Origin of the sequence: Capnocytophaga endodontalis (assembly GCF_002209445.1) — a bacterium.
Taxonomy (GTDB): Bacteria; Bacteroidota; Bacteroidia; order Flavobacteriales; family Flavobacteriaceae; genus Capnocytophaga; species Capnocytophaga periodontitidis.
In genome coordinates, this window is sequence record NZ_CP022022.1 from 922,411 (window position 1) to 979,115 (window position 56,705).

The 56,705-nt window shown below is 39.2% G+C and carries 62 protein-coding genes, 1 tRNA gene and 2 pseudogenes (2 of these 65 only partly in view); 19 read left to right on the plus strand and 46 right to left on the minus strand.

Going from position 1 to position 56,705, the window contains the following annotated elements; all coding sequences use genetic code 11:
- The 8 genes and pseudogenes from CBG49_RS04370 to CBG49_RS04405 form a co-directional block, all read right to left on the minus strand.
- Positions 1-662, minus strand: partial view of a DUF2062 domain-containing protein gene (locus CBG49_RS04370; protein WP_193433092.1) — the 5' portion only. It extends 475 nt beyond the left edge of the window; 662 of the gene's 1,137 nt are visible here — the first part of the coding sequence; its start codon is at positions 660-662; its stop codon lies off the left edge, out of view.
- Positions 649-1,002, minus strand: coding sequence for a toxin (locus CBG49_RS04375; RefSeq protein WP_088593534.1), 354 nt, complete (start codon positions 1,000-1,002; stop codon positions 649-651). The genes CBG49_RS04370 and CBG49_RS04375 overlap by 14 nt, the downstream gene beginning before the upstream one ends.
- Complete coding sequence (locus CBG49_RS04380; protein ID WP_088593535.1) at positions 992-1,225, minus strand: hypothetical protein; 234 nt, start codon at positions 1,223-1,225, stop codon at positions 992-994. Before CBG49_RS04380 ends, CBG49_RS04375 begins: the two co-directional genes overlap by 11 nt.
- 10 nt (positions 1,226-1,235) lie before the next feature.
- Complete coding sequence (locus CBG49_RS04385; RefSeq protein ID WP_088593536.1) at positions 1,236-1,721, minus strand: hypothetical protein; 486 nt, start codon at positions 1,719-1,721, stop codon at positions 1,236-1,238.
- A complete protein-coding gene (gene rseP, locus CBG49_RS04390) occupies positions 1,722-3,053 on the minus strand; it encodes an RIP metalloprotease RseP (protein ID WP_088593537.1) in 1,332 nt (443 codons plus the stop codon).
- Positions 3,054-3,109: 56 nt separating this feature from the next.
- Positions 3,110-3,389, minus strand: a pseudogene (locus tag CBG49_RS16350) (four helix bundle protein).
- Between the two features lie 69 nt (positions 3,390-3,458).
- Positions 3,459-4,499, minus strand: coding sequence for a dual-specificity RNA methyltransferase RlmN (rlmN, locus tag CBG49_RS04400; protein WP_088593538.1), 1,041 nt, complete (start codon positions 4,497-4,499; stop codon positions 3,459-3,461).
- Complete coding sequence (locus CBG49_RS04405) at positions 4,496-5,098, minus strand: nitroreductase family protein (protein ID WP_088593539.1); 603 nt, start codon at positions 5,096-5,098, stop codon at positions 4,496-4,498. Before CBG49_RS04405 ends, rlmN begins: the two co-directional genes overlap by 4 nt.
- 229 nt (positions 5,099-5,327) lie before the next feature.
- Here CBG49_RS04405 and CBG49_RS04410 point away from each other — a divergent pair, with 229 nt between their 5' ends.
- Together CBG49_RS04410 and CBG49_RS04415 are read left to right on the plus strand one after the other, a co-directional pair.
- A complete protein-coding gene (locus CBG49_RS04410; RefSeq protein ID WP_088593540.1) occupies positions 5,328-8,381 on the plus strand; it encodes a SusC/RagA family TonB-linked outer membrane protein in 3,054 nt (1,017 codons plus the stop codon).
- 12 nt (positions 8,382-8,393) lie between these two features.
- Complete coding sequence (locus tag CBG49_RS04415) at positions 8,394-9,929, plus strand: RagB/SusD family nutrient uptake outer membrane protein (protein WP_088593541.1); 1,536 nt, start codon at positions 8,394-8,396, stop codon at positions 9,927-9,929.
- 121 nt (positions 9,930-10,050) lie between these two features.
- Here CBG49_RS04415 and CBG49_RS04420 read toward each other — a convergent pair whose 3' ends face one another.
- The 5 genes from CBG49_RS04420 to CBG49_RS04440 all read right to left on the minus strand — a co-directional run bounded on the left by CBG49_RS04420 (position 10,051) and on the right by CBG49_RS04440 (position 14,241).
- Positions 10,051-11,796 carry a thiamine pyrophosphate-dependent enzyme gene (locus CBG49_RS04420; protein WP_088593542.1) on the minus strand — a complete coding sequence of 582 codons (1,746 nt, stop codon included), beginning with the start codon at positions 11,794-11,796 and terminating at the stop codon, positions 10,051-10,053.
- Between the two features lie 131 nt (positions 11,797-11,927).
- Entirely contained in the window at positions 11,928-12,494 is a 567-nt protein-coding gene (locus CBG49_RS04425; RefSeq protein WP_088593543.1) for a hypothetical protein, read from the minus strand.
- The gene (locus CBG49_RS04430) at positions 12,491-13,036 is read right to left on the minus strand and encodes a stage II sporulation protein M (protein WP_088593544.1); all 546 of its coding nucleotides are present in this window, start codon (positions 13,034-13,036) and stop codon (positions 12,491-12,493) included. Before CBG49_RS04430 ends, CBG49_RS04425 begins: the two co-directional genes overlap by 4 nt.
- Positions 13,017-13,880, minus strand: a complete 864-nt coding sequence (locus CBG49_RS04435) for a M48 family metalloprotease (RefSeq protein ID WP_088593545.1) — start codon at positions 13,878-13,880, stop codon at positions 13,017-13,019. The genes CBG49_RS04430 and CBG49_RS04435 overlap by 20 nt, the downstream gene beginning before the upstream one ends.
- Before the next feature lie 70 nt (positions 13,881-13,950).
- Positions 13,951-14,241, minus strand: a complete 291-nt coding sequence (locus CBG49_RS04440; RefSeq protein ID WP_088593546.1) for a hypothetical protein — start codon at positions 14,239-14,241, stop codon at positions 13,951-13,953.
- A 276-nt stretch (positions 14,242-14,517) separates the two neighbouring features.
- Here CBG49_RS04440 and CBG49_RS04445 point away from each other — a divergent pair, with 276 nt between their 5' ends.
- Positions 14,518-14,841, plus strand: a complete 324-nt coding sequence (locus tag CBG49_RS04445; RefSeq protein ID WP_088593547.1) for a helix-turn-helix domain-containing protein — start codon at positions 14,518-14,520, stop codon at positions 14,839-14,841.
- A gap of 223 nt (positions 14,842-15,064) precedes the next feature.
- Here CBG49_RS04445 and CBG49_RS04450 read toward each other — a convergent pair whose 3' ends face one another.
- The 6 genes from CBG49_RS04450 to CBG49_RS04475 form a co-directional block, all read right to left on the minus strand.
- A complete protein-coding gene (locus tag CBG49_RS04450) occupies positions 15,065-16,723 on the minus strand; it encodes a DUF6909 family protein (protein WP_009412586.1) in 1,659 nt (552 codons plus the stop codon).
- Between the two features lies 1 nt (position 16,724).
- The gene (locus CBG49_RS04455) at positions 16,725-17,204 is read right to left on the minus strand and encodes a regulatory protein RecX (protein ID WP_088593548.1); all 480 of its coding nucleotides are present in this window, start codon (positions 17,202-17,204) and stop codon (positions 16,725-16,727) included.
- A 116-nt stretch (positions 17,205-17,320) separates the two neighbouring features.
- Positions 17,321-17,701 carry a hypothetical protein gene (locus CBG49_RS04460; protein ID WP_088593549.1) on the minus strand — a complete coding sequence of 127 codons (381 nt, stop codon included), beginning with the start codon at positions 17,699-17,701 and terminating at the stop codon, positions 17,321-17,323.
- 56 nt (positions 17,702-17,757) lie between these two features.
- Positions 17,758-17,828: transfer RNA gene (locus CBG49_RS04465), tRNA-Cys, on the minus strand.
- A 37-nt stretch (positions 17,829-17,865) separates the two neighbouring features.
- The gene (gene folB, locus CBG49_RS04470) at positions 17,866-18,231 is read right to left on the minus strand and encodes a dihydroneopterin aldolase (protein ID WP_009412589.1); all 366 of its coding nucleotides are present in this window, start codon (positions 18,229-18,231) and stop codon (positions 17,866-17,868) included.
- 2 nt (positions 18,232-18,233) lie between these two features.
- Positions 18,234-19,190, minus strand: coding sequence for a PorP/SprF family type IX secretion system membrane protein (locus tag CBG49_RS04475; protein ID WP_088593550.1), 957 nt, complete (start codon positions 19,188-19,190; stop codon positions 18,234-18,236).
- A 654-nt stretch (positions 19,191-19,844) separates the two neighbouring features.
- Here CBG49_RS04475 and CBG49_RS04480 point away from each other — a divergent pair.
- The gene (locus tag CBG49_RS04480; protein WP_088593551.1) at positions 19,845-20,666 is read left to right on the plus strand and encodes a hypothetical protein; all 822 of its coding nucleotides are present in this window, start codon (positions 19,845-19,847) and stop codon (positions 20,664-20,666) included.
- Positions 20,667-20,690: 24 nt separating this feature from the next.
- Here CBG49_RS04480 and CBG49_RS04485 read toward each other — a convergent pair whose 3' ends face one another.
- Positions 20,691-21,203: a nitroreductase family protein gene (locus CBG49_RS04485; RefSeq protein ID WP_088593552.1), complete on the minus strand. Its 513-nt coding sequence runs from the start codon at positions 21,201-21,203 to the stop codon at positions 20,691-20,693.
- Positions 21,204-21,347: 144 nt separating this feature from the next.
- Here CBG49_RS04485 and CBG49_RS04490 point away from each other — a divergent pair, with 144 nt between their 5' ends.
- The 9 genes from CBG49_RS04490 to CBG49_RS04530 all read left to right on the plus strand — a co-directional run bounded on the left by CBG49_RS04490 (position 21,348) and on the right by CBG49_RS04530 (position 31,946).
- Positions 21,348-23,588: a GH92 family glycosyl hydrolase gene (locus CBG49_RS04490; RefSeq protein WP_088593553.1), complete on the plus strand. Its 2,241-nt coding sequence runs from the start codon at positions 21,348-21,350 to the stop codon at positions 23,586-23,588.
- Positions 23,589-23,771: 183 nt separating this feature from the next.
- Complete coding sequence (locus tag CBG49_RS04495; protein WP_088593554.1) at positions 23,772-24,551, plus strand: hypothetical protein; 780 nt, start codon at positions 23,772-23,774, stop codon at positions 24,549-24,551.
- A gap of 67 nt (positions 24,552-24,618) precedes the next feature.
- Positions 24,619-25,854: a WG repeat-containing protein gene (locus CBG49_RS04500; protein WP_088593555.1), complete on the plus strand. Its 1,236-nt coding sequence runs from the start codon at positions 24,619-24,621 to the stop codon at positions 25,852-25,854.
- A 99-nt stretch (positions 25,855-25,953) separates the two neighbouring features.
- The gene (locus CBG49_RS04505) at positions 25,954-28,110 is read left to right on the plus strand and encodes a PepSY domain-containing protein (protein ID WP_088593556.1); all 2,157 of its coding nucleotides are present in this window, start codon (positions 25,954-25,956) and stop codon (positions 28,108-28,110) included.
- 19 nt (positions 28,111-28,129) lie between these two features.
- Entirely contained in the window at positions 28,130-28,777 is a 648-nt protein-coding gene (locus tag CBG49_RS04510; RefSeq protein WP_088593557.1) for a CBS domain-containing protein, read from the plus strand.
- 33 nt (positions 28,778-28,810) lie between these two features.
- The gene (locus tag CBG49_RS04515) at positions 28,811-29,593 is read left to right on the plus strand and encodes a porin family protein (RefSeq protein WP_088593558.1); all 783 of its coding nucleotides are present in this window, start codon (positions 28,811-28,813) and stop codon (positions 29,591-29,593) included.
- An 18-nt stretch (positions 29,594-29,611) separates the two neighbouring features.
- Positions 29,612-30,349, plus strand: coding sequence for a porin family protein (locus CBG49_RS04520; RefSeq protein WP_088593559.1), 738 nt, complete (start codon positions 29,612-29,614; stop codon positions 30,347-30,349).
- A gap of 18 nt (positions 30,350-30,367) precedes the next feature.
- The gene (locus CBG49_RS04525; protein WP_088593560.1) at positions 30,368-31,147 is read left to right on the plus strand and encodes a porin family protein; all 780 of its coding nucleotides are present in this window, start codon (positions 30,368-30,370) and stop codon (positions 31,145-31,147) included.
- Between the two features lie 28 nt (positions 31,148-31,175).
- On the plus strand, positions 31,176-31,946 hold the full coding sequence (locus tag CBG49_RS04530; protein WP_088593561.1) for a porin family protein: 771 nt from the start codon (positions 31,176-31,178) through the stop codon (positions 31,944-31,946).
- A gap of 6 nt (positions 31,947-31,952) precedes the next feature.
- Here CBG49_RS04530 and CBG49_RS04535 read toward each other — a convergent pair whose 3' ends face one another.
- The 7 genes from CBG49_RS04535 to CBG49_RS04565 form a co-directional block, all read right to left on the minus strand.
- On the minus strand, positions 31,953-32,672 hold the full coding sequence (locus tag CBG49_RS04535) for a 3'-5' exonuclease (protein WP_009412604.1): 720 nt from the start codon (positions 32,670-32,672) through the stop codon (positions 31,953-31,955).
- Entirely contained in the window at positions 32,672-33,352 is a 681-nt protein-coding gene (gene trmB / locus CBG49_RS04540; protein WP_009412605.1) for a tRNA (guanosine(46)-N7)-methyltransferase TrmB, read from the minus strand. Before trmB ends, CBG49_RS04535 begins: the two co-directional genes overlap by 1 nt.
- A 58-nt stretch (positions 33,353-33,410) precedes the next feature.
- Positions 33,411-34,358 (minus strand): cation diffusion facilitator family transporter, encoded by a 948-nt coding sequence (locus CBG49_RS04545; protein WP_088593562.1) that lies wholly within the window; start codon positions 34,356-34,358, stop codon positions 33,411-33,413.
- A gap of 297 nt (positions 34,359-34,655) precedes the next feature.
- A complete protein-coding gene (locus CBG49_RS04550; protein WP_088593563.1) occupies positions 34,656-35,099 on the minus strand; it encodes a hypothetical protein in 444 nt (147 codons plus the stop codon).
- Positions 35,096-35,629 carry a glycoside hydrolase family 73 protein gene (locus tag CBG49_RS04555; protein ID WP_088593564.1) on the minus strand — a complete coding sequence of 178 codons (534 nt, stop codon included), beginning with the start codon at positions 35,627-35,629 and terminating at the stop codon, positions 35,096-35,098. The genes CBG49_RS04550 and CBG49_RS04555 overlap by 4 nt, the downstream gene beginning before the upstream one ends.
- Entirely contained in the window at positions 35,626-35,895 is a 270-nt protein-coding gene (locus CBG49_RS04560) for a hypothetical protein (protein WP_034555243.1), read from the minus strand. Before CBG49_RS04560 ends, CBG49_RS04555 begins: the two co-directional genes overlap by 4 nt.
- A gap of 161 nt (positions 35,896-36,056) precedes the next feature.
- Positions 36,057-36,626 carry a DUF502 domain-containing protein gene (locus tag CBG49_RS04565; RefSeq protein WP_088593565.1) on the minus strand — a complete coding sequence of 190 codons (570 nt, stop codon included), beginning with the start codon at positions 36,624-36,626 and terminating at the stop codon, positions 36,057-36,059.
- A gap of 336 nt (positions 36,627-36,962) precedes the next feature.
- On the opposite strand from CBG49_RS04565, the gene CBG49_RS04570 reads away from it, so the two are divergent.
- The 5 genes from CBG49_RS04570 to CBG49_RS04595 all read left to right on the plus strand — a co-directional run bounded on the left by CBG49_RS04570 (position 36,963) and on the right by CBG49_RS04595 (position 41,299).
- Positions 36,963-37,256, plus strand: coding sequence for a hypothetical protein (locus CBG49_RS04570; RefSeq protein WP_009412611.1), 294 nt, complete (start codon positions 36,963-36,965; stop codon positions 37,254-37,256).
- 2 nt (positions 37,257-37,258) lie between these two features.
- Complete coding sequence (locus tag CBG49_RS04575; RefSeq protein WP_088593566.1) at positions 37,259-37,549, plus strand: cell division protein ZapA; 291 nt, start codon at positions 37,259-37,261, stop codon at positions 37,547-37,549.
- Positions 37,550-37,787: 238 nt separating this feature from the next.
- The gene (rny, locus tag CBG49_RS04585; RefSeq protein ID WP_088593567.1) at positions 37,788-39,356 is read left to right on the plus strand and encodes a ribonuclease Y; all 1,569 of its coding nucleotides are present in this window, start codon (positions 37,788-37,790) and stop codon (positions 39,354-39,356) included.
- Positions 39,357-39,359: 3 nt separating this feature from the next.
- On the plus strand, positions 39,360-39,890 hold the full coding sequence (locus tag CBG49_RS04590) for a mechanosensitive ion channel domain-containing protein (RefSeq protein ID WP_088593568.1): 531 nt from the start codon (positions 39,360-39,362) through the stop codon (positions 39,888-39,890).
- Positions 39,891-39,922: 32 nt separating this feature from the next.
- The gene (locus CBG49_RS04595; RefSeq protein WP_088593569.1) at positions 39,923-41,299 is read left to right on the plus strand and encodes an SLC13 family permease; all 1,377 of its coding nucleotides are present in this window, start codon (positions 39,923-39,925) and stop codon (positions 41,297-41,299) included.
- 56 nt (positions 41,300-41,355) lie between these two features.
- Here CBG49_RS04595 and CBG49_RS04600 read toward each other — a convergent pair whose 3' ends face one another.
- From CBG49_RS04600 to CBG49_RS04685, 18 genes and pseudogenes are all read right to left on the minus strand, one after another.
- A complete protein-coding gene (locus CBG49_RS04600; protein WP_088593570.1) occupies positions 41,356-42,543 on the minus strand; it encodes an ABC transporter permease in 1,188 nt (395 codons plus the stop codon).
- Entirely contained in the window at positions 42,530-43,681 is a 1,152-nt protein-coding gene (locus CBG49_RS04605) for an ABC transporter permease (protein ID WP_088593571.1), read from the minus strand. Before CBG49_RS04605 ends, CBG49_RS04600 begins: the two co-directional genes overlap by 14 nt.
- Before the next feature lie 15 nt (positions 43,682-43,696).
- A complete protein-coding gene (locus CBG49_RS04610) occupies positions 43,697-44,308 on the minus strand; it encodes a DJ-1/PfpI family protein (RefSeq protein WP_088593572.1) in 612 nt (203 codons plus the stop codon).
- A 196-nt stretch (positions 44,309-44,504) separates the two neighbouring features.
- On the minus strand, positions 44,505-44,987 hold the full coding sequence (locus tag CBG49_RS04615; protein WP_088593573.1) for a hypothetical protein: 483 nt from the start codon (positions 44,985-44,987) through the stop codon (positions 44,505-44,507).
- Positions 44,984-45,394, minus strand: a complete 411-nt coding sequence (locus CBG49_RS04620; RefSeq protein WP_053581176.1) for a hypothetical protein — start codon at positions 45,392-45,394, stop codon at positions 44,984-44,986. Before CBG49_RS04620 ends, CBG49_RS04615 begins: the two co-directional genes overlap by 4 nt.
- A 117-nt stretch (positions 45,395-45,511) precedes the next feature.
- Positions 45,512-45,904, minus strand: coding sequence for a DUF4279 domain-containing protein (locus CBG49_RS04625; protein WP_088593574.1), 393 nt, complete (start codon positions 45,902-45,904; stop codon positions 45,512-45,514).
- A 135-nt stretch (positions 45,905-46,039) separates the two neighbouring features.
- The gene (locus CBG49_RS04630; RefSeq protein ID WP_157668364.1) at positions 46,040-46,549 is read right to left on the minus strand and encodes a hypothetical protein; all 510 of its coding nucleotides are present in this window, start codon (positions 46,547-46,549) and stop codon (positions 46,040-46,042) included.
- A 69-nt stretch (positions 46,550-46,618) separates the two neighbouring features.
- Positions 46,619-46,972: an MmcQ/YjbR family DNA-binding protein gene (locus tag CBG49_RS04635; protein WP_088595263.1), complete on the minus strand. Its 354-nt coding sequence runs from the start codon at positions 46,970-46,972 to the stop codon at positions 46,619-46,621.
- A gap of 112 nt (positions 46,973-47,084) precedes the next feature.
- A complete protein-coding gene (locus CBG49_RS04640; RefSeq protein WP_088593575.1) occupies positions 47,085-47,942 on the minus strand; it encodes a PQQ-binding-like beta-propeller repeat protein in 858 nt (285 codons plus the stop codon).
- Positions 47,943-47,956: 14 nt separating this feature from the next.
- Entirely contained in the window at positions 47,957-48,718 is a 762-nt protein-coding gene (locus CBG49_RS04645; RefSeq protein WP_088593576.1) for a hypothetical protein, read from the minus strand.
- A gap of 25 nt (positions 48,719-48,743) precedes the next feature.
- Positions 48,744-48,956 (minus strand): hypothetical protein, encoded by a 213-nt coding sequence (locus tag CBG49_RS04650; protein ID WP_088593577.1) that lies wholly within the window; start codon positions 48,954-48,956, stop codon positions 48,744-48,746.
- A 35-nt stretch (positions 48,957-48,991) separates the two neighbouring features.
- Entirely contained in the window at positions 48,992-49,708 is a 717-nt protein-coding gene (locus tag CBG49_RS04655; protein WP_088593578.1) for an SMI1/KNR4 family protein, read from the minus strand.
- A gap of 12 nt (positions 49,709-49,720) precedes the next feature.
- Positions 49,721-50,215: a hypothetical protein gene (locus CBG49_RS04660; protein WP_088593579.1), complete on the minus strand. Its 495-nt coding sequence runs from the start codon at positions 50,213-50,215 to the stop codon at positions 49,721-49,723.
- A 54-nt stretch (positions 50,216-50,269) separates the two neighbouring features.
- Positions 50,270-50,467 (minus strand): Fic family protein, encoded by a 198-nt coding sequence (locus CBG49_RS04665; RefSeq protein WP_227002958.1) that lies wholly within the window; start codon positions 50,465-50,467, stop codon positions 50,270-50,272.
- A gap of 307 nt (positions 50,468-50,774) precedes the next feature.
- Positions 50,775-51,236, minus strand: a complete 462-nt coding sequence (locus CBG49_RS04670; RefSeq protein ID WP_088593581.1) for a GNAT family N-acetyltransferase — start codon at positions 51,234-51,236, stop codon at positions 50,775-50,777.
- 39 nt (positions 51,237-51,275) lie between these two features.
- Complete coding sequence (locus CBG49_RS04675) at positions 51,276-51,659, minus strand: VOC family protein (protein WP_009412633.1); 384 nt, start codon at positions 51,657-51,659, stop codon at positions 51,276-51,278.
- Positions 51,660-51,689: 30 nt separating this feature from the next.
- Positions 51,690-52,673, minus strand: a complete 984-nt coding sequence (locus CBG49_RS04680) for an HlyD family secretion protein (RefSeq protein ID WP_088593582.1) — start codon at positions 52,671-52,673, stop codon at positions 51,690-51,692.
- Positions 52,674-52,870: 197 nt separating this feature from the next.
- Positions 52,871-54,286: pseudogene (locus CBG49_RS04685) on the minus strand (TolC family protein).
- 382 nt (positions 54,287-54,668) lie between these two features.
- On the opposite strand from CBG49_RS04685, the gene CBG49_RS04690 reads away from it, so the two are divergent.
- Positions 54,669-54,896: a hypothetical protein gene (locus CBG49_RS04690; protein ID WP_088593583.1), complete on the plus strand. Its 228-nt coding sequence runs from the start codon at positions 54,669-54,671 to the stop codon at positions 54,894-54,896.
- 99 nt (positions 54,897-54,995) lie between these two features.
- Here the strand turns inward: CBG49_RS04690 and CBG49_RS04695 are convergent, their stop codons facing one another.
- Positions 54,996-56,705 carry the 3' portion of a heparinase II/III family protein gene (locus CBG49_RS04695; RefSeq protein ID WP_088593584.1) on the minus strand. It continues 429 nt past the right edge of the window, so only the last 1,710 of its 2,139 coding nucleotides appear in the window; its start codon lies beyond the right edge, outside the window; it ends in the stop codon at positions 54,996-54,998.

A 56,705-nucleotide genomic window follows, 5' to 3' on the forward strand; every position in this document is an offset into this window, starting at 1 on the left:
CTGTTCAGCAAGCTGATACGCATAAAATCGCGGAAAGGTCGAAAATGAGAAACGCGTTCTTCGGGGTCGTACAGCACTTGTATAGGTACATTTTTTAGTTGTACTCCATTCCAACTGCTACGCACCAATATTTCTATCTCAAACTCAAACTTTTCGGTGTAATATTTCTTAGGAATGTGATGCAAAGGATATAACCTATATCCCGATTGCGTATCGGGGAGATTGACACCCGTTTCGAGGTGAAACCAGAAGTTAGAAAATTTATGTCCAAAACTACTTTTCTTAGGTACGCCATCTTGGGTCATATTACGGCTACCTACCAGCAGAGTAGGTTCATTTTCAGCTTCTATAGCGGCTATAAATACGGGGATATCATCGGGGTAATGTTGTCCGTCGGAGTCGATGGTAAGGGCGTAGTCGTAGCCTAAATTGCGGGCTTTGTCAAAGCCTATACGTAGGGCATTGCCTTTACCTTTGTTCTTAGGAAGATGAATAATAGTGAGCTGGGGGTAACGAGCGAGTATATCGGGAGTAGCATCGGTTGCGCCATCATTCACTATGATAATGTGAGAGGTATAGCGCAACACCCCATCAATCACACGCGCGAGGGTTTTAGCATTGTTATAAGTAGGAATTAAAACGCAAATTTTATTTTTCTCCACGATATTCTTCAACTAATTTTTTAACAATATTCAAATCAACTGTATCATATTCTGATTTGTCATAAATAGAAATGAATGCCACCGACATAGTTTCTTGACAGTCTATTTCTACTAATATTTCGTGAGTAATTACTCTTGCTCCACCACTTTTTCCTTTGTTTTTACTGCTTATGTTTAGTCGTATTTTTCTCAATCCATCTCCTAATGATACTCCTATATTAGGATTTGTTTCAATTTCTTCTTTTAATGCCTCAAAATCCTTCTTTAAACTTTTGTGTTTTTTACATAAAGCCTTTAATTCCTTTGCAAAAGAAGGTATATATCCAAAATTATATTTCATTGAGTAAATCGTCTAAATTACCTAATTTTACTTTGCCTTCTCTTGCTTCTTTTAGCTCATTCAAAGCATTAAAAAGTTTTTTCTTAAACTTTTTCTGTTGTGGATTTAAAGTTTCTTCACTCTTTTTAATATTAGTAACTTCTATAAAATCAAGAGATTTTATAAAATTTAGAAAAGCATCTATTTTAGATGGTTGTGCATTGATATTTATAGTAAGTTCCATATTTATGAGTTTATTGCAAATTTAACTTCTTTTTCTCTTCATCGTTAAACACTTTCGACTTCTTTACAAATCCTGCTATATGTTTTTGTAGTTCAGGGGATTGCTGAGCGTAGTGTGCGAGTATAAAATCCTTATCGGCAGTGATATTGTTGCGATAGGGTACTACTTTAGGCAAGTGTTCTTGTACACTAAGGCGGATGAGGTGGAGTTCAGCATTTTGAGGTTGCTGTTTCAGGGCGTTTTCTAACAATGGCTTGCCCTCTTTGAGCAAGGCAACTCTGCCACCTCCAAATTTAGCCAGTATCATTTTGCTCGCCCCTTTATAGGCACTTAGCAGCACATCGGTAGCAGGAGCATTGGTCATCAACTCTGCAAAAGCTGTAGCGTTCTCTTTACTATCGGAAGCCGTAGTATAGGCGGCGCGCACCTTTTCAAGGCTCTGCGCTTGCAGAGCCCCAAAACTCAAGAATAATATGATGAAGTAGATGTGTTTCATTTACTTGTTAAATATTGCTCTATACAAGTCGCTACCATTGGCATATAGCAAGATAGCAATGAGGATTACAAATCCTACCATTTGAGCGTATTCTAATACTTTTTGATTAGGAGCTCTGCCGGTTACCATTTCGTAGAGGAGGAACACCACGTGTCCGCCGTCTAAGGCTGGGATAGGTAAGATATTCATAAAGGCTAAAGCGATAGAGAGGAAGGCAGTGATTTGCCAGAAAGAAAGCCAGTTCCAATTATCTTGAAAAAGTTTGCCTATAGAGCCAAAACCTCCTACTTCACTTGCTCCTTTTTTGGTGAATACAAATTTAAATTGCGAAACATAGTCGCGCAACACATTGTAACCATAAGCAGTTCCGTGACTTAAAGCAGCTCCTAAAGAGTAATTTTTATGTGAAAGTTGTACTTCGCCTTCTCGTTGTCCTGCCGAAACTCCCATTTTTTTCTCTTCACCGAGAACTATTTTTAGTTCTTTGGCTACTCCGTCGCGTTCTATCATCACACTCACGGGAGTACCCACAGGAGCCATCGTAAGGGCAGGAGGCACATCCGAAAAGTAGTAGATAGGTTCTCCGCCAATGCTTACCAGCTTATCGCCTTTTTGCAAGCCTGCTTTAGCTGCTGGTGATTCTGGAATAACGGTATCGATAATAGCTTTTGTTTTGATGCTAAAAGGAGCAGTTTCACCTCGTAAATAAAGGGTTTTACCTATGTTTTCGGGGAGAGAAAGAGTGCGTGTATTGCCGTCGATACCTTGTACGGTAAGCTGTTTGGGGTCGCGCAACAAAATGTATTTGCTAGCTTCTAACACATTCTCCAAAGGTTTGCCATCAATAGCAGTTACAATGTCGCCATTTTTGAAACCATAAGCACGCATAGTGCGAGTAACAGCAAAACCATCTTTCACACCTTCGGGTTTGAGGTAATCTTGCCCCCAAGCGAAGAGAATCATTGAGTAAATAAAGAACCCTAAGAGCAAATTCACGGTTACCCCACCTATCATAATGATAAGGCGTTGCCACGCAGGTTTAGAGCGAAACTCCCACGGTTGTGCAGGTTGCGCCATTTGCTCTTTATCCATACTCTCATCAATCATACCGGCAATCTTCACGTAGCCGCCCAGTGGTAGCCACCCGATGCCGTATACAGTTTCACCTATCTTCTTTTTGAAGAGGGAAAACTTCACATCAAAGAAAAGAAAAAACTTTTCTACTCTTGTTTTGAAGAGTTTAGCAGGGATAAAATGTCCTAATTCGTGTAGGACTACTAAAATTGAAAGACTCAGAATTAGCTGAGCCGCTTTTATTAAAAATACTTCCATTCTTTTTTAGGCTATAGGCATTAGGCCTTAGGCCACAGGGGGGTAGGATAATGTAACTATTGTGTATTGCTTATTGTCAAACTTTTTTGTAAAGAAGTAAGCATTTTTCCTACTTCTTTTATTAAACCCAAAGCTTTTTCAATATCTGAATTGTTTAAATAATTAATTTTAACACAAAGTAATAATTGTGTTTCTAATTCGGCATTAGAATTTTTGGGCACTTAAAGCAAAAAGTTCTTCTTTAGGTAGTTTCTTAACTAAGTTGTAAACTTCAACTACAAGATCCATTGCTTTTTGCCAAACAATCAAATCTTTAAAGTCTTTTATTTTATTCATTTTGTTGGTTTTTTAATTATTTTTTATACTATTGTTAGGGCTCTATACCTATCACCTGACACCTGACACCTAAGCCTTCTTATTCGCTAATTGTCCGCAGGCAGCATCGATGTCTTTACCGCGTGAGTGGCGAACAGTAACAGTAATGCCTGCTGCTTCAAGCATCGTTTGGTAAAGTTCAAGTGCTTTAGGGTCGGCTTGTTGAAAATCACCGTCGTCTATGGGGTTGTACTCAATGAGATTCACTTTAGAAGGGGCAAATTTACAGAATTTTATCAGCGCCTCTACATCCTTTTTCTGGTCGTTGATACCCTTCCACACTACATACTCGTAAGTGATGCGGTTTTTAGTTTTTTGGTACCAATATGCCAAAGCTTCTCGCAGTTCTTCTAACGGGAATTGCTCATTGAAAGGCATAATGCTTGTGCGTACACTGCCAATGGCTGAATGCAAAGATACTGCCAATTTGAATTTTACCTCGTCATCAGCCATTTTTTTTATCAATTTGGGGATGCCCGAAGTGGATAGCGTGATGCGTTTGGGCGACATTCCTAAGCCTTCAGGCGAAGTAATCTTGTCGATAGCCTTCAGAACATTGTTGTAGTTCATCAGCGGTTCGCCCATTCCCATAAACACTATGTTAGAAAGCGGACGACCAAAGAAAGCCCTGCTCTGCTCGTCGATTACTTTCACTTGGTCGAATATCTCATCGGGTAGAAGATTGCGCATACGTTTTAAGCGAGCAGTGGCACAAAACGAACAGTTGAGACTACACCCCACCTGACTTGATACGCAGGCTGTCGTGCGGGTATCGGTAGGAATTAGCACCGACTCTACCAACAAGCCATCGTGCAGGCGCACTGCGTTTTTAATCGTACCATCGTTGCTGCGCTGCATCACATCCACTTTGATGTGGTTGATACTGAAGTGTTCAGCGAGCATCTCGCGTGTAGCTTTGGGCAGGGAGGTCATCTCGTCGAAAGTATGTACCCCTTTCTGCCACAACCATTCGTATACTTGGTTGCCGCGGAAAGCCTTGTCGCCATTACTTTCAAAAAAAGTGCGGAGTTCTTCTTTAGTAAGAGCGCGTATATCGCGTTTTGGGGTCATAATTTAAAATCCTTTACTACCTCTTCTAAAGGCAAACGTGATTTAGGTCGTAAGTGCAACTGATTGCTGTCCTCAGGGTCGCGATAGCCTATCGCCACGGCAAAGAGCGTAGTGTATTCAGGTTCGTTTAAAAGTCTGTCGTATTCAGTATTGACAATGCCCTCCATAGGGGTGCTATCAATGCCCATAGAAGCACACGCACTGAGGAAAAATCCTAATGCAATATACACTTGGTTGTTCATCCACGCATAAAGTCCTACATCACCTTTGGGTTTTTGCACCTTGTGATAAAAGCCAAGTCCTGTTTCGGTAGCAGCTTTAGCGAGCTTTTTCTCAAATGAAGGCAAGGCACTATTTGCCATAAACACCACTAAATGGCTGGCTTGTTTTACGCGTTCCTCATTGATGAACGATACTTTGGCGAAAGCTTCCTTAGTAGCCTCATCACTTATGAAAACAAATTGCCAAGGTTGGGAGTTGATAGATGAAGGAGCGAGGCGTAATATCTCTTTGAGTTTAGCAATATCTTCATCGTTCACACGCTGAGAGCTGTAATGTTTAGTAGTATAACGATTTTGTGCTAATTTTAAAAAATCCATAGTGTTTTGTTTTTAAGTTTCAGGCGGCAAAGGTACGGCGTAATTAGCAAATTACCAAATTAGTAGATAGCTATTATCCCTCTTTTTACTGTTGTTATTGTGTTACAACCTTGTTACCAATGCTTACAACTTTTTGCAAAAACGGAAAAAGCAATAAAATCCTATTGTCATTTATTTGTGATTTTGCGAATTGTTATTATCTTTGCGCCCTAATTTTTTAAACAGAAAAATGAAGCTAAAGTTATTTTACACGTGGATTTTCTTCTTAACAGCTACTTTTGCAATGTTTGCACAAAACATAGAAGTTTCAGGAACTGTAAAAGATGAAAAAGGCGAGCCTTTATTAGGCGTATTGATATTGGTGAAAGGTACCCAGCGAGGTGCAGCCACCGATATGGATGGAAAGTACACCATTCAAACCAAAGTAGGCGATGTGCTGCAATATTCCTTTTTGGGGATGAAAACTATCGAAAAGAAAATCACAGCAAGCACTAAGCGAGTGGATATTGTTCTTAAAGACGATGTGCAAGAGCTTGAAGAGATGGTGGTTACCGGTTATGGAGCTCCTAAGCTCGCCAGCCGCACCGTCGCACAAGTGGCACAAGTACAAGGTAAAGATGTGAGTGCCGCTCCGGTAGCCAGCGTATCCGATGCCTTACAAGGACGATTAGCAGGGGTAGTGGTAACCAGCGATTCAGGTCGCCCTGGTAGCAATAGCGATATTCTTATCCACGGGTATAACAACTTCCAAGGCGCACTACGAGGTGAAAGAACCCAAGAACCTCTCTATATAATGGACGGAATAGCCGTAAGCAGTAGTGTGATGAGCAGGTTCAACCCTAACGATATAGAGAGTATTACGGTACTTAAAGACGCGGCTTCTACCTCTATCTACGGAGCACGTGCTGCCAATGGGGTGATACTCATCACTACTAAAAAAGGGCGTAATAACGAACGTACAAGCGTAACCATCAGTCACCAACTCGGTTTTACAGCGCTTACCAATGCCAGTCGTAAGTTTTTTGACGATATGATGACCCCACGCGAGTATATGGACTTTTGGATAGAAAAAAATCCTGAAGCAGTAAACTTGGCTGTAGGTAAGTTCAGTTCAAGCAAGGATGTAGCGAGACAGTCAGCAGATAAAATCTTAGCCGATAATCCTTACAATACGCGTTGGGATAAAGTTTTCTTCAGAGATTTTGTACCGTTGATACGTACCGATGTCTCTATTTCAGGAGGTACTAATAATAGTACTTATTATTTGTCGTTTGGGCACTTCAGCCAAGAGGGTTCTACAGCACCTCGCAGCGATTATCGTCGTTATACTGTCAATGGTAGTATCAATACCCAAATTACTAAATGGTTAAAAACAGGCTTCTCATTTGCAGCAGGACATACCGAGCGCGAAGGAGGTTCCACCCTCAACACCCCTAAGGTGATAGCTTTGCCACTTTACAGTCCTACTTACGAAGATGGTAGACGCAAAAACTATATCCCTGGCATCACCAGTCGTTCAGCTGGTTTCTACCACCCCGACTACTATGCCGAAACACACCCTAGCAACTCTTTTTCCGATGACTTCTTGCCTTCGGGATTCGTCTCTATAGAGCCTATTAAAAACCTCATATTCAAAACACAAGGAGGGATACAATACGGGTATGGCGAATCAGAACTAAAAGAGTTACCTTCGTTTATAGATTATAAGTTTTTCGATGACCCTAATCCTTACACTTCAGTGTCTAACAGTCGTACACTCAGAAAAACAATTACTAACACGTTAGAATATCGCTTCCTGTTAGGAGAAAACAAAAAACATAGCTTCAATGTGTTATTAGGACAAGAGTCGGTTGAAAATAGCAGTAAACAATTAGATGCTACTACTTTCGGACAACCTTCAGAAGGGCTAACAATGCTCCGACACGGTAGTAAAGATAAAAGAATAGAAGACCAAAAGACTGTAAGTACTTTCAATTCTTATTTCGGAAGAGTAGAATACTCTTATAACACTCGTTACTTCTTAGACCTATCAATGCGCCGTGATGGTTCGTCAGCTTTTGGTAAGAACAACCACTACGGTAACTTCTGGGCAATAGGAGCGATGTGGAAACTCAAACAAGAGAACTTTTTGAAAGATGTAAAATGGCTTTCAGACCTCAATTTGCGCTTCAGCACAGGGCTTTCAGGAAATGCTTTAGGAGGCTACAAACATATCACTACCATAAAACCAGATAATTTCTATCAAGGTAAAACAGCTTATACAGTAGGTAGCTTGGGTAATCCTGATCTACGTTGGGAAGAGCAACGCAAAACTACTGTAGGGCTTAATATTGTGATTGATAGAGGTACTTCTTTCAATATAGAATACTACGACCGCGAGACTTACGATATGATTTCAAGTCGTGAGCTCAATAGTACTTCAGGACAAAATCAATTCTTTGACAATGCAGGGGGTATGCGCAACCGTGGGATAGACTTCACTTTCTCATCAGTAGTCTACAGAAGTGAAAATCAAGACTTGAGCATTCGTCCTTACTTCAACGTAAACTATAACAAGCAAGAAATAACCGCTCTTTTTGGCAATAAAACCTCTAATGTGGTTCCTTCTTCTGAAATAGGGTATAAATTAGGTCGTGCCCTTGAATGGGCTGCCGTTATCCCCAAAGGCGTAAACCCTACCACCGGACAAATGGAGTATTACATACCAGGTGATGACCGTATGGAGCAAGTAACTGATGATAATAGAGTAACAACTACTTACGACTCTAGTAAATTAGGACAAACCACAGGCAAGAAAATGCAAGCCCCTATCAATGGTGGATTCGGTTGGAATATCAGCTATAAAACTTTCTCGCTCGATATGGCATTCTCTTTTTCGTTGGAAAAATATAAATGGAACTACGATATGAAGTACACCGAAAATCCTGACCAGTTTGGAGATCACAACCTAAGTAGAAAAATATTAGACTATTGGAAAAATCCAGGTGATAACACCCGCCACCCTAAGATAAACACTACCACTTTCGTAAATTCATCGGATGCGCGTATGATACAAGACGCCTCATTTATGCGTTTGAAAAATATTACCCTTAGCTATAGTCTCCCAAAAGAAGTGATCAAACAATTGAATTTCTTTGAAGGAGTACGCTTATATGCTACCGCCCGCAATATCTTTACGCTTACCAAATACGAAGGTGCAGACCCTGAGTACAATAATGCTATTTCATCAGGTGGCTATCCTCCTTCTCGTCAATTTACCTTAGGAGTAGATGTTAATTTTTAAAAATGTAAAACAATGAAAAAGATTTATAAAATAATAACTTTAGTAGTAGCTCCTCTGTTCTTTACCGGCTGTTTCAACCTCGACCAACAACCTTATGAAGATTTGAGCCAAGCTAACTCTTTTAAAACCGTACAAGATGCTCAATTTTGGGTGAATGGTATGTATGGTAAGTTGCGTACAAACATATACGGAAGTGCTATGTATGCTACCGACTTGCAAGCTGATTTCCTGAATATGGCTCTAAGAGACGGTACTAACGAAACGATTACAAACTTTCAAAACTGGACGTTGTTTACTGTCAATAATGCAGCTACAGCAACTATTTGGCAACGCTATTGGGGGGCAATACAAAATATAAATATAGGCTTAGAGGGGATTCCTACTATTACTATTCCCCAAGAAAATTACCGCACCGATGCGGCACAGATAAAACACAATATGGGCGAATTGTATTTGGCACGTGCTTATTACTACACCTATCTGCTTACGCATTATTGCCCTACCGACGAGGCTTCTGCTTATGGATTGCCTTTGTTAAGCGGGCCTACTATCAACAATTTTCCTAACAGAAGTACAGTAGGACAGACTTACGACTTTATTTTGGCCGATATAGCACAAGCCGAAACTCGCCTTAGTGATGTAACAGGTGCTTTAGGGTCAGAGAAGTTTACCAAAGATGCAGTTGCAGCACTCAAGGCACGTGTATTGCTTTATAGAGGCAAGTGGGCAGAGGCTTATGCCGCAGCTACTTCAATTATTGGTAGTCGTTATAGCTTAGTGAGTAGTAGTAGTGATTTAGAAAAGGTATGGAAAGATGATGATACAGCAGAAAGTATCGTACAGCTCTATGCTAAATATGATATAGGGAATACCGCCGAATTACCTTCAGCTAATGATGTCTATTTAGGATACCAAAGAGAATGGAACTACAGATTGCGTAGATTTGAGATAAAGTATTTGCCAAAAGCAATACCTACTCAAGATTTCGTAAATTTGTATAACGACAACGACTACCGTAAGTCTATTTATATCAAAAAACTTTTTGCTAACTATGGTAGTGCTACTTTCAACGATTTGTATTTGGTGAATAAATACCCCGATAACCCTTTGCTAAAACAAACACCCAATGGTTCGTCTACTTATATGCACCGTCCTAAGGTGTTCCGTATTGCCGAAATATACCTAATAGCTGCTGAAGCTGCGTATAAAAACGGCGATCAAACTAATGCTAAAACCTACTTAGACAGATTGCGCACCGCTCGTGGTATCGGTAGTGTAACCTATACCGACCTTTGGGCAGAGATTCAAAACGAACGCAACCGCGAACTTGCTTTCGAGGGCTTCCGTATGGCAGATATCAAGCGTTGGAATTTGGGCGTAGTACGTGGTACTCCTCAGAACCTCAGTGCTATTGTTTCAGACCCTGCTGACCAGTATTACCAGCTTAATATCCCTGCGGGGAATTATAAAATGGTTTGGCCACTTTCTCCAAGTGACATTCTCTATGAAAAAGGTAGAGCCAACTGGCAACAAAACCCAGGTTGGTAATCTTTTGAAAATTATAATTAAATGAGGCTGTTCTATTTTTTAGGACAGAACAAATAACCTTATTAACAAAAAAGTCGCTAAGCGAGATGCTTAGCGACTTTTTTATTATCAAAATTAACATCTAAAAAACGTCCTTGATGTGTTTCATACTGTTGGCAATACTGCCTTTAGCTTCTGCAAAGTCACCTTGACCTATCTTCTTGATGATGTTGGTCGCAAAACCTTTCATCTGTTCAAAAGTGATATGAGGAGGCATCGCTAAAGTATCGCGATTGGTGTAGATATTCACCAAAGTAGGTCCGTCGTGCTCGAAAGCTGCTTTTACGGTGGCTTCGAGGTCTTCGGTTTTACGCACTTCATAGCCTTTGATGTTCATCAGGTCGGCGAGTTTGTCGAAAGGTGGGTTTACCATATTGGTTTGCCAATCGAGGTAGCCCGATACTTCCATTTCGAGTTTTACCATTGCGAGCGAACGGTTGTTGAACACAAATATTTTCACAGGGTATTGGTATTGCATCAGGGTAGCCAAATCGCCCAAGAGCATTGATAGACCGCCGTCACCACACATTGCTACCACTTGTCTGCCTTTGGAGGAAGCTGCTGCCCCAATTGCCATTGGGAGAGCGTTTGCCATAGAACCGTGGTTGAACGAACCGGTGAGGTAACGTTTGCCCGTACCTTTGATAAAGCGCGCTGCCCACACTACATTCATACCTGTATCGACGGTGAAAATAGCATCGTTAGCGGCGTATTTATCCAAAAGTTTAGCCGCATATTCGGGGTCTATTTGGTTCTCTTCGGTTTTCTTTTTGGTGTAATCGTCCAATGATTTTTCGAGATCCAAATACTCTTTGTGAATGTCTTTGAGGAAACTATCGTCGGTGCGAGGGGTGAGTTTAGGCAATAAGGCGGTAATGGTATCTTTCACATCTCCTGCAAAACCGTAATCTACTTTGGCACGACGCCCAATGATATCGGGGCGTTCATCTATTTGGATAATAGTGCTTTTCTTAGGTAAGAACTCCGCATAAGGGAAATCGGTGCCGAGCATTACGAGCACATCGGCTTTGGCGCAAGCATCATAACCTGAACGGTGTCCGAGCAAGCCGTTCATTCCCGCTATATAAGGGCTATCGGTGCGGTCGAAGAATATTTTGCCTCGGAAAGAAGCGACGATAGGTGCTTTAAGGGTTTCGGCAAGCTGTTCCACTTCTTTCACTGCATACTGACAACCGTGACCGCAGTAAAGGGCTATTTTCTTGTTTTTAGCGTCGTTTAGTACGGCTGATAATTTGTCGAGTTCACTATCGGAAGGGCGCACTACGGGTTTTGCTAAGAAGGTTTGCGTAGCAGTAGGTACCTCTTCAAGGTCGGCGCCTGCCACATCACCTGGGAGTCCTAATACAGCTACGCCTTTCTCGTTGATAGCCGTTTGTATGGCGCGTTGCATCATTGTGGTGAACTGTTTGGGGGTATTGGCTACATATACGTATTTACTGCAATCTTGAAACAGCAAGAAGGGGTTGGTTTCTTGGAACCAGTGGGTACCGAATTTATGGGTGGCGCAGGTGCTGGCAATGGCAATCACAGGGTTGCCTGAGCGGTTGGCGTCGTATAGTCCGTTGATAAGGTGCACGTGTCCAGGACCTGAACTTCCCATACAACAGCCTATGCCGTTTAGTTCGGCGTCCATAGAGGCTGCATAAGCCGCTGATTCCTCGTGGCGGACGTGTATCCACTCAAGGCGACCATCGCGACGGATGGCGTCGTTCACAGGGTTGAGGCTATCGCCCGTAATAGCATAGACTCTTTTTACGCCTGCTTGTACTAACATTTCGACCAATTGGTCGGATACATTTTTGCTCATATATGTTTTTTTATTAATGACGGGCTTAGGTATGCAAAAATAATACCAGTTTTTAGAGGGTAGGGGGAGTATTCATTAGAGACTAAACTAAAACTATTTATCCCATTTCTACAGTAATATAACAAAATAATTTAAAGTAAAACAATTAACATTGTTCCAACAAAAAAAATAAGTGTTGCCATTACTAAAAACTTCATTGTTTTTTTCTTTTTATAACAAGAAATGAAAAATACCAAAGAAGAAATAATAGTAGTTATAATTTTTATCATTCTATCATATTTCCACCAAGAACTTCCTTTTATCTGTTGATTTATTAACTCTACATCTGTAACCCTTTGTAAAGCTTCATCAAAAAACATAAAAGTTATAGCGACTTTTATTATTTCAAAAAAGCATAATGCGATTATAACATTAGATATTCCTTCAAGAAAAATAGAGTATTCTTCTTCAGATTTGTGGTATTGAGTTATAAAATTAATGATAACAAATAAGATAGTCATTACCCCTATATAAAAAACACAATTAATAGTAAGAGATAAGTATGCTGGAAATGTTGTAGTCTCTAAAATTTCAGCTGGTAATAATTTTAAAGAAGCATCTACTTTCGTACTTCCTGAAATAATTAAAATTACAAAAAATATTATGGTAAGATATAATAATTCAGACCTTACTTGTTTTAAATGTTGATATTGGTTCATAAGATTTCAATAAAAGATGCTATAAATAATAATATTGTAGGAACTAAAAAATCTTTTGGTTTAGGAATTACAATATTTAAATTATCTTCTTTAAGAAAGATTTTCTTGTAGAAGAAAAACCCCCTAAACCCAATGACTGAGAATAAAGTCAAAGCAAAAATTTCTAATGGAGCGTGTTTTAAATAATAAAAAATAGTACGAATAGGAATAAAATCTATTGCAGTAAAAAATGTATTAGCGATAAGAAACCCATTCCAATACAAAATAAGAACTGTTAAAATACCTCCCGTTGCAAATCCTACAATAGAAATTAAGAATCCCACTCGCATATTATTAAGAAAAATATCTATAGCTCCATGTTCTTCATATTTTTCAGTTCTAAACAATCCTATATTTTTACTTGAGAATTCTGTTTTACTGAATGGGTTATTTTTATAAGCAATTGTATAATGCAAAAAACCCAATGAAAACAATAATAATGAGAATAATATTCCTTTTGTAATACTGTTGTTTAAGTTCTTTCTAACGAGTTTCATAGGCATTTTTAATTCTATCTTTTAGAGAAGGGTGAGTTACACTTCCTTTCATCATCTTGTTCTCAGTGATTTCATTGAGTTTTTCAAGTGTTTGAACGTATTGCTCTGCTCCTACTTTTCTCACAGCAAATGCATCTGCTTGATATTCTAATCGGCGTTGAAAAAAATAAGGGATAAGTATAAAAGCAATAACACCATAGGTAAGACCCACTAACGCTACTATAACAGGTTCCATAATTGTATCTCTATAATGATGACTTTCAATAATATCTGTAGAAAAACTATATAGAAAAACAAGAATAATAGAGCTTACCATATTTAGGAAAAACATTTTGTACAAATGTCCTAATTTCAAATGTCCTATTTCGTGGAAAACAACCCCTTTTAGTTCATTATTAGTCATTTTTTCGCATAGAGATTCTCCTATAAGAATCGTTTTGGTAAAAGGAAAAACTCCCGTCGCAAAAGCATTTTCAATTTTTCCTTTAATGATGCGTATGCGATACGAGTAGCCTTCATTGCGAAAAAAAGACTCAATTTCTTCATTTTTTAAATACTTCTTTTTTTGAGATAATGCCCTTAGAGGTACAATCAAAAAATAGTAAGAATTGATGAGTGCTAACACTATCACAGCCATTGCATTTGCAAACTGTATATGACTGAAAAAGATCATTATAAGAATAATGATTAATGAAACTACAGCACTGTCAAACAACTCGTCTTTCCAGATAAAAAGATCTGTAAAAGCATATTTTCTCTTTTTGTCTATTTTGAATGAAAGGTATGCCACAAAGGTTTTCAAGGCAAAAATGGCAATCACGTAAATAATGTATAAGTATATATATTTCATAATCCACCTATTAATAATTTATTAATAAATAGGTTTGCCTATTAAGTAGGCAAACCTATTTCATTTAAGATTAAAGAGCGCCTACCATCGCTCCACCAACAAGCCCTATAGGACCTCCAAAAGAGCCTATTGCAGCTCCATATTTAGCTCCTAATACCCCACCTGTAGCTGTCCAACCAGCTTTTATAGCTGTATCCCAAGGACCTCCAGGGGGATTATGAGCAACATGTTTTGAAAGAGCCCAACCTACTTGAACTTCTGTGACATTTGTTGTATTTACTTCTTTTGAATTAAAGAAGTTTGCAACGCATAATAGTCCTAATAAAAGAACTAATCCTAAAAAAAATCTACTTTTTTTCATATAATTAAAATTAAAGATTTAAACCTACTCTATTGTTTTTCGTCGTTTTTTGGTTTTCCCGACTATAATTTTTTAAGCTATGTACACTTGCTTAAAAACTTCGGGACAAAGATACAACTTAAAAACACTAAAATATCATCACTTTTAAGGAAAAATAATTACTTTTAAGAATAAAATAATTACTTTTCAGAAAAAAAAGATATTTTTACAGTATAAAATATTTTGTATATTATTATTATTTTATTACTTTTGCCCTATAACTATAATAATAGTATTATGGAGGTCAGAAAAATATTAGAAAGAATCACAAAAAAAAGAAAGAAAAAAGGCTATAGTTATGAAAATATGGCAGAAGAATTAGCTCTTAGCCCTTCTGGATATAGGAAAATAGAAACTGGAGAAACTAAACTTTTAGTAGAGAGAATGTTTCAAATAGCAACAGTTTTAGATATTCCTATAAAGAAACTGTTAGATATAGAAGAACCAGAAAAAAATGAGAATAAAGAGGTATTAAAAAAGCTCATAGCTTCATACGAAAACCTCTTAAAGGAAAAAGAGGAACAAATTGCCTCTCTAAAAGAAAATATCAAAAAAAGATAACAAACTCATCAAGACTTGCTTTTTACTGATAAATATGTAGAGTTACTACTGATATTTTGATTTTTTAGAAGTTAAAACTAAGTTATTAGTAGTGAGATCTACGACATTCAAGTTTCTAATACGCACTATGTATACTGACCAAGAATTTAGCTACAAATAATTTTTACTAATTGTTTTCATTTAAAAAAGGCTGTTTGATAATGTGTTAAACAGCTTTTTTTGGTTAATTAAAAATTTGTTCTAATATTTTAAAGGTGATGAGGTAAGTAGGTTTTACGCCTGTAGTACCTAAACCACCAGAAGCGAGGGTACTCCCCGTTTCGAGGGGGTTATCGGAAGCGTAGTAAGCATAACGCACTTTCACATCTTCGCGTATACTCTTGCGTATTTTAGAAGCCGATTGTATCGCTTTTTGATAATGAACACCTTCCATTTCCAAACCGACGGCATTCCACGTAGAGTGGAGAAAGAATTTTAGGATGTCCTTATTTTGGAGAGAAGTTCCGAGTACTGTAATCATCGAGCCTTCAAATACTTTGAGTCCGTTACCTTCAAAATCGGCTTTAGAAAATTCGTTGTGGAAAGGATAGTTATCGGCAGTACCTTCAAAGATATGCGCGGTAGGAATCATCAAGTCGCCTTTTTCGCCTTCCAAGATGCCCGCCTTGCCCATAATGGAAATGGAAAGCACATCGAGAAAATAAGTTTTACCAGCTTTGTGATAAGGTTTTAGCAGTTCGTCGATAGTTTCATAGGCTTGTTCGCCAAAGGCGTAGTCCATCACAAAGATTATAGGTTTTTGGTTTTCATCAAGGTGATGCACTTTATAAGGAGTATCAGAAAAATCGATTTTAGCAGTATCGAAAAGTTGTACATCGATATTGGTACCTGAGGTATCGTCTACTGAAATCATTCCGTGTTTGTGTGCATAGGCTTTTACTTTTTTGCGCAGAGGTTCACTCTCGGGCAAGCTGAGGAGTTCAAAAAGTTCTATACGGGAACTCACTTTTACTTCATTTGCAAGAGCTTTTTCGGCAAATAGGCTATTCATCACACTGTGCATATTGGCACTGATGATGTGGAGAGGGCGGTCTAAAAGTCCGTTTTTGAGGAGGATATGTTTGATGTGTTCAGCCCAGATTTCGCCGTGAAGGTGATGCCCGATGCGTTCGCGCAGTACGGTACTGAAGGTAATTACGCGTTTATCGTCGTTCACACGTTCGTTGAACGCTAATTTACCCAACCAGTAGATGATATGGATAAAGCGATCGGGGAAGGCGGGGGTAGCCAAAGCTTTGTAGGCAGTGAGAACTTCTTCAAAGGTACGCCCTAATAAGTTACCGATGTGTATAAAAGTAGCTTCACGCTCAGCAAGAGTAAGTTTGTTCTTTTGGATATTAGCCTCGAGTTTAGCCCAATCGTGTGAGATTTTATTATCGTCTAAGAAAATGCGGTCGGCGATTTTATGAGATTCTATAAATAGGAAAGTGAGGTGAGTGAGCACGTCGTAGATATCGGAACGGCCACGAGTAATTTCGATGTTCATTTGCTCAGGGTCGATGCGATAGCAATTGCGGCGGCGTTTAGGGGGGATAATAGGTTTGAAGTGCGATTGGCGGTAGCCTTCATCGGCGATGAGATTGATGTACTTACATTGCTCAATACCCTCGGGAAGGCGGTCGAGTACATAGATGAGTCCGCTGAGTTCAGATTTACTTTCAGCGATAGTGCCGTAGATTTCGGGTCGGAGTACGAGTAGAGACTCGCGGAGTGCCTCGCCTGAGATGCCCATAGGTTTATAGAAGCCTCTTGAGAAGAGGTGTCGCATTGTTACGTACATACGCTCGATGGCGTTTGTGGATTCTTGTGCTCTGCTTTTCATATTATTCGTCGTATAATTCGTCTACTTTTTCGTAGACGAGGTCGGGTTCAAATCCTCGGTAGAGGAGGAAGTTAGCTAATTTAGCTTTGGCTTTATAAGGGTTCTTTTCTCTGATGGTAGCTTGTTTTTTCTCAGCCACTATCTCAAAAGTATCTATGTATTCTTCTTCGTCAATTTCTTCTAAGCCAACTTCAATATTGTAATCTGAAAGCCCTCTAGTTTTTAGTTCCTGTTCTATGCGCACACGCCCCCATTTTTTGATGCGAAACTTACCACGGGCAAAGCTTTTAGCAAAGCGCTCTTCGTTTAGGAAGTCGTTTTGTATCAGGTGTACCACTATATCATCAATAGCCAAAGGTATCATACCCATCGTGCGCAGTTTTGTTACTACCTCGCGGTGGCAACGCTCTTGGTAGGCACAATAGGCTTCCAATCGCTCTTTTGCCTCTTGTACGGTATAGGTTTTCGCAGTAGCTTCCATTATATTTTGTAATTAGGCAAAGATACAAGAAAAGCTACCAATACGGTAGCTTTCTTTTAATAATAACTTCTTTACATTCTTTTACTAACTTAATTATGCGGGAATTAGAGCTTTGATTAGAATATAGCTGCTAAATCTTTTTTGTATTTAGAAAGTAAAGCTTTTGTCATACCATAGTTTGCTTTGGTTGAGTCTACTACTAAATAAATGAAATAACTACCATTTGCTGCCACATCAATAATGTGATTTTGATCTGTTAGAACGATTATAATTTCATCTATTTTTTCCTTAGAAGCCAATCCGAGTACTTGAAGCGCATTTTGTTTAGCTTTTATTACCTCTAAGTTATAAGCAGAAGCTAAGTTAGGATCAAAACTAGGATCCACTGATTCTGCGCCGTAAGAAACACCTGAACGTACTTCAGTTACTGAAACGGCAACGAATCCAGGAATGTTGTTTTTTACATCCTGAATAAATTTGTCTAAAACATTTGTCATCTTGTAAGTTCTTTTTAAATTATTATTATTGTTATTATTGAATAAAAAATTAAGTGAGGCATCGAGCGGATTTGAACCGCTGTATAAGGTTTTGCAGACCTCCGCCTAACCCCTCGGCCACGATGCCTTTTACTGTTCAGGGTGCAAAAGTAGATTTATTTTTTTTAACTTCCAAATCTTTTTCGTTTTATTTTTACGATTACTTGTGCTACATCGCCTCCTATAGGAGGATTAATTTTGGCTATTTTAATCTTTAGTTTCTGAACCTGAGGGAGTTCTATAAAAATTTTATCGATGATGCGACCTGCTACATTCTCTAATAATTTAGCACGGATAGCCATTTCCTCTTTTACTATTTTATTTAGGTGCACATAATCCACAGTATCGATGAGTTCATCGGTTTGGATTGCTTTTTTTAAGTTGGCATAGATTTTTAAGTCGACACGATAATCACTACCGATAGCACCTTCTTCAGCAAGGCAACCATGATAGGCATAGACACGTATATTCTTTAGGATAATTTCTTCCATTTTTATCGTTGTGCACACTTACAGTTACTAACTCCTTGGAAGAGATCAAGGCCTAAGGTTAACATGTGGGTACCAGAGTTATAGCCTATGAGTTCGTTGAGAGTAATTTGATAAGAATAAGCGGCGTAGAACATACCGAGTTTAGCTCCTGCCATAGGACCTATGTTGAGAGGGCGGAAGATTTGATCGTTGAGGGAGCGGTAGTTTAAACCTACCCAATAGTAATCTTCGATATCGAGCCAACGGAATTTGATATTAAAGTCGGTTGTAGAACGACCGTCGCTTTCGTAGTGTTGGAAGAGGATAGAGGGTTCGATTTCGAATTTACTATTTTTATCTCGTTTGTAGCGGTAGCCTCCATACACCATATAGTTGCGAAGCGCTTTAGGTTCTTCTTTATAGAAACGTTCGATATCTTTGTTGAGGATATTGAGGGCGGTGAGGTTTATCCACCATCTTTTATAACGATAAAGGACAGCGACATCGAAGTTGTGGTTCACGGTAAAGCGGTCGTTTGTAATTGCTTGGTCATTACCAGATATATTTTTATCGAATTTATCGATTTCTATTTTAAAGGTGTTCAAAGCGTAGGAGATACCGAAAGAGACGAAGTGGTTGTCATAACGGTCGAGAGTAAGGTGGTGGGCGAAAGTAGCTTTACCCCCCATTTGCCTAGTAAAACCATTGCGGTCGTTATAGAGCATCACCCCTGCCCCACTGCGTTCACCGAGACGCATATCACCTGCGAGTGATTGATAGTCGGGAGCGCCTTTTACACCTACCCACTGAGTAACCGCAGAGAGGCGGATGCGCACGAAGTCACCAATACCAGCGTAAGTAGGAGCGATAAGAAATTCGCTATCTGCTAAGTACTGATTTTGTTGTGGTAAATTTAGCTCTTGAGAGAAGGCTTTCGGAAAAGCACATACTGCTAAAACAAACAAAACTATTTTTTTCATTGTTGATAAAATTAAACTATTAGATTGCTATAATACTCAATTTTGATTTTGTGAAACATACCTATTAATATATAGGTACAACTCGCAAAATTTTCAGCAAAGATATTTATTTTTTTTGTGTTACACTACTATTTGAGTAAAAAAAAACGAATATTTAACGTATTTAGTTTTTTTTTAACATTTTTAAAGTGTGTTTTTCATTGTCTATTTTTCAATGAAAAATGTTTTTTATTGATGATATTTTAAATTTTATTGTATTTTATTGAATAATATTTATGTTTTAATTGATTTTATTGTATTTTTATTTTATTGAGAAAAGAATACCCTTTTCTGTGAGGTATGATGAATATTTTAACACTAAAGTAGACGGTGAAAAGTAAGAGATAAGAGATTTAAAATTTACTAATTTGCTAATTAGCTAATTTTCGCATACTTTTGTCGAAATTATTCATTGAAATAAAAAAATATGAGAAGATTCTCTTTTGTATAGGCGCTTTGGCTATTAAACCTATCAAACCTTGAGACCTATCGTATATAACAATTTTGTAGACTAACTACTTGGATAAAATTAGTATTCTGAAAAGATGTTGAAGTTCTCGAATTTTTCATACTACTCATCAATAAAGATTTTGATATTTTTACAAAACTATAAAAATGGCAACAACGGCTTTTAAAAACAATTATCGCAATATTCGCATTGTAGTTCTCTGCTTTGTGGGGTATATTTTACTGAATTGGTTTTCTCCTTTTTTGATGCTACTCAACTATGATTTTGTGCGATTATTCATAACTTTTATCACTTCGGTTATCGTGATGATTCCTATTGTAATAGGATACAAATTATTGGATGATAAGGGAAATTACCTTCAAGTTTTTGGTGTAGAAGGTAATATTAAAGAAGGATTGATTGCAGGAGGTGTTCTATTTTTAGCCGCTTGGATATTTTCAATTTTTTCTTTGGATTTTTTACGCAATTTGGTTTATGTAAAATGGCTTTTATATATTTTTATAGAGGTTTTTGTCATTGATTTGTGTGTACAAGCATTCTTCTTTAGGAAAATCACCACCTACACTGGATGGAGCTTCTTTCGCATAATTTTGTTTTACGTGGCTATCTATTCGGCTGTAGCCCTTGTAACAGCATTCGTAAGTTTGTTATTTAACAGTGAAATCTTATCGAAAATAGGTGATGATCTGAAATTATTAAATATGATTCCTATGGACTTGTTATTAAAAGGAATTTTAAGCCTTCTGAGGTTTATTCTAACGGCTAGTTTTCTTTATTGGCTTTATGTAGAATGGAATTTCAATCTTTGGGTGGTAGTATTTGCGCATTTAGTATTGAACTTAGCCAATGGATTGACTTTTCTTAAAATTCCCATTTTTATACTGCTAATTGTCACAGGTGTGATAGGGACTATTCTATACAAGCGTGAGAAAGGCTTACCTTTAGCCATAAAGCGATTTTGGTCGTAGTACGACAAGTAATTGTAGCACGATTTACTTCTTCATTCCCATAAAAAAGAGTCCGTAGCAGCGTTCGTTTTCTTCTAATTGTAGGAAATCTTTCAATTGAAACATAAAACCAGGGGTGCCCCAATAGCACCCTACCGCGTGGGCAGTGCAGGTGAGGTACATATTCTGTACTGCCATCGCTGTAGCAGCAATTTCTTCCCATTCGGCTACTTTACCACTAAAATGAACACTGATAGTTACAATGGCGTAAGATTTAGCCACTTTCTTTGCAATTTCATTCATTTTTATTTCTGAAAAACTCTCTGCTGGTACATTTTCTTTGTATAAATGCACTAATTCTTCTCCCAAACGCACTTTCTCATCACCTTTATGCACTTTTAATCGCCAAGGTTCAGTGCGTTTGTGGTTAGGAGCCTCGTTAGCCGAGCTGATAATCTCTTGTAACACTTCTTCAGGTATAGGGGTATCGCTATATTCGGGTGGATACACACTTTTGCGAGAGGTAATGATATGCTTGAGTGTTTGGGCTTGCGTCATAATATTAAAAAAATAATGTTTAACGGGGCAAAGATAATAAATAAAGACGAATTATGAATTACGAAAAAAGGAGGTAACAAGGTTGTAACTTCAAAAAAAAATCGTACATTTGTAGCCTGATTAACCATTTAGAGTTCTGAACGAATGAAGAAACTTCTTTCTTTTGCCACTTTGTGGGTGGCTTTATCACTACACGCACAACAGCAACCTGTGGATTATATCAATCCGCTCATTGGTACTTCTAACTTTGGTGCTACGCACCCTGGCGCAATTGCTCCCCGTGGTATGCTTAGCATTTCGCCCTTTAACGTGGCTTTCGACACTACGGGAGTGAAAGCTCCTCTCGAAAAAGATAGTCGCTGGCTTTCCAACCCTTATGTAAATGAAAATAAATTCTTCACGGGGCTTACTCACGTGAACCTCAGTGGGGTGGGCTGTCCTGAATTAGGAGTGATTATCGCAATGCCTACCACAGGCAAATTGGAAGTGAATCACTTAAAATACGGCTCTACTTACCAAAAAGAAGTCGCCAAAGCGGGTTATTACAGCAATTTCCTCACTAAATACCATATCAAAACCGAAGCTACTGCAACCACCCGCGCAGGTATCACTCGCTATCACTTCCCTAAAGGAGAAGCTAACTTGCTCATCAATCTCGGACTTGGGCTCACCAACGAAAAAGGCGCGATGCTCAAATTCGTATCGCCTACCGAGGTGGAAGGAATGCGTATGGTAGGGACTTTCTGCTATAACAGTCCGGAGCTAGCATATCCAGTATATTTTGTAGCCAAAGTAAACAAAGTAGCCCCTTCTTATGGCGTTTGGCATACGCCCGAAAAACACCAAGGGGTGGAAGCTCAATGGATGTGGTACAATGGCGAAACGCGCCTCAAAGAACAATTTGCCCGCGAGGTAGTAGGCGATAGTATAGGGGCGTATTTCCGTTATAAATTTGACAAAGAGGAAGTCGTGGAACTCAAAGTAGGTATTTCGTACGTGAGCATAGCCAACGCCCGTGAAAACCTTGAAAAAGAAATAGGCAACCGCACTTTCGACGAGGTATATGCCGCTACCCGCCAAACGTGGAACGATGCCCTCCGCGCTACCGTAGAAGGCGGTACTGATGACCAAAAAACGATATTCTACACAGCACTTTATCACGCGCTTATTCACCCGAATCTCCTCAACGATGTGAATGGCGATTACCCTGAGAGCAAAACTAACAAAATAGGCAAAAATCACCAGCGTTATACGGTGTTCTCATTGTGGGATACCTATCGCAATTACCACCAATTGCTCACCTTGCTCTACCCCGAACAGCAACTGCAAATGGTGCGCACGATGCTCGACATCTACAAAGAAAGCGGTTGGCTGCCTAAATGGGAACTCAATTCTACCGAAACCTTTACGATGGTAGGCGACCCTGCCAGCATAGTATTAGCAGATACTTACCTGCGCGGTCTCACCGATTTTGATATACAAACGGCTTACGAGGCGATGCTCAAAGGGGCGAATACCCTTGAAAATAACCCTATACGCCCAGGGGTAAAAGAGTATTGGAAATTGGGTTACCTGAGTGTAGACGGAGGGGTAAGAGGACCTGTATCTACTACCCAAGAGTACAATGCTGCCGACTTCGCTATTGCGCAAATTGCTAAAAAATTAGGCAAAAAAGCCGATTACGAAAAGTTTAACAAACAAGCCTATTCGTATAGAAAATTATTTGATAAAGAAACCCATTTATTGCGTCCGCGTCACGCCAATGGCAAGTGGTATGCGCCTTTCAACCCCGAAAGTGGGGCTAACTTTGAAGAAAATGTAGGCTATATCGAGGGCAATGCGTGGCAATACGTATATATGGTAACCCACGATGTAAAAGGAATGATCAAGCTAATGGGCGGTGAAAAACCTTTTGAAAAGCAACTTGACCATATTTTCGACAGTAAACAGTACGATATGGCAAACGAACCCGATATTGCTTATCCGTATCTCTACAACTTCCTAAAAGGCAAAGAGTGGAAAACCCAACAGAAAGTAGACCAACTCATCAATGAGTATTTTCAAAACAAACCTGCGGGACTCCCAGGCAATGAAGATACAGGGGTAATGTCGGCTTGGCTCATTTATGGAATGGCAGGCTTTTATCCTATCACCCCAGCTGAGCCTAACTATACTTTCACCTCGCCTAAGTTTACCAAAATCACCCTCAAACGCAATCCGCAGTACTATCCTGCTGGTGATTTGGTAATAGAAAGTAATGCTTCGCCTGAAAACATTTACATTAAGAATATTTTCATCGACAACAAGCCTTACAAATCCTATTTTATCAGTCACGAGGCGTTGAAAAACGCAAAGAAAATACGGTTTGAGTTAGGTAAGAGATAAGAGGTAAGAGGTAAGAAAAGCGTCACTACACTTTGCCAAAGTTGAAAATGAAGAATTGTACAAAAATAGGTTTAAGATTGAACAAGCCAATGATTGGCTTGACGGATATAAAGGTTTGATAATGAGATATAGGGTTTACCTCCAAGTTCCTCAGAAAAGTTTAAACACGTTTTGATAACAATAATGATCATACAAAAATTCCTTTATAGATATGTTATATACCTACTTTTAGTATTTATTATATCTTGCAATAGCCAAAATAAGAATACTCACACAAATAATCAAAATAATTCTTTACAAAAGCTGAAAGATACTATTATATTAGATGGTTCAACAGAAGGAGAACAAATCTATTTATATGTCAATAAAATCACTCTTGATTCTATTATAGAGAGTGAAATTTTAGGTGAAACAGGAAAGGAGAGGTATTCATTTACCTTCAATGATCAACTAAAAAAAGCTAATCATATTCTTTATTCTTATGAAAAACCTATATACCTTTCAAAGAATGTAAAACTTAAGGTGAGTAAAGAAGAAGATTTATATTCTTCTAAAGAAGTAAAACAAAAATTAAATAAAAAATTTATGCTATATCATAATATCTTTTTCCAAAAAAAGATAGATTGTAAATGGTTTGGAAAATACACTTTAACACTCAATCAAAATAATGATGATTGGAGAGAAATTTATGATATTAAGATTGACATCTCAAATGATTCTATAGTTTATGAAGCAAAAGGATACCAATTATATCAGAGATTTCTATTATCTGGAATCACAAAAAAAGATACTTTATTTTTGTATATTAGCAATATAGAGGACAATATGGGAGGTGTTAATTTTGACGAAGAATCTAAAATTATAATGAAGGGAGAACAATTCTTTATAAAAAATGCGTATATTAATTCTTTATCAAAAAAAACTAATTCATCTTATAAATTAGAAAAAGAGAGACATAAGTAATTCACCGCTGGTGCGAGCTTGTAGCTCGTGCCAAACAAATTAATAAATCAGTAAATTAAAAAACACTATGAAAAAAATCTATTTTTTATTAAAATTAACCTTGCTGTTGTGTGGCTTTACGGCTTTGGCACAACCTAAATACTTTATCTTTGAAGAAAAGGGTAAGTTAGGATTGGTAGATTTGCAGGGAAAAACAGTGTTAGCCCCTACTTTTAATTCTATAAAAGAAAAACAACCATACATCATTGTTTGTAGTAAAACAAAAGGCTGCTGGGTGTATAACGAAAATTTACAACCCATTCTTAAAGGAACTTATAACTCTATAAGATTTGGTTGTGAAGGTCAATTTATTGTTGAGAAGAATGAAAAGTATGGGGTAGTTTCTGAAAAGGGCACTATAATACTCCCCTTAAAATATTCATTTATAAACTCTAACAAAAATGGGTATACCGTAAAACTTAATGGGAAAGTAGGTCTTTTTAACCTTGAAGGAAAAGAAATTATCCCTATAAGCTATCGCTGGATTTACACCGATAAGATAGATGACAATATTCCTATTGTAGCAGAATTGAATGGCAAAGAAGGATATATCAATACTAAAAATGAATGGGTGATACCTCCTACCTACAGAGATGCTTTTGCCTTTCGACAAGGTTTGGCTAAAGTAATGGAAGTGAGAGATTACATATATATCAACCTTAAAGGAGAACCTGTTATCCAAGATTTTGATGCCGATGTGATTGAACCTTCTGACAACACTTACATAGTAGGTGTACGTAAGAAATGTAAGTATATGGTCTATGATTTGAATGGTAATTTGTTAGATACCTACGATCTTTTAAGAAAGAATTTGAGTGGTAATGCTATTTTCGCGGTTAAAAAAGGGGGTAAATGGGGCTATATAGATGGCTATGGCAAGGTAATAATTCCGTTAGAATATGAAGAAGTCGGTAATTTTAGCGAAGGCTTGGCTGCGGTACGCAAAGATGGTAAATGGGGGTATATCAACCTAAAAAATGAGGTAGTGATTCCGATTGAGTTTACTAATAGGGGGGTAGGCTCCTTTAAAAATGGGGTTGCTGAATATTATGATGATAGAGGTATAGGTCTTATCAATCTGAAAGGAGAAATAATAGCTGAACCTAAATATAATAGTATAGAATACATAAATGGGAATATTGCTATAGTACTTTTTGATGATTATTACTATCTATACGATTTTGTAAAAGAAAAGAAACTCAAACGCCTTGAAGAAATAAAAATTGAAGCAACCGATATAGCTATAGCACCAGATTGCGACTAATTGCCCCTCTGCTGGTGCGAGCTTGTAGCTCGTGCCAAACAAATTAACACATCAACAAATCGCCTTTGCGTAATTCGTCTCTCGTAATTCGTAATTATTATGCGTAAACTTCACTTAATATTTTCCCTGATAGCGGGGGTATTCATATTGCTGGGGGCTCTCACGGGGGGCATCTTAGCAGGTGAATCGGTGTATAACCAAACGTTGCCTTACAAAAGTGCAGCGTTTGAAAGCACTACCCTTGCCCAAACCATTGCCGTTTTAAAGGAAAAGAATATAGATGCTCTCAAACTCTCTATCGACCGCAATCACTTTGTGCAAATAGAGACGGCTGAGGGCGAAAAACTCTTTATTCATCCACAATCGGGGGAGGTAATCCAAGGGGATTATAAACCCTCGAAGTTTATACAGTTCGTCAAAACGCTACACCGCTCGCTCTATATGGGCAAAACAGGACGGGTGATTATGGGGCTTACAGCCTTGTGTTTGTGTGTAGTAGCCTTGTCGGGTATATGGCTCATCGCTCGCAAACAGCAACGTTGGGGCAGGTTCTTCCACAAACTTCCGCAAGAAAAATTCTACAATCATTACCATAGTGTTTTGGGGCGCTGGGCGCTCGTGCCTATCTTTATCATTGCCCTCACAGGGGTGTATATGATGCTCGAAACAGTGGAAGTGTTTCCCAAATTCAAAGCCGAACACAATTACGATGTTAGCACACTACAAGAAACACCCGCAAAACCCGCAAAAGACTTCCCCGTTTTCCAAGTGCCTCTCGCTGAAGTGCGTCAAGTAGAATTCCCTGCTTTTGAAGATGTAGAAGAGGTTTATAAAGTAGATTTCATCGATAAAAATATAGTAGTCAATCAGTTTACGGGCGAGGTGATTAGCACCTCCTCCTCTCCTTATAAAGGCTTGGCGTATTTGGTGCGCACCCTGCACATCGGCAAAGGGCATTACCTCTGGGCGACCGTGTTGTTGCTCTCGGCTGTGGCGTTGTTATTTTTTCTCTACTCTGGCTTTGCGATGACCCTCAGAAAACGAAAAAAAGGCATCAACAATCCGTTTGATAAAAGCGAATGTGAATACATCGTGTTAGTAGGCACCGAAGGAGGCTCCACCCGCAAGTTTGCTGTCCTTTTCCATAACGAACTCCTCCGTTTAGGCAAACGTTCCTACCTGACCGATATGAATGCCTACACTCGTTTTGCTAAAGCAGAGCAACTCATTATATTTACTTGCACTTATGGCGATGGCGAGGCGCCTATCAATGCGACTCACTTTGCGCAACTATGGGCGAAATATCCCCCCGCACAACCTTTGGCGTATAGCGTACTCGGTTTTGGCTCTGATACTTACCCCGATTTCTGCCAATATGCCAAAGAAGTAGACCAACTACTATCGGCTACTGCACAAGCTGAATGTGCGCTGCCTTTGCATACCGTAAACGACCAAGACTTTGGTCAGTTTAAAGCGTGGGCAACAGCGTGGGCAACGGCACAAAAGCTCTCTTTGGCTTTGCCTGATGATTTCAGTGTACAGCCTCAGCGCAAACTGCTCTCTTTCACCGTAACAGAGAAAACGCCCGTAATGGACGACGATATTTTCCTAATAGCCCTCCACCCTTCCCCAAAAAGTAGTTTTGTATCTGGTGACCTCTTGGGTATTACTCCTGAAGACGGACGCGAACGACTCTATTCGGTTGCTAAATACCAAGGAGATGTGTGGTTGAGCGTGAAGCTACACTCACAAGGGGTGGTGTCTAACCTGCTGAACAATTTGCAAATAGGCGATACATTGCAAGCGGCTTTGGTAGCCAACAAACACTTCCATTTCCCTAAAAAAGCGCCTCAAGTGGTGTGTATTGCCAATGGTTCGGGGATGGCGCCTTTTATGGGAATGATAGCCGAAAATACCCAAAAGAAACCTATCACCCTGATATGGGGTTGTCGCCGTGAAGCCTCTTTGGAAATCTATCGCCCTTATATAGAACAGTTTACTTGCGAAGGAAAGATAGCCAACTATTGGCAAGCCCTCTCGCGCGAAGGTGATAAATTCTACGTGCAAGATATCTTGCGAAGAGAAGCCTCTTTCTTTGCTGAACTCCTCAAAAACAAAGGAATTATAATGATATGCGGGTCGGTTGCGATGGAGAAAGCGGTGACCGAAGTCTTAGAGGCGATTTGTAGAGAGCATTTAGAAAAACCGCTGAGCTACTACCAAAATAAAGGACAAATCAAAACGGATTGTTATTGATTAGATAAGAGGAAAGAATATGACAACACATTTTTTATACATAGAACCTAATACTTCAATAGAGGAAGTAAAGTTGCTTTTTGAGGCGCATTTGCTTTCAGCTTTGCCCGTGTGCGAAGGCAATACTTTTATAGGGGTACTCCGTAAAGAAGCAGTAGATGAGGAAGATAAAGAAACTACAGTAGCCGATTATCAATATGCGTTAGAACGCTTTTTTGTACCGCTAACCGCAACGTGGGATGTTGTGGTAGAGGCTTTTGGACGCTATCACACCGATATGTTGCCCGTTATCAACAAAGAAGAACACTTTATAGGTTACTATCACTTAGATGAGTTTGTGCTACAACTCTCCCAAACTCCTTTTATACAAGAAGCAGGACACGTGCTTATCTTACAGAAAGATGCGCTGAGCTATTCGTTTGCTGAAATTAGCAGAATTGTAGAGGAAAACAGAGGGACGCTTTTAGGACTTTATCTCTCCAATCGCACGGAAGACAACGTGCATATCACACTCAAACTCGCAAGCGAACGATTTTCGGATATACTACAGGACTTCCGTCGTTATGGCTATGGTATCCTCACCGAAAAAGACGACGATCACTACCGCCAAGAACTCAAAGACATCGCTGATTATTTTGAAAAATACTTAGACTTAGGTAACAGATAAGAGGTAAGAATAATCTTTAACTAAATATATACTATGAAACGTTTTTTAACTACAATTTTATGGTTTTGTGCTGCTTATGTTGGCTTTGCGCAAACCGCGATAGGGGTGAAAGTGAATACACCATTACATACTTTTAATTTTTTCAACGATCTCACCTCTAACGAAAGTTATGAGATTGAGATTTATCCGCGAATTGCTGCTTTTAATTCAGGTGTATTTGCGCATTTTCAACTCGCCAAACGTTGGGCATTACAAACTGAAGTGCTTTATCGCCGAGAAACATTGTCATTTCGTCCTAAAGATAGCAGTTGGGATACCGAAGAACGCCCTTATTATGAGTTTGATTACTTAGAAATCCCTCTTATGATGCAATTCGAGGGCAAAAAACCCGTTAGAGGATTTACACAGTTAGGTTTTTCACCTAAAATCAGTACAAGAGCAGCTTTTAGAGATAAAGGAAGCAATGAGGTGCAAGATATGAAATACTATTTTGGCACAGGACAACTACACATCAACTTCAATATAGGAGGAGGGTTGCTCGTAGAACGCTCCAGATGGTTGTTGTTTGCCGAAGCGCGTTATTCAGTTAATCTCACCAAAATGGCAGCGAATAGCAGTTCTCCTTATTTAAATTTCATAGAAGCGAGAAATCATACCTTTACATTTTCATTAGGTGCAGGCTATAAATTCTCTAAAAAGAAAAATAATACTCCTCCTACTGAAGAGGTGGTAACTCCTACTGAAGAAGTCATCACACCTACTGAAGAAGTCGTAACTCCTACTGAAGAGGTAAATAAAGAACCTATAACCGAATAATCATTCACTAAAGATATTATGAAACGTTTTTTAATTACCATTGCTTTTTTGAGTGTTACTACATTTAGCTTTGCACAAACCGCAATAGGGGTGAAAGTAACTGACCCTCTATCGGTTGTTAGCTTAATAACTCCTTTATATACAACAGCCAATGTTGATCTGAAAACCTACAATGCCTTTGTTAGCCTTGGAGGATTCGTTCGTATTCCTTTAAAAGAGCGTTGGGTATTACAAAGTGAATTGCTTTTTAAGCACGAGGCTGTGCGTTTTAGAATAGAGAATAGCAACAAAGATTCTTATTATAGATTTGAATACTTGGACGTGCCTTTCTTAGTACAATACGAAGGTAAGAAAGCGTTTAGAGGTTTTGGTTTTGTAGGTTTTTCACCTAAAATTCTCTTCTCTTCTGCTTTTTATGATGCCTCTAAGAATATTACTTATGGAGGGAGTTCCCAATTTAATACAGTGATGTTGATGGGACATATTGGAGGAGGTGTGCTATTTGAGCGCCCTAAATGGATTTATACAGTTGATGCTCGTCTTTCTACCAATATAACGAACTTAGCATCGGGAATCCGTACAGAATATATCAATTTTGATAAAGCGAGAACATTTGTGTTTGGCATTTCGTTAGGTGCAGGCTATAAATTCTCTAAAAAGAAAAATAATACTCCTCCTACTGAAGAAATCGTAACTCCTACTGAAGAAGTTATCACACCTACTGAAGAGGTAAATAAAGAACCCATAACCGAATAATCTTTCACTAAAGATATTATGAAACGTTTTTTAATTACTGCTATGCTTTTAAGTATTTCGGCATTTAGCTATAGCCAAATAGCCGTAGGGGTGAAAGTTGCTAATCCGTTTGTAGCAGTTAATGTAATGAAACATCAAATTGCAAATACACCTAAGGGGATTAGAAACGGAGGAGGTATTTTTGGTGAGTTTTATATAGGGGCTTTTAATATAGGAGCTTTTATGCGAATACCTCTAAAAACACATTGGGCACTACAAACCGAAGTGTTGTTCAAGCGTGAAGGGGTTTGGTTTTTTCATCAAGAGGAAACAATAGAAGAACTTCTCTCTGATCGCGGAGTATATAAATTTTGGTATGCTGAGGTTCCTACCCTGTTACAATGGGAGGGAAAACGCACCGTAAGAGGCTTTGCTCAATTAGGAGTGTCTCCTAAATTCTTAACTTCAGCAAAGTATTCTGCAGTTTTAGAAAAAAGCGACCATAATGTTACGAGCTCTTTTAATAGGGTTGTTCTCAATTTAAATGTTGGGGGAGGTGTTTTATGGAACAGAAGAGATTGGGTTTTTACTGCTGATGGAAGACTCGCTACCAACCTTACACCACTTACCTCTAAAAAGAACACCCCTGATATTGATTTCAGTAAGGCACAAAGCTATTATTTTGCGTTTTCTTTAGGAGCAGGTTACAAACCTTTTAAAAAGAAGGCATTGCCTTTAGAAAAGGCTATTCCTCAGGAAGAGCTCCCAACAATTACTAATGACAGTATTCCTGCTGAGGTGAATACATCACAAGAATAAGAATTTTAGTTTTTTAACTCAATATATTATGAAACGTTTTTTAATCATCATCATTTTTTTGAGTGTTACTACATTTAGCTTTGCGCAAACTGCGATAGGGGTGAAAATCAATAGCCCTGCAAGTACTTTTACGATTATTACACCCATACAATCGATGGAGGGGTATAATGTGGAGTATTTTGGAAAAACAGGCGTAGTGAACTCAGGGTTTTTCTTGCGAATACCTTTCAAAACTCATTTCGCTTCACAAATAGAGTTGATGTATAAGCGCGAGGCGATTCCGTATCGCCCTGAAGGCTCTGATTTAAAATTGCAAGACCGCCGTCACATTCGTTTTGATTACTTAGAAATGCCTTTCTTATTACAATTTGAGGGTAAAAAGTGGTTTAGAGGTTTTGGACAAATAGGATTAGCTCCTAAAATCTTGCTTTTGGCATCGTATTCTGAAAAACAGAACAGTGAGAAGTTTAATATGACGAAATATTTCAACCAAGCCTCACTTAGTTTCCACGTAGGTGGAGGAGTGATGTGGGAGATTCCTAAATGGATTTTCACCGTTGATGCTCGTTTTTCTACGAACCTTACCCCCCTTACCAATCAAGAATACATTCCTCATCTTTATTTTAAAGATGCTAAAAGTTACTATATTGCTATTTCTATAGGCGCAGGTTTAAAACTCTCTAAAAACAAGAATGAACAATCTAATGTTCAAGATCCGGTATATCCTTCAAGTGAAGAACCAGTATACCAAGAGGTAAAAGAAGAGCCTGCACCCCAAGAAGTAAAAGAAGGGGAATAACGCTTATCAGTGTCCTAAAATCAGGATTTCATCATCGTTTAAAAGGGTATCGTTGCGGAAGCGCAGAAGTATTTGCGCAACCGTAATGGTATCTTTTTCGCAATAAGTAGCTATACGGTCGATATCACCTTCGTTGTAGAACACATTGCGCACTTCGCTGCCATCGATATCGTCTTTAGGAGAGGGTATGCCCAAAATATGAGCTAAGAGTTTCAGTGAAGTATAGTGTTTGTAATCGCCGAATTTCCACATTTCCATTGTATCGAGATGAGGGATTTCCCAAGGTTTTTTGCCAAAGAGCTGTAGCTTTTGCGGAATTTCTATCCCGTTGATAATCATACGGCGGGAGATATATGGAAAATCGAATTCCTTGCCGTTATGGGCGCAAAACAATTTATTAGGGCGTGAAAAATGTTCGTTTACTAATCTACTGAAATCTTCTAACAAATTCTTTTCTTCACCTGTGAACGAGGTTACTCTAAAGGTGCGTTGCTGATGCCTGAATGAAAAATAGCCTACTGATATGCACACAATTTTCCCGAACTCAGCCCAAATACCTGCGCGGTCGTAGAACTCTTCAGCAGAGAACTCTTCCTTGCGTTGGTAACGCGTTTTTTCTTCCCAAAGCATTTGAGTTTCAGCCGACAATTCGCTGTACTGTTCGTGTAATGGTACAGTTTCTATATCCAAAAAAAGTATGTCGTTTAAATTGAGTTTGTGAAGCATTACTGTTTTTTTATCTGAAAGCGAATATAGGTAATGGGTTTGCCTTGTTCTAAATAGAACTGTTCGTAGAAGGTTTTAATTTCGGTTACTTCTGGGGGTACGCCATCGCTGTTGTAGATATTGTGATTGGCATAAAGCACTTTATGTCCTGCTCCGTGTAACAAGCCCAAGGTATAACCGTGCATAAACTCACTATCGGTTTTGAGGTGCACATAGCCATCGGGGGCGAGGATACGCTCGTAACGTGCGAGAAAATCGGCGTTTGTGAGGCGGTGTTTGGTACGTTTATATTTTATTTGCGGATCGGGGAAAGTAATCCATATTTCACTCACTTCGCCTGAAGCAAAGCATTTTTCGATGAGTTCTATTTGAGTGCGGAGGAAAGCTACATTGGCGATATTTTCTTCTATAGCAGTTTTAGCTCCTCGCCAAAAGCGCGCTCCTTTGATATCTATTCCTATAAAATTCTTCTCGGGATGACGTTTTGCTAATCCTACTGAATACTCGCCTTTGCCACAGCCCAATTCTAAAACTATAGGGTGGTTGTTTTTGAAATAGAGTTCATTCCAACGTCCTTTATAGGCAAAAGCATCGGTGAGGAGTTCGTCGCGTGAGGGCTGAATTACATTAGCAAAGGTTTTATTTTCTTCGAATCGTTTGAGTTTATTTTTGCTTCCCATAGGTAAGTGAAAAGTGAATAGTGAAAAGTGTTAGGGCGGCAAAGATAGCAATATTTTTTTAATTACAGTTTTCTTCTTTGCAGTGGCAATTTTCGGTATCTATTTCAAAAGTGCTGTGGGTAATTCCTTCGTGAGAGAGTGAGTGTTTTAGTTCAGCTTTGATGGTCATAAATTCTTTTAGAGTAATACATTCTTTGAGTACCAAATGGGCTGTTAAGGCATTTTGAGCACTGCTCAGTGCCCATATATGGAGGTGATGCACGCTTTCGACCATTGGATGTTGTTCTATCAATTGTTGTATGTGAGCTTGGTTTATATTCTGAGGGACGCCGTCTAAAATGAGTTTTACGCTTTCTTTTAAGAGTCCCCAAGTAGAGAAGAGAATCACGATACCCACCATAAAACTACTGATAGGATCGGCGATATACCAACCGGTAAAGTACATAATTGCACCTGAGATAATCACCCCTACCGATACTAAAGCATCGAGGAGGAGGTGTAGGAAAGCCCCTTTGATATTGATGTCGTTTTTTTGACCTTTATAGAAGAGGAAAGCCGATAGCCCGTTGATAATTACCCCTATAAAGGCTGTAATCACAATAGCAGCTCCAGCCATTTCGGGAGGATTGGAAAGGCGTTCAAAGGCTTCGATAAAGATTTTTATCACGATGTACATCAGCAGTACCGCATTGATAAGTGAAGCGAGGATAGACGCTTTTTTGTAGCCATAAGTATATAGCTGGGTAGCAGCGTGGTGAGCAAGTTTCATTCCGATGAGTGAAATCACTAAACTAGCAACATCGCTCAGATTATGACTTGCATCGGAAATAAGCGCTAATGAATTGACTTTAAACCCCACTACAAATTCGATAAGGGTATAGAGCAAATTGAGCCCAATACCTATGTAGAAAGCGCGATTGAGAGCACTTAGATCGGTTACTGTATGGTGGTGATGGTGATCGTGGTCGTGGTGATGATCGTGGTCGTGGTTGTGTGAATGTTCCATAATACTTCTTTTTTAGGTAAGAGATAAGAGATAAGAATTGGGGCAAAGGTACAAATTTATTTAGAAATAATCTCTATTTAGAGATGTTTTTTCAAAGCCTAACCCCCGCTGGAGGTATTTTGTGTGTAGGCGTGGGCGTTTGCAGCACATACCCAGCTATCGCAGGCTTTCCTACATAATGTGATCTAAAAGCGATTGATTATTCGGGTAATCAATTGATGATTTAGGAGTTTTTGGAGAATCTCAGAGAATCTTGGGGAATCTCGGAGGTGGGAGGGGGGTGTAAATAGTTTTTTTCTATTTCTTTAGAATACATTTTTTATATTGGTAATAGGCAATCGCTACCAAAACGAGTACAATAAGCCAATAGTTATTAGGAGATAACTCAAATTTGTGTTCTTTCTGTTTGAACGATTGGTGTTTGTGAAAATGTAGGGTTCTTTGTCGTAGATGAAGTACCTCATTCTGTTGCAAACTATCGGTGTATTCACGCAGACGTTTTAGACGGGTAGTGCTGTGGAGTTGTACTTGGGTACGCCCCGTGCTATCCTTAAACGATTCAAGAGTGAGATGCACTTCTTGCAGGCTGTTGATCCATTCGATGCTGTGTAATACGGCGTGTTGTTGCTGGTAGAGGCTATCAAGTTGCTCACGCATTTGGAGAGTTTCAGTTTGTTTGATTTTGTGCGTTTTACAAGATAGCAGAAGTGAAAAAAGCGATAAAAAGAGGATTTGTTTCATTTTGATAGTTGTTTTATGATTTTTTTGAGTTGGGTAGCATAATCGGGGGCGGTAGCATAACCAGCACGAGCGATAGCTTCAGCAAATAAGTAAGGGTCGGTTTTGACCTTTAGAGCCTCTGCGTAGCGAGGATTGTGCAGGAAAAACAGGGCGTGATCGGTGAAAGAGGCTTCGGGAGAGGGGTATTTTTTGAACCAGTCTTTTACTTTATAGGTGTATTTGCCATCAGGACGCTTGGTAACGCTTAGTACTTCGGGGAATTTTTGTAATGCAGGGTTGCGCTGATAAGTTTGCCAATCACAAGAGAGGATTTCGGTAGTTAGCAAGAGTTGTCGTTCCTCGGTGGGCGTATTAGGTTTAGCTTTTATGCCAAAGAACATATTACCGGGAGCGTGTGTTCCCCAAGCACTTTCTAAGGCTACTTGTGCTAAAATAAAGAGGTGTGAAATGCCCGTTTTTCGTTCGGTTTCTAAAGCATAGGGCTTGTAGGTAGTTACAAAATGTGCGATTTGTTGTTCGTTGTTTGTCATTTTCTAAGTTGTTTTAAAAGGTTATCGATAGAAGACTCAAGTTCTTTGATGCGTTGGTTAGCCTCATTGAGGTCGGCAATGGCTTTGGCGTATTTTACACCTAAGTCGTCAATCATTTCGCGGTAGATGTGAATTGCCTTATCAACATTGTCTAATTCGTTAGATTGGAGTTCAACGCGTTGTTTTGGTCGGCCGAAGAGCCAGCCTACCCAGCCAGAGAGCAAGAGCCCTATAAAGGTAATGAATTGTTCTTTGAGGAGTTCCATTTTCTTTTTGATTTGTGGTGCAAAATTGGGGAGTTCTGAAGAAGTGGGCAAATAGTTGTAACCGGGGGTTACAGGGTTGTAACAGTAGAGGAATGGGGGATAAAAAAGGCGCGAGCTCATAGCTCGCGCCTTTAATTGTTAATTATTGTTTTATTAGTTAATCACTTATTAATTGTTGTGATTCCGCCACTTAGAGCAAATTCCATCGCTTTTTGGGCAGTAAAGCCTTCGGCGGGTTTTACATTCTCGGCAGAAGTAACAATTACCCAACCCGAAATAGCGTATGAATGGGGCAAATATACACTTACCATCCCCTCAAGATTAGCAAAATCCATTGAGGATTGAGTAAGGAAGCCTATGCGCCACACTTCAGGAGTTTCGTTTACACGAACCCATACGGGATTGGAAAACTTGCGTTTATCACCAACAAACGATGCTAATACCTCTTTGATAGAAGAATAGATAACTTTTACGCCAGGGATATGCGCTACCAGATAGTCCAACAAACTGACTAAGAGTTTTCCTAAGATGAGTCGGCTACCTATAAATCCGATGATTGCTGTACCTAATAACACTAATACGAACACTAAACCTGGGTAAGCCTTAGAGAGATCGGGGACGAGGTTATCAACGCTCCTGAATATTGACCAAATAATCCAAATAGTAGCACTCAAGGGACCGATAATAAGGATTCCTTGGAAAAAATATTTGATAAAAGTACTAAATTTCATTAATTGTAAGTGTTAGAGTGCAAAAGTAGTACTAATTTTCTAAACAGAGAAATTTTTATTGAGAGGGGATATGGCTAATAATAGAATTAAATTTCGTAAAATTATTTTATCACTACACTTTGCCAAAGTTGAATAAACTGATAATTAAAGATTATCTGTATCAAAGCCCGTATAAACTGTAAGCCCCTTCAAAAATAGTAAAACTATCTATTTGTTTGACTTACATTATTTTAGGTGTATTTTTATCAAGTTGAACTTACGTTCTTTACTAAAAAAATTGCTTTTTTAAAAAAACTATTGTATTTTTGCCCCAAATATACAAAGTTTGCTATTCCGATGAGTGATTTAAAACAATTGGTAGCCTTATTAAACGAAAAAGCCATTGCCCTACAAGCCCAATTTCAAAGTATTAGAGAGGAAAATGGCAAATTAAAGCAAACCATTGAACAACTTCGCAGTGAAAAAACATCGCTTCAGAGCACAATCACTTCACTGAAAGAAAAAAACGAAACACTCGCTGTTGCTAACCGTATATTAGGCAGTAAAGAACACAAGAGAGAAACTAAACTGAAAATCAATACCCTTATACGCGAAATCGACGCGTGTATCGTTCAGCTTACAAAACAATAACAATGGAACAGGACGAATTGAAAATCAAACTTTCTGTAGCCGATAGGCTATACCCCCTTACCATTGTACCTACCCAAGAAGAGGGTTTTAGAAAAGCCGCAAAAAAAATAAATGATATGATTCAAGAGTTTGAAACCATTTATCAATTGCGCGATAAACAAGACGGGTTGGCTATGTGCGCTATCACCTTAGCACGACAGATAGAACAAACTCGCCTCAATGAAACCCAAGAAGATGAAACCCTCAAAAATACCCTACAAAAGGTATACAACACCCTAAATCAAATAGGGTAAAAGCACGTACATTTACATACAAAAACTTACTGCCTATATTGATTGTCCTTTCGGTAAACTCAACATTAACATTTCACAAAAGGGTGAGTTACAGTAGCTAAAGCGCGCCGGTCTTTCAGTTGCCGGATACTTGACCTACTGAGTATCCCTAAACCTGTTTTTCAGAGTTTTACGTGAAACACATTAATCAATATAGGCATTTTTTTATATTAATATTTTATTTTTTTAAATCAACAAGATGGATAGTACAGTTATTATAAGTATTGCAGTTTTTATTATCGCCCTTGCCATAGGGTTTGCTATCGCCAAAGTGCTGGAAAAGAAGAACGCCTCTAAAATTATTCTCAACGCTCAGAATGAAGCCGACGTTCTTCTAAAAAATGCTAAAGTTGAAGGCGAAAACATTAAAAAAGACAAAATCTTCCAAGCTAAAGAAAAGTTCCTCGAACTAAAAGCCGAACACGAAAAAACAATCGCTGCCAAAGATAAAAAAATGGCAGAGGCTGAAAAACGTATCCGTGATAAAGAATCACAAGTATCCAATGAATTAGCTCAAAACAAACGCCTGAAAGACGAGTTGGAAAAGAAAACTGAAGAAGTTGATTTCCGCCTCCAAACTCTCGACAAAAAACAAGAAGAAATCGAACGTTTACACAAAAGCCAAGTGCAACAACTCGAAGTTATCTCCGGACTCTCCGCCGAAGAAGCTAAAAAACAACTCACCGACTCTCTTCGCAGTGAGGCTCAAGCCGATGCAATGGCATATATCCAAAATACCATTGAGGAAGCTAAACTCACCGCTCATCAAGAAGCTCGAAAAATCATCATTAATACCATACAACGTATAGGCACTGAGGAAGCAGTAGACAACTGTGTATCAGTATTCAACCTCGAATCCGATGAAGTGAAAGGTCGCATCATCGGTCGTGAAGGTCGCAACATCCGCGCCCTTGAAGCCGCTACCGGGGTCGAAATTATTGTAGATGATACCCCCGAAGCGATTATCCTCTCTTGCTTCGATTCAGTACGCCGCGAAATTGCACGCCTCTCATTGCACAAACTCGTAACCGATGGTCGTATCCACCCTGCACGTATTGAGGAAGTAGTTGAAAAAACTACCAAACAAATAGAAGAAGAAATCGTTGAAATAGGAAAACGCACCGTAATCGACCTCGGTATCCACGGATTACACCCCGAATTGGTGAAATGTGTGGGACGTATGAAATACCGTTCTTCTTATGGTCAAAACCTCTTACAACACTCACGCGAGGTAGCCAAACTTTGCGGGGTAATGGCAGCCGAATTAGGCTTGAACCCTAAACTCGCCAAACGTGCCGGACTTTTGCACGACATAGGTAAAGTGCCACAAGTGGAAACCGAAACCCCTCACGCGCTCCTCGGTATGGAATGGGCAGAGAAATATGGTGAAAAACCCGAAGTGTGCAACGCTATTGGGGCTCACCACGACGAAATAGAAATGACTTCATTGCTTTCACCTATCGTACAAGTATGCGATGCTATCAGTGGAGCACGTCCAGGAGCACGTCGCCAAGTACTCGATTCGTACATTCAACGTCTCAAAGACCTCGAAGATGCAGCCTTCACTTTCCAAGGTGTGAAAAAAGCTTATGCTATTCAAGCGGGTCGTGAGTTACGCGTAATCGTAGAAAGCGAAAAAGTAACCGATGATAAAGCCGCAGAACTATCATTCAACTTATCACAAAAAATCCAAACTGATATGACCTACCCAGGTCAAGTGAAAGTAACGGTAATCCGTGAAACTCGTGCTGTGAATATCGCAAAATAGCGTATGACCTATATACAAAGTTACATATACCAAATTGTCGCTACTGCCATTGCATTGGTGGTTTTCACTGCCCTGCGCTATTTGGTGAACTCTATCATCGAAAAGTTTGGCAAAAGAGCGGGCTTAGGGGTGAGTCGTACGAGTTTGGTTAAAAAATATATAGATTATTTTATCTATGCGTTGGCTATTCTTACTATTGTCTCTATTTGGGGAATAAAAACCGAACAACTCTTCTTGTTCGTTACTTCAGTCCTTACTGTAATAGGAGTAGCTTTTTTTGCTCAGTGGTCTATACTCAGCAATATTACAGCAGGCATTATTGTGTTTTTCTCTTCTCCGTTTAGAATAGGCGATACTATCAAGATTTTAGATAAAGATTATCCTATTGAAGCTAAAATTATAGATATCAAATCTTTTTATACTCTTTTGAAAACTGCCGAAGGTGAACAGATAAGTTTGCCAAACAATCTTTTGTTACAAAAAGGAATTGTAATTGTCTCAGAAGAGGAATACGCAGTAAAACTAAAACCCTAATACCACCTGTAAATAACTAAACCCTAATTGATATGCTAACCAAATACATCAAACGTTCTGTTATTATAGCCATCGCATTAGCGATAGGGCTCTTGCTCTATTGGTTTCTTCCTTATGAAGAACCTACTAAAAAAGGTTTGGCTTTACTTGCCTTTGTAGCAATTTTATGGCTTACTGAAGCCTTACATATTACTGTCACGGCACTTTTAGTGCCTGTATTGGCAATACTTTTAGGATTAGAGAATACTAAAAGTGCGCTACAGGCTTTTGCAAACCCTACAATCTTTTTGTTTTTTGGTGGTTTTGCTATTGCTACAGCCTTAAGTGTTCAAAAACTCGACCAATATATCGCTCATAAGGTGATTTCTTTGGCGAAAGGGAATTTTATGGTAGCAGTATTCCTTTTGTTATTGGTTACCGCTGTCCTCTCTATGGGGATTAGCAATACCGCTACAGCAGCGATGATTATCCCTTTGGCTATGGGAATGCTCAAAAACATTGACTATGAAACTAATAAAGGTACCTATGCCTTTGTGATATTGGGGATTGCTTACAGCGCGAGTATAGGTGGTATGGGTACTTTGGTAGGTAGCCCACCTAATGCGATTGTCGCTTCTCAATTGGACATCACTTTTGCCCAATGGTTGCGCTATGGTATGCCTACAGTTTTAGGTTTGTTCCCTCTGATGATTGGAGCAATGTATGTGGTATTTCGCCCTAAGCTGAATATCAAGATAGAGAGTGAAGCAATGACTGAAAAGCTGAACACTAAACAATATCTCACTATTCTCATCTTTTTAATTACAGCCCTTTGCTGGATATTTGGCGATGTAATCAATGAGGTGATTACTTCTTTCTTACATATCGAAAAAATAAAAGATTTTGATGCTGTGGTAGCAATGATTGCCGCCGTGTTTGTGTGTTTGTTTGGCGTTGCCGAATGGAAACAAATACAAGAAAACACCGATTGGGGTGTGCTAATGCTCTTCGGTGGCGGACTTTCATTAAGTGTAATCCTCACTCAATCGGGAGCGAGCAAGGCACTCGTAGAGTCGGTGCAGTTCCTTATTTCTGATAGTAGTTACTTTGTCATTGGAGTTGTTGTCGCTACTTTTATCATCTTTCTCACCGAGTTTACTAGCAATACCGCCAGTGCAGCACTATTGGTACCTATCTTCATTTCGGTAGCCGAAAATATGGGACTTAACCCGTTAGGGCTTTCACTCATCATAGGTTTAGGAGCATCTTGTGCCTTTATGTTGCCCGTTGCGACTCCGCCTAATGCCATTGCTTATGGTACCGGTAAAGTGCGTCAGAAGGATATGGTGAAAGCTGGTTTTGTACTGAATATACTTTGTATTATCTTTATATCGGTAGTAGCTTTTTTCTTTTGGAATGACAAATTATAGGAGATACTAAAAAAGCTGTCTGAACATTGTGCTCAGGCAGCTTTTTCTTTTATCTCTTACTTATTCAAAACCTTCTTTAGGGTGAAAGTCGCTAATACTAAATACACTAAACAGAGTCCCCACATTCCCAGCCAATAAGGCATAATGGTAGTGAGGTGAGCCCCCATTTGGGTGATGGAAATAAATCCTTTTGCCCCTAAGGTGGTAGGCACGATATACGAAAAGACATTTAGCCATTGTGGCATTGCTACTGAGGGCCACGAAAAGCCAGTGAGCATTACCGATGGCAACGAGGTGTACATAATGAGCATAATCGCATCTTCACGGCGGCGTACAAAGTTGAGCAGACAAAGCCCCATAAACACTATCGAAAGGATAAAAGGTATCATAAATACCAAGGTGCTGAGCATTGAACTGCGTACTGGAATTCCAAACAATGGCATTATAATTCCTAAGATAATGAGCAAAATTACGGTTGAAAATCCTAAATAGGTAGTAGCTTTCCCCATTACAATAGGTAGTGCTCCCCAGAAGTTATGCGAATTAGGGTATATTTTGCGTAGCTTGTTACCTTCGCGCATTGTACCTCCTAAAATGCCTACTGCTGTGAGAATGGTAGTTTGGAAAATAATCACCAACACTATGGGAATCAAGAAAGTAGCATAACCCGATGAAGGGTTGTACAAACTCACTACTTTAGCACTCACAGGCATTGCTTCCTCACGTGCTTGGGTAGGGAGCTTGCCTTGAGCTGAAGAGCGTTTCATTTCCACGCCCGCATTGAGGTAGGCAGCCGAGAGTTTCGCTGCAGTGAGTATTTGCTTGTAATAGAGCATATACGAGGCATCGGCGTAGACTGATATGGCGGGTTGTTCCCCGCGTTGTAAGTCGCGTGCAAAACCGTTAGGAATGGTTACGATACCGCGTATTTGCTCGCGCTGAAAAGCCTTTTCTGCTTCGCTGAGGTTGAGATAGCTGCTGTAGATAGCCACGCCACTATTGGCATCTATCATACGCAATAGCTGACGACTTTGCGCTGTATTATCTTCATCAACTACTCCAATAGGGAGTTTTTGTAGCGTTTCTTCGGAATAGAGGTAGGTGTACAAGAAAGAGACTACTACTGCTACGATAACAAACGAAAAGAACACAGCTTTGTCGCGGAATATGTATTTGGCTTCCCAAAGCATTGCACGGGTGAAGTCGGCTGAACTTTGATATATATAACTTCTAAATTGTTTCATATCCTCCTGATTTTATTTTCTTTACAAACATAGGGTAGGCAACTATCAGCAATAAGCCGAAGAGCAATAAGGCTAAAAGGGGCTGCCACGTCATCTCTACAGGTATCCCTTTGATCGCACGATTTACGTAGTATTTCATAAAATGAGCATAGGGAAAAATTTGTGCTAAATACTGCATACTCTTTGGCAATCCTTCCATCGGAAAAGTATAAGCGGCAAATGAGAAGGCAATCGCTGTAAAACCACTGCCTATGGTGAGTGCTGACCTAAAATTAGGCAGGAGAGAGACGAGTGTAATCGCGATAATTTGATAAATGATGACTAAAGCAAAAGTGATGAGTACTACGTTGAACATCGGGATGTGGAGGGGTGCGCCTATAAGCCCAAAAAGGAGATAGTTCATCCACCACGCGACAAAGAGGAGCACTAAAGTATAAGGCAAGAGTTTGCCTATCAAGGCTTTTAGCGGACTGCCGCCTGCCTTTTTGAGCCACTGTTTCCCTTGGTGGTAACGGAATTCTACTCCTAATACATACACAGTTACCATCATCACAATCATTTGGAGCATCATAGGCAAAAGTGCTGTGAGCAGGTAATAGGCATAGTTAGCATAAGGGTTAAATAATCCGTGGTCGTCTACCTTTACGGTTTGAGCTTCGGCACGTACCTTCTCGGTTTGTTGCCCTTTTTGCATTTTCTTTTTCATCACCAGTCCGGCAGAGAACATTCCTACAGTAGTTTGAAAATCCTTTTGGATAAGACTTGCCCCGAGCATAAACTGACTATTGGTATAGCAAATCACCGATTGATTTTCGCCTTTGAAGAGTTTCTGCTGAAAATCGGCAGGGATAACGATAAAGCCCATTATCTGCTGTTGCTGGATAAGTCGTTGGGCTTCTTTTTCATCGGTGAGTTTGATTTTCAGGTCGATATTGGGCGTAGCATCGAGCATACGCAAAAGGTTTTCGGACAGCTGACTTTGGTCGTAATTGATATACGCCATAGGCAGGTCGCGGGGTACTCCTTTGTAGAAAATAGCCGCAAAGAACCCAAAGATAACCAAGGGAAACACCAAAACGTAAAACAGTCGTTTGGGTGATAGGAAAAGGTTTTTGCATTCGGTTTTAAAATATTTCATAGTATAATTAGCAAATTAGTTCATTTGAATAGCTTTGAGAAAGCCTTTGGTGTGTAGGGTATAGAAAAATTGTATATTCTCTTCGGGGACATCGCCTAAAGCACGCAGTACACTTACCGCAAAATGCAATGCACTATCCCCCTTGGCGGTTACTACCTTGTGATCAGTTACAGCTTCATTGGCGGTAAGTACGAAATTCTCGCCATTGGTATAAAGCACGGCATCTTTTATCTCATCAAAAGTATTAGCGGTATGCTTTACATCATTTAGCAAACCATTCACAGCACAAAAGCGTGCGCTATCACAAATAGCTCCTAACACTTTGCCATTGGCTTTTATCTTTTGGGCAAGGGTTACCAGCTGAGAGGTTTGCTCCTTAGAAAGATTATGCCACGAACCTTCTGCCCCAATAAATACAAGAGCCGAAATATCTTCGGGAATTTCGCAGATACTAAGGTCGGGTAAGGCTTTGAGATTGCCGATGGAGGTTTTCACCTCTTTATTGGTTGAAGCATACAAAACAGAGTATTGTGCTGTCCCTAATTGTTTTTCGCCAAGGGCAGCAGAAAGATAAGCCAGTTCCCAATTGGCAAACTTGTCTAAAATGATAAATACGATTTTTTTCATACGATGTTATATGTGTTTCTAAAAAAGCTGTCTTAAAAGTTTCATTTTGTGGGGGCGTTTGCAAAACGCCCTTACAATGTGACTAAAAGTGATTGATTATCAGATTTATAGGATTTGTCAAAGTTTTGGGACTTTGACAAAGTTTATGATGTAAAAACGATTTTTAGACTTTTCGGACAGCCTCTTTGTAAGTTGATTATATTTCTTCAGCGTCTTCTAAGTTTTCTATTAGGATAGGTTCTTCGTCTTTAAAATGAAAAGAAACTCCATAAGGCTCGCAAAAGCTGAAACTACCTTCGGCAAAATGCAATATCCACTCTTTGTTGTCATAGAACAGTAACTGTGGACTTTCAAAAGGAACTTCTTGCAAGGGAACGCTTAGCAATCGCTTTTCTTCTTCTGAAAGATGAAAGCCATCTGAGCATATCAGCAGTTGTTCTTGAAAATAAGAAAGTGCCTTGGCTACCAACTTATCTGCACTGATAAGGATTTGTTCAATAAAAGCAATAGTATCAGGGGTGATGGTTTTACTTTTGCTAAACACAGAAAAAGGCAGCTGTAAAGTTTCTTTGTAGAAATCACTTTTCCACTGATATGAAGCCTCCCAAAAATACTCGTCTCCCACTTTTTGTGAGAAAGCAAGAGTGCCAAACTTGGTGGTATAATTAGATGTGTTCATTGCTTTAACCAATTAATTTCTTCTTTACTAAGGAGAAAATATTTATATACAAAGTTTTCGCAGGCTTCTTGTTCGCTATCAAAAGACTGTTCATCACAGAAGCAACGAGTATCGGCAAGGCATACCACCCATTGGTTTTCTCGTTGCAGAAAGCAAGTGTTGCCCACAACTACATTTCCTTGATCAAAAGTATTTGTTTTAAAATAACACTGAGCAGGGTTATAGTTCAAGGCTTCTAAAGCTTGTAACAACTCTTTGAATGTGGGAATAGGGAGTTGTTCTTTTATCTGGGCTAAAAGTTGTTGCCTTTTCATCCTTTCTTGTTTGTTTTTCTTGGAAAACCAAATGAGTATAAACGCCCAAGCCAAAACAGCTATTAATAGAGGGGCAAGTATATTGTAATTCACAAGAGCAAAATTATATTTTTAAATTTTAAACATTTTGTTAATTGTTCTATGTTTATAAGGTTTTAAGTTTGTAGCAGTTTTATACTTTCTTTCATTTTCTGTAATTGGTGACTTATATCAATCATAGATGTACAAATCTAAATCAATAGAACTGTTTAGTTTGCTTAGCAAATTGATAATATTGTTTTCAAAAACTATTGCTGGAGCAGGTTCTTTATTTGTTTCAACTTTGAAACGCATTATAGATTTTAAATTGTTTTTCTGCATAAATGAAGCTATCTCCTCAATTCTTGGGGTTATAATTTTTTCAAGAGGCTTTAAACTATCTTCTACATAAAGAGATATAATATCTTTAAATGAATGTTGCCAAAATGTTTCTGTACTTATCCTAAATTTTAGTTTATCACCTTTGTAAGCAAATTCGGTAGGAGATATATTTATGATTTTAGAAAACTCATCTATATCAAACATATCGCCATAAACAATAAAAGTTAATTTACTTCGTGTCATTCTATTCGTAAAAGTTTTTAAGTTTGTTTTTTTCAAATTCAGCGATAGTGTTATCGATGATTTCTTTGATCTGATAAGAGGCGATGCCTATCGGCATCTCTAAAAAGTCACCAACTTGGTGACTTTGTAGTTGTTTTATTGTTTTCTTGTTTTTATGAATGTTGTAATTCCTAATACAAAAAATAATACCCAAGAAAGTACCACAAAGATACATTTCATAAGAGAAAAATAGGGTGCTAAGGTCTCTATCCATAAGTTTTCAGGATAGTGTGTGAGCATTGTAATGGTACTGAAATTTTCTGAATAATCAGAAATACCTCCTATTATTGGGAAGTATGATAAGAAAAGGAGCTTTCTTTGGTTGAGTTTTTCTAAAAAGAAACGTATCAGTTGATAGTAGGTAATAGCAAACAGACCGGGATATATCATATCCACAGGAATTTGTCGGTATAAATAGAAATGGCGACCTTCTTCACCTAAACGCCTAAATAGCTCTTGAATGTAAGTAGCATCATAAAACGGAGGCACATCTAAAATATCCATTCCTCCAGCCATTGCTTTAAGAGCTGGTACGGTTACCAACATCAAATAGGCATATACTGAAGTAGTAATGATAAAAAGTATCCAAAGTTTTTTCTTTTTCATTTTTAATTAATTTTTGTTGTTTTACTAAATTATCACGGATATTCCCAATCCTAAGAAAGATTACGGAGTTTACACCCCTAACGCTTCTCTTTCCTTCTTTGGTACTTTGGCAAGTACTTGGTCGTAAGAGTGCTGTATCATCTCCTTGATAAGGGTAGGGGGTAAGCCTTCTAAAAGTACAGTATTCCAATGTTTTTTGTTGAGGTGGTAGCCCGCTATAATCTTATCGGGGTATTGCTCGCGGAGTTCTATCGCGCGCTCGGGGTCGCACTTGAGACTCACCCGCAAAGGTACTGATTCTAAACTTGTAAGCACAAAAATACGATTACAAATCCGAAATACTAAAATATCTTCACCAAAAGGCATATCCTCGGTAACGTGGGGCAAGGAAAGGCAATATTCTCTAAGTTCTTCTAAGTTCATTTTGTTTAGGTAAGAGATAAGAGGTAAGAGGGGGCTCATTCCTCATTATCAATTCAGCACACACGTGTGCCAAATTTTTAATATCAGTATTTTTTTGTTGTTGATTTACTTTTTATATATCGATACACACCACCGATAGGTCTTTTTTCTTATTGCGAACAATGCCATAAAAACGATTTTTATACCAAAGCATTTGTTGCTCATAATCAATAGTGTATTTGCCAATGTCTAATGAATGAATGAACTCTCCAGTTAAGGCATTGATAAGCATTGGCTTTTGTTTTTTATCACTTATGATAATACGTTCTCCACTTCGTACAAAGCGTACTGTTTGTCCCGTATTATAACTAAATATCGTCTGTCCGTTATTCAGTGAAACTCCATAAAAATAACCACCTTTGCCTGCCGTGCCAAAATATAAGATATCGTTACATTCCTCTATTTCAGTGTAAAGATAAGCAGAGAGTTTGTATTTCCAAAGTGTTTTTTGGTTCTGTTTATCTCGGCAGCTCATCATAAAGGGGGATTGTATAAAAACTTCTTTATCTCCAAAAGAATAGACTTTAGCATCATTGAGAATTCGCTTTTGAGGGATAACGCAGAAAGATTGTTCTATCACTTCATTTTCAGTAATTTCAAATACTTTATTGGTTGCAAAAATATTACCGAGTTTATAGTATTCAATGAACATAAAAAGTCGTTCGCCTTCCCAATAATAGTATACATCACTATTATAGCAGGTTTCTTCTTCAAAGAAAAAAGAAAGTCGTTTTTGTGATGTAAAATCTTCTGAAAAGATATCTACAAGAATATAACGATCTACATACACTCCGTTTTTCACCATCTTTTTAGAAACATCGGCTGAGGCAAATTGCAATACAGCTATTTTCTCCTGAAAAGGGACAATATCTACCACCCTATAATAGCGAAAAGGGTTGTTAAAAGTATTTAAGGTATGGAAGTTTGTCATATATTACTCAAAAACTAAACGGTTCTCAATAAAATGGTTTCTTTAGGCAGTGGGTTATACTTATTTAGTAATGTTTCTTCCTCTCTTTCGTGTAGCAAGGTAAGAAATGTATAACAGCCTCCAGATGTAAGTTTTTTAGTATATTCTTTAATCTCTCTTTTGTAAATTTCTTCTAACACCTTCGCTTGTTCTTCTGTTAAATAAGGGCGATGGGAGCGAAGTGTCTGACGCAGATTTTCATAGAAATCCCCATAACAGATAAAACTTATGTCGTGAAAATGTGCTACCAACCGTTTTATTAATTGGTAAAAGATAAAGTTCTGCAAATTGCCTGAAAGGATATCCACCTCTCCATCTTCTCTAATAAATACTACACTTGGTTCTTGTGTTGGTTTTTCTTTGTTATAACAAAAACAATAAACCATATAATCATCCACTACAGCCCTTGCAAAGGGAGCAAAGAAGAATTTTTGGTTCTGAGGATATTGTGTTAAATGTTGGTTTAAAAACTCAAACTCTTTTGCGAGTTGTGAGGGGGTGAGCACCTGAAACCAATCTACATACAGAAACAAAGGCGGGTTCTCTTTCAGTTTAGGATATTCTTGTTCTAACCACTCCTTATTAGGCAATCTATCACCATTTTTGTATTCCATAGGACAATAAGAATGATATGGATATTTTGCGCCCATATCCAGCATTCCACCTTCCCAAAGCTGGTGATATAGCTTGGGGTACTGAAAGCCATAAGTTTGTTCTATTTTTTGTAATGGGTTCATATTGCTGAAGTTTGATGTTAATTTCTCACATATCTTCCCCTATATCTTTTAAGAAGCTATCTATCGCCTCAAAAGAGTTTTTAGAAGAAGATGCATATATTAATTGACTACCTTTGTCTAATATAGCAATACTATCTGTAGCATCCCCATAAAAGTCGGCTCCTTCTAACCAATGATGGAGGGCAAAAGGTTTTTTGGGGAAACGCTCTTTTATAGCTATCAATTTTTCTTTGTTCAAAAATGTTGCTTTCTTCTATTATATTAGCTTTCTTTTTAGTCATTGCTATATTCAAATTGTTTTTCTTCTTTCGGAATGGGAATAAACTTGTTACACAAAGTGTCAAACTCTTCTCGCGAAAGCAACCCTATATATTTTTCGGTGTATTCCCTATCATTAAATGTATAGGTGTAGGTAGAGGCAAAAGTTTTTCTTTTATAAATATCTTCTACTATTTTTGCTTGCTCCTTACTTAAATAAGGACGGTGCGTACGGAACATATTGGTTATTTCGGTATAAAAAGAATCGTCATCAGCAAGTAGTTCATCTATACATAATACGCATTCTAACAATCCATAGAAGATAAAGTTTTGAAAGTTATCGGCTAAGACATCTACATTAATCCAATCGTGAGCAAATACTACCACCCAAGGTTCAGGGAGAGGATTTTCTTTATTGTAAAATAAACAATAATAGTCGCCTGCTCCATTCTTCCCAAAAGGGATGAAGAGGAACTCAGGCTTAATTTTATAAAAACTTTCGGCACCGTGTAAGAATTCTATTTCTTCTGATATTTCAGAGAGTTCTAAAATTTCAAAATCCATACGCCCTTCTAAAAGTAATGGTGGATTATCTTTGATTTTAGGGTACTCAAGTTCGAGCCAACGAGGACCAAATTGTCCCCAATTGAGCATACCATCCTCATAAAGCTGGTGATATAGTTTGGGGTACTGAAAGCCATAAGTTTGTTCTATTTTTTGTAATGGGTTCATATTGGATGTTTTTTATTCATAATACCTTCCTAAATCTAACAGATGTCCTAAGAAATGCCAATCGTTAGGGATGGTTTCATCTTCACCTATATAATCACATAAGCCTCGTGCGCCACACTCCAAGAGGTCTAAAGGGTTGAAATTATACCAATCATAGCCCGTTTCGGAGGTGATGCCAAAGGAACGCATTTCGTTATGAAGTTCTTTGTCTTTCATACGGTGGAGTTCAGCTATCTGAAAGAGAATAACTGCTTGGGTATAAGCAAAGGCGGAAAGATGTTCAGTCTCTTCGGGCATTGAGCGAATGCTTGTCCACTGCTCCTCATAAGTGGCAGTCTTTGCACTAAATGCCTCCTTAAGCAGTTCAAGGCAAAGAGTAGGGGAGAAGGGTGTGTTTTCGTGAGGAGTCACTACCCTATATAATGCCAAAAGATAGGCTTCTAAATCTCTGTTGGTTACTTCTTTAGGAAGCTGTTCTATACAGTTGTAAAATTCGTCGTAGGTCATAGAGATAATTAGCAAATGGGTGTTTCTTAGCGTTTGAAGTTCATTTTTTAAGGGTTATTTTAATGTTTTTAAAAATTCCTTACCTTTATCAGTAAGGTAGTATTGTTGCTTGCTACTTGTGGGTTTATCAGGAATGGTAAGAGCTACAAAACCTTGTTCTATGGCAGGGTTGAGATAGTTTTTTCTGAAATAATCTCTATTTTTCAAGCCTAATTTTTCTTGAATTTCTTCTCTATAAGATATTTCTTCCAATATATTTAATAAATCTTTGACTTGCATGGTAACTTGCATGGTACTTGCATGGTACTTGCGGGGTACTTGCGGGGTACTTGCATGGTATCTTGCGCTTCTTCTTCCATAAGTACTTGTAAATCCTCATCTATAGGAAAGATTACTCGCAAGGTGTTTTCCATAAACTTAAAAGATTCTTTAGGATAACTCTGCAAAATACGTGGGGGTAACTTGTCGCTTGTATTCTATGTTTTTGGATTCAATCATTGTAAATGAGGTTTTTATAGGGCAAAGATAGTGATAATTAGCTAATTTAGCAATAAGCTAATTAGTTAATTGCCGAATTACTTTTCATCATCTTGTATTTTTTCCTTTCTCCTTCAATAGTAGCCACTACTTCAAAGCCAAGTTTTGTATAAAGACCTTTAGCTATGGGGTTGTCATCAAATACATTTAGACTAATAGAATGAACTCTTTTATCCTCAAAAAGCATTGCGATAAATAACTGCATTGCTGAGGTGCCTAATCCTTTTCCTGTAAGCGAAGGATTGATAAGAAATCTACCAATATGTACGTTGCTCCCTTCTACTCTTATTTGCTGAATCATCCCTATAAAACTACCCTCTACCTCAATACGAAAACAATGAGACAAAGCATTGAGCGCTTCCATTGTAAGAGGATAGGGCAAAGCATCTCCTGCCCATTGTTGCAAGAAATCAGCGCCTTTGCTATTTGTCCAATGTATAATAGCTTGCTTATCTTTAGTTGATAATCCTTCAGTTATTCTCATTTTATCAAACAAACTTACTTGCTTTTTAATATTATCTAATCAGATGGTTATCTCTACCATATTGCCATCGGGGTCAAGTATCACGCTTTCGTAATACCCATCACCTGTGGTACGAGGAGCACTAAAACACTCGTAACCTTCATTTACGATTTTCTGAGTAAGCACATCAACCGCTTCTTTACTCCCTACACTAAAAGCAAAGTGTATAAGTCCTTCACTCGTCACCTTGTCCAAAGGTTCACTGAGGTTGGGTCTCCACATTATTTCCAAACGAGCGCCACTATCAAAACTTAGAAAGTAGGTGCGTAATCCTGTTTTAGGATTATGGTACAACTCGTTTGATTTTGCGCCGAAGAAAGTCTCATAAAAGGCTTTAGATACTTCCAAATCTTTTACATATAAAGCGATGTGGTCTATTTTCATAGTGATAATCTGCTAATTATCTATTACTTGTTACCTGTTATCTTCAACTAATACCGACATACCCGGTCTTAAATCCTTTACTTTTTGGGTAGGGTAGGCTTTGATAGCAAAAGTTTTCTTGTCGAAGTCGCCTTTGCTTTTGGTGGCTGTCCAAGTGGCGAAATCGGCTTGTACCGCGATGTGTTTTACTTCCATCTCTATCTCCTGATTGCCGAGGGCGGGTACGATGCCTTTGAATTTAGTACCTATCTTGAAGTCTGCCATTTTGTCCTCGCGTATGTTGAACACCACCCACTCGTCCTGAGTATCGATGAGGTTCATCACAGGGTAACCCGCATTCACGATTTCGCCTTCGTTGGGGATAATGGTTTGTATCTCGGCATCGGCAGGAGCGAACACTTTAGCACCATCTTTATAGGCATTTACCTCAGTAATGACGCCTTGCGCTTGAGCTACAAGGGCTCGGGCAGCAGTTTTATCCTCTACACGAGCTCCGTTTTTCGCCATTTCGTATTGTGATTTGGCTGCTTCGGCTTGTTTTTGAAGGGCAACCATTTGGGTATAAGCCTCGTCTTTCTTTTGGGCAGGCAAAACCTTATCGTTATAAAGGTTGCTCACACGCTGATAGGTTTTTTCAGCAAGCTGGGCAGCCGCTTCGGCTTGTTGCCATACATTGTAAGCGCCTTGAATCTGTTCGCTACGAGCACCGCGTTGTGCTTTATCGGATTGAGCTTGTGCTGCCAAACGTGCTGCTTCGGCTTGAGAGAGTTTGGCATCGAGTTCAGTGCTTTCGAGTTCCAAAAGGAGGTCGCCTTTGTGCACTTGGTCGCCTTCCTGCTTGTAGATAGCTTTCACCCTACCAGGTACTTTTGGGGCAACGTTGATTTGTTTGGCTTCTACTTGTCCTTGCAAATATACAGGTTCGCGGTTACTAAAAAAGTAGATAGAAAGAATAAGAACTACTGCAAATACAGTGATTGTTACAATAAGACCGGTGATGTTTTTCTTTTTCATTGTTTATTTAGTTTAGCCCTCTACCCACTTACTCGGCAATTGCCGACAATCCCGAAGGGGGACAATCCATAAATAGGATAAAAATGAGGGTATTATTATGGTTATTATTTTTGTAATGTATTAATTCTGATTGCGACTTCCTTCGAGGCACGAGCTACAAGCTCGCGCCAGCGTATGTTAAGAGCATTTGTGTCGCTCTACCTTGTTGCTTGTTCGCTGAATTTATCGCTCATTCCGCAGGTTTCGAGGAGCTGGGCGAGGGTTTTGTCCATTTCAAAAAGGGCTTAGTAGCGTTTGATTTTAATAGAAGCCAAATAAAGGTTGGCATCGGCTACATCGGTGGAGGTGGAGAGACCTTCGGCAAAAGCCTTGTCACGGGCACGTACGAGCTCTTCGGCAAAACGCAAACTCTCTTCTAAGCTGAGGTATTGTTCACGTTGCTTTTCAATCTCGGTGTACTGTTTTTTCACTAAGGTTTGTACGTCTTTTTCAGCTTGTGCGGTGATGAGCTCCACACTCTCACGCATTGCTTTGGCTTGGGCTATCTTGTTTTTGTCCTGCAAACCGTTGAAGAGATTCCACTGTAACCCTACGCCTACCACCCAGTTATCGGGTTCGGTTAAAGGTAGATTTTCGCTCCACAAGTATTTCTTGCCTACTACGGCTACATCGGGCAAATAAGCGGCTTGTTGCGCTTTTACGCTTTGGGTAGCCATTTGGGCTTTCAGTTTGGCTTGCACAATCATAGGGTAGTGCTCTTTGGCTTGCTGTTGGTAGTATTCGAGCGATTGAAGAGGTGCCACCTCAAAAAGTTCGGTGGTGAGGGCAGTGAGCGGTTGCTCGGTAGTGCCCATTACGCCATAGAGAGCTGTTTGTGCTAGTTGTATGTCCTTTTCAGCAGCCATCACCTCACGCTGGGCATCGGTAACGGCTTTTTTAGCTTGCATTGTTTCTACGGAAGCTATCATTCCGTTCTTTTCGAGCTTTTGGGCATTTTCATAGTGATGTTGCGCTGTTTCAAACGACTGTTTTCTCACTTCCAACGCTTTTTGGGCTAACTGTACTTGAAAATAACGCTCAGCCAACTCACTGATGAGGGCATTTTCGGTTTTTTTGCTCTCTACGGTGGCTATTTCGGTGTTGAGCGCACTCACACGGTTGCCTACACGCACCTTTCCACCAGCAAAAAGCACCCATTTGGCATCGGCGCTTACTTTCCAGATGTCTTGTTCTTGGAACTCATAACGCCAGTCTTGGGCAAAAAGCGGTTGTATTCTGCCAAGTAGGGGGGTGAGTAGCGGACGCATAGGAGCAGGTATTTGGGAGGCAAAGCCTTGTAAACCGTTTTGTATGGGTGCTTTATAGTCGTTGAAATTTAGATAGAGCGGGTCGGCGAGGTGCATATAGCTTGCATTGACGCTCAATTGGGGCAGATAGAGCCCGCGGAACGACTTGCGGTTATAATCGGCGGCTTCGGTTTGTTTTTCAATGCCTTTGAGTTTTTGGTTGCCTGAACGCATCTGGCTAAGGGCTTCATCAAACGATAGTGATTGCGCTCGTAATGAAGCTGTTAGCCCTATTGCGAAGAGGCATAGTAAAGTGTATTTTTTCATAAAAGAAAATATTTTATTTCTACGGGGCAAAATTACAGCGTTTTTCTGAGGTAGAAGAATAAATAAAGTAGAATGTTTTTAAGATAGATTAAAAAAGAAGCTTAGTCGTTAGTGGTTGCAACCAAAAAATGTGTCACAACCCTGACCACTGACTTCTAACCCCTATAATAGTCTCCCATAGTTGCTTTTGCAGATTGTCCCTCACATACCCAACTCCAAGTATTCGCTGGCTACGGGGGAACGGGGGTAAACTAAAAACTATAATATTATGTATGTAACAATTACCTCATTAGACCTCAGTAAGAATACGAATCTTTCCTTGGTTGATATCAGTAAGGTCAAAAACTTTACTATTGCTCAAAAGGAAGCTCTTGTTTAAAGTTTGCCTCAAAAGCCAGGGGCGGTTATCGTACTCAGCCGTTTTGATCCTTCGGAAGGGGATGCTAACAACCAAAAAGTGTTAGACCTTATCGGTGCTAAAAAATGGATCGCAAAGCACCACCATAAAACAGATGAAGAAAAACTCGTGGCTTTTAACGGCAAGCTCTACCCCATCTCAGCAGTGGTAGCCCTAAGAGCAACGAAATCAGTCCAGAAATATTGTCTATAATAAGGGAAGAAAAGAATTTTACACCTTGCTATTACAAATATGGTAAAGTAGAGCCCTATAAATAAAACTCATTTCCTTTTCCGAAGGAGGTTGAGTTTTTTATTTTTTAGTTGTTGTTAGGCTACAGCCGTAAGTTTTTGTTTTGTCGAAAGTTAAAGTATAGTGTTTGCCGTTGTAGGTGAATTGTACTTCTATGGTGTTGGGGCGGTTCAGTACTTGGGCGTTTGGCAAGCTTGAGAGACTGAGGTCGCCCACTTGGAGCAGGTGCATAAAGTAATCGTCGTTGGCGGCGGTTTTTGGGCTTACCTCTACCCGCCAGTGCCCCAGCTCAGGATGGTCAGGAGGGATACGTGCCGCGCGCATATTGTAACCGTAATCTTGAGGGGTGAGCACGGGTAGTGGCCAGTTGCGCCCATCGGACCAGAAGTCTTTGCCAGTGCCGCCTACCTTAGTAAGCACGGCATCGGTGGGGTAGAGGGTGCGGCAAATCATCTTTCCCTCGCGTGAGGTTTCCGAAAATTCGTTACTTCCTTTCATCACAGGCTCATTGATAGTGTGCAACAAGAATTTTTTAGGATAGTTTTTATTGGTAGCGTTCACTCTATCAAAAATTACAAAAAGATCGGGGTAGAAGTAGATAAATTCGCGCATTACTAAGTTGGTTTTTTGAGAGTTATAACTTTCAGTAGCATCCGATGCTACATACACGTAGTCATTGGTAGTGCGCATTTCTTTCAGTACTGAACCAGTCATTTTATATTGACCGCCGTCGTTGGGAATGGGTAAATTTTTAGCTTCGTTGGCAGCACCTTCCTTAATGCCCCAATAGAGTGGAAATTGTTCGTTAGGCATCCTGATAGTGATGCAGTTATGGGCTATTGTACGCGGGTAGTAATGCGAGAGATGCCAACTGGGTTCTGGGCGGGTACCTGTATCTAAAGCGCGATAGCCATTGCGGTAAATGGTAAAGTGATTGTTGTCAAAATGTTTGTGGTAATTAGACTGCGCACCTGTTACTAAAACGGCATAAGTATCGTTATCACCTGTTCCCGAGCGCATTATCAATTCACCTATTCCCTTGTAATACACGGTGCCTTTGCCCGAAAGTCCGCTACTGGGGCTACCTTTGGGTACTTCTTGTAAAAAAGGCATAAAAGCCATACGTTCATAGTGATGTTTTTTGTTTATTTCAGCCAAAAGACGTTGCAAATCAGGGGAATTACCATAGAGTGTTGCTATTTCGCGGAGGTGGTAATTGATATCCTCTTCAGGTAACAATCCGTCGTAATGAGCACTGTCGGCAAGTCCAAATTCTTTGTTTTTAGGCAAGCGATTCCAGTCGATAAAATCCAAATACTTCAGCACGTAGTTCATTTCGCCTTTTATATCTACTCCTGTAGCGGCGTGATAAGAACGGATGAAATTGAAATCAAACACAGGATTAGCAGCTACAGCATAGCCCATACAAGCCGTAATCACGCCAGGACCACCGTTGGCATCGGCGATTTTGCGGCGGTAATTCACCACTTCCCAATTCAAAGCCAAGCCTTTTTGAAACATCTGTTCACAGTGTACATCGTCAAAACCATCGTTGTGGAAAGCAATACCTATGTAGTAGGGTAGCCCTGCTGTGCCGTAAAATCCCGTATCAATATCTCCTGTATTCTCGCGATTGCGCACGGGTCGCAGCCCTTTGCCGTGCCAAGCAATGTTGGTCATTATATTGTAAAGTGGGCGACCTATTTGTTCGCGTTCGGCAGGGGTCAAGCTGTTATACACCCAATCATAAGCACACAGCACACTGATTTG

Excerpts from the sequence above, each read along its gene's own strand:
- CBG49_RS04515 (WP_088593558.1), top strand. The coding sequence starts at position 28,811 with ATGAAACGTTTTTTAACTACAATTTTATGGTTTTGTGCTGCTTATGTT.
- CBG49_RS04565 (WP_088593565.1), bottom strand. The coding sequence starts at position 36,626 with ATGAAATTTAGTACTTTTATCAAATATTTTTTCCAAGGAATCCTTATT.
- CBG49_RS04475 (WP_088593550.1), bottom strand. The coding sequence starts at position 19,190 with ATGAAAAAAATAGTTTTGTTTGTTTTAGCAGTATGTGCTTTTCCGAAA.
- rseP (WP_088593537.1), bottom strand. The coding sequence starts at position 3,053 with ATGGAAGTATTTTTAATAAAAGCGGCTCAGCTAATTCTGAGTCTTTCA.
- CBG49_RS04520 (WP_088593559.1), top strand. The coding sequence starts at position 29,612 with ATGAAACGTTTTTTAATTACCATTGCTTTTTTGAGTGTTACTACATTT.
- CBG49_RS04550 (WP_088593563.1), bottom strand. The coding sequence starts at position 35,099 with ATGAAACAAATCCTCTTTTTATCGCTTTTTTCACTTCTGCTATCTTGT.
- CBG49_RS04590 (WP_088593568.1), top strand. The coding sequence starts at position 39,360 with ATGACCTATATACAAAGTTACATATACCAAATTGTCGCTACTGCCATT.
- CBG49_RS04630 (WP_157668364.1), bottom strand. The coding sequence starts at position 46,549 with ATGAAAAAGAAAAAACTTTGGATACTTTTTATCATTACTACTTCAGTA.
- CBG49_RS04640 (WP_088593575.1), bottom strand. The coding sequence starts at position 47,942 with ATGACAAACTTCCATACCTTAAATACTTTTAACAACCCTTTTCGCTAT.
- CBG49_RS04375 (WP_088593534.1), bottom strand. The coding sequence starts at position 1,002 with ATGAAATATAATTTTGGATATATACCTTCTTTTGCAAAGGAATTAAAG.
- CBG49_RS04415 (WP_088593541.1), top strand. The coding sequence starts at position 8,394 with ATGAAAAAGATTTATAAAATAATAACTTTAGTAGTAGCTCCTCTGTTC.
- CBG49_RS04670 (WP_088593581.1), bottom strand. The coding sequence starts at position 51,236 with ATGAGAATAACTGAAGGATTATCAACTAAAGATAAGCAAGCTATTATA.
- CBG49_RS04575 (WP_088593566.1), top strand. The coding sequence starts at position 37,259 with ATGGAACAGGACGAATTGAAAATCAAACTTTCTGTAGCCGATAGGCTA.
- CBG49_RS04490 (WP_088593553.1), top strand. The coding sequence starts at position 21,348 with ATGAAGAAACTTCTTTCTTTTGCCACTTTGTGGGTGGCTTTATCACTA.
- CBG49_RS04645 (WP_088593576.1), bottom strand. The coding sequence starts at position 48,718 with ATGAACCCATTACAAAAAATAGAACAAACTTATGGCTTTCAGTACCCC.
- CBG49_RS04445 (WP_088593547.1), top strand. The coding sequence starts at position 14,518 with ATGGAGGTCAGAAAAATATTAGAAAGAATCACAAAAAAAAGAAAGAAA.
- CBG49_RS04660 (WP_088593579.1), bottom strand. The coding sequence starts at position 50,215 with ATGACCTACGACGAATTTTACAACTGTATAGAACAGCTTCCTAAAGAA.
- CBG49_RS04500 (WP_088593555.1), top strand. The coding sequence starts at position 24,619 with ATGAAAAAAATCTATTTTTTATTAAAATTAACCTTGCTGTTGTGTGGC.
- CBG49_RS04610 (WP_088593572.1), bottom strand. The coding sequence starts at position 44,308 with ATGAAAAAAATCGTATTTATCATTTTAGACAAGTTTGCCAATTGGGAA.
- CBG49_RS04625 (WP_088593574.1), bottom strand. The coding sequence starts at position 45,904 with ATGACACGAAGTAAATTAACTTTTATTGTTTATGGCGATATGTTTGAT.
- rlmN (WP_088593538.1), bottom strand. The coding sequence starts at position 4,499 with ATGACCCCAAAACGCGATATACGCGCTCTTACTAAAGAAGAACTCCGC.
- folB (WP_009412589.1), bottom strand. The coding sequence starts at position 18,231 with ATGGAAGAAATTATCCTAAAGAATATACGTGTCTATGCCTATCATGGT.
- CBG49_RS04405 (WP_088593539.1), bottom strand. The coding sequence starts at position 5,098 with ATGGATTTTTTAAAATTAGCACAAAATCGTTATACTACTAAACATTAC.
- CBG49_RS04425 (WP_088593543.1), bottom strand. The coding sequence starts at position 12,494 with ATGAACCAATATCAACATTTAAAACAAGTAAGGTCTGAATTATTATAT.
- rny (WP_088593567.1), top strand. The coding sequence starts at position 37,788 with ATGGATAGTACAGTTATTATAAGTATTGCAGTTTTTATTATCGCCCTT.
- CBG49_RS04385 (WP_088593536.1), bottom strand. The coding sequence starts at position 1,721 with ATGAAACACATCTACTTCATCATATTATTCTTGAGTTTTGGGGCTCTG.
- CBG49_RS04680 (WP_088593582.1), bottom strand. The coding sequence starts at position 52,673 with ATGAAAAAGAAAAACATCACCGGTCTTATTGTAACAATCACTGTATTT.
- CBG49_RS04535 (WP_009412604.1), bottom strand. The coding sequence starts at position 32,672 with ATGCTTCACAAACTCAATTTAAACGACATACTTTTTTTGGATATAGAA.
- CBG49_RS04615 (WP_088593573.1), bottom strand. The coding sequence starts at position 44,987 with ATGAACACATCTAATTATACCACCAAGTTTGGCACTCTTGCTTTCTCA.
- CBG49_RS04545 (WP_088593562.1), bottom strand. The coding sequence starts at position 34,358 with ATGGAACATTCACACAACCACGACCACGATCATCACCACGACCACGAT.
- CBG49_RS04605 (WP_088593571.1), bottom strand. The coding sequence starts at position 43,681 with ATGAAATATTTTAAAACCGAATGCAAAAACCTTTTCCTATCACCCAAA.
- CBG49_RS04435 (WP_088593545.1), bottom strand. The coding sequence starts at position 13,880 with ATGAAATATATATACTTATACATTATTTACGTGATTGCCATTTTTGCC.
- CBG49_RS04455 (WP_088593548.1), bottom strand. The coding sequence starts at position 17,204 with ATGGAAGCTACTGCGAAAACCTATACCGTACAAGAGGCAAAAGAGCGA.
- CBG49_RS04525 (WP_088593560.1), top strand. The coding sequence starts at position 30,368 with ATGAAACGTTTTTTAATTACTGCTATGCTTTTAAGTATTTCGGCATTT.
- CBG49_RS04480 (WP_088593551.1), top strand. The coding sequence starts at position 19,845 with ATGGCAACAACGGCTTTTAAAAACAATTATCGCAATATTCGCATTGTA.
- CBG49_RS04635 (WP_088595263.1), bottom strand. The coding sequence starts at position 46,972 with ATGAACTTAGAAGAACTTAGAGAATATTGCCTTTCCTTGCCCCACGTT.
- CBG49_RS04460 (WP_088593549.1), bottom strand. The coding sequence starts at position 17,701 with ATGACAAATGTTTTAGACAAATTTATTCAGGATGTAAAAAACAACATT.
- CBG49_RS04595 (WP_088593569.1), top strand. The coding sequence starts at position 39,923 with ATGCTAACCAAATACATCAAACGTTCTGTTATTATAGCCATCGCATTA.
- CBG49_RS04485 (WP_088593552.1), bottom strand. The coding sequence starts at position 21,203 with ATGACGCAAGCCCAAACACTCAAGCATATCATTACCTCTCGCAAAAGT.
- CBG49_RS04505 (WP_088593556.1), top strand. The coding sequence starts at position 25,954 with ATGCGTAAACTTCACTTAATATTTTCCCTGATAGCGGGGGTATTCATA.
- CBG49_RS04655 (WP_088593578.1), bottom strand. The coding sequence starts at position 49,708 with ATGAACCCATTACAAAAAATAGAACAAACTTATGGCTTTCAGTACCCC.
- CBG49_RS04495 (WP_088593554.1), top strand. The coding sequence starts at position 23,772 with ATGATCATACAAAAATTCCTTTATAGATATGTTATATACCTACTTTTA.
- CBG49_RS04570 (WP_009412611.1), top strand. The coding sequence starts at position 36,963 with ATGAGTGATTTAAAACAATTGGTAGCCTTATTAAACGAAAAAGCCATT.
- CBG49_RS04440 (WP_088593546.1), bottom strand. The coding sequence starts at position 14,241 with ATGAAAAAAAGTAGATTTTTTTTAGGATTAGTTCTTTTATTAGGACTA.
- CBG49_RS04510 (WP_088593557.1), top strand. The coding sequence starts at position 28,130 with ATGACAACACATTTTTTATACATAGAACCTAATACTTCAATAGAGGAA.
- CBG49_RS04675 (WP_009412633.1), bottom strand. The coding sequence starts at position 51,659 with ATGAAAATAGACCACATCGCTTTATATGTAAAAGATTTGGAAGTATCT.
- CBG49_RS04555 (WP_088593564.1), bottom strand. The coding sequence starts at position 35,629 with ATGACAAACAACGAACAACAAATCGCACATTTTGTAACTACCTACAAG.
- CBG49_RS04430 (WP_088593544.1), bottom strand. The coding sequence starts at position 13,036 with ATGCCTATGAAACTCGTTAGAAAGAACTTAAACAACAGTATTACAAAA.
- CBG49_RS04450 (WP_009412586.1), bottom strand. The coding sequence starts at position 16,723 with ATGAAAAGCAGAGCACAAGAATCCACAAACGCCATCGAGCGTATGTAC.
- CBG49_RS04530 (WP_088593561.1), top strand. The coding sequence starts at position 31,176 with ATGAAACGTTTTTTAATCATCATCATTTTTTTGAGTGTTACTACATTT.
- CBG49_RS04410 (WP_088593540.1), top strand. The coding sequence starts at position 5,328 with ATGAAGCTAAAGTTATTTTACACGTGGATTTTCTTCTTAACAGCTACT.
- CBG49_RS04600 (WP_088593570.1), bottom strand. The coding sequence starts at position 42,543 with ATGAAACAATTTAGAAGTTATATATATCAAAGTTCAGCCGACTTCACC.
- CBG49_RS04420 (WP_088593542.1), bottom strand. The coding sequence starts at position 11,796 with ATGAGCAAAAATGTATCCGACCAATTGGTCGAAATGTTAGTACAAGCA.
- CBG49_RS04380 (WP_088593535.1), bottom strand. The coding sequence starts at position 1,225 with ATGGAACTTACTATAAATATCAATGCACAACCATCTAAAATAGATGCT.
- CBG49_RS04560 (WP_034555243.1), bottom strand. The coding sequence starts at position 35,895 with ATGGAACTCCTCAAAGAACAATTCATTACCTTTATAGGGCTCTTGCTC.
- trmB (WP_009412605.1), bottom strand. The coding sequence starts at position 33,352 with ATGGGAAGCAAAAATAAACTCAAACGATTCGAAGAAAATAAAACCTTT.